We start from the raw sequence: 57,671 nt of genomic DNA, 5'->3' as shown, positions 1-57,671 counted from the left end.
ATGCAGTTCGCCCGCGGCGAGAGCCGGACGGAGACGGAGCCGATGTGCCGCAGTCAGGTCCCCTGCCGCCGGTGTGACGCTCGGAGTGCAGCCAGGGACGGTCAGGCCCCTGGCTGCACCGGTCCGATCAGGGTGCCGGTGGCGACCTTCAGCCCGCCCTCGGCGAAAGACGTACCGGGGATCTGCCCGTCCGGGGCCTGGAGCGTGAAGGACGCCTCGTCCGCGGAGACCTGGCGGGCGTCGTTGGGGACCTGGATGTCGAAGTGCACCGGGTGGCCGGGACCGAAAGTCACCACGGCGCGCTGGTCACCGTAATGGCCGGGAGTGATCCGGGTCTGCGAGCCGTGCTCGGAGAACCACACGTCGCTCGGCGAACCGGCAAGTTCGCAGGGATCGTACCCGTGCGGTGCCCTCAGGGTGACGCGGTAGTGGTGGTGCCCCGCGCTGGCGGGCGCCTCGGTGATCTTCGCGGTGTGGTTGGCGGGACGGCACGCGGAAGGAGCGGTGCCGCTCTCGGCCGCGGGGGAAGCCTGCGCAACCGCGGGTGCCGCCGCCGCAAGCAGCACGGCGACGAGGGTGACAGCGGTCTTGTGGTTGGTACGCATGAGCAATCCTTGCCTAGCTCGATGGCCCCGCGGGTGCTCTCCTACGGAACCATGGTCGCTGTAACCAATGCCCCCTCGCGCCCTCCGGGAATGTCCCAAGATCGTCACCGCCATGGCGACAACCGCCACACGACGACATCGGGCCGGCGCCCGCTCTTCGCCCCGACCCTTGCTTCATCTATCGAAACTCGATAGATTTCCATTGCAACTCGATGGAAGGATGGATCGTGGGGAAGCTAACCGTGCGCGCGTTGCGCGCCGTGCTCGCGGTGGTGCTGGTCGGCACCGTGTTCGTACAGGCAGGGATGGTGTGGGTGTTGGTCAGCGGGAGCGACCCGGAGGACGGGTCGCTGCCGCTGACCGCGCTGCGCGTGATCACGATCCTGGGCATGGTGTCGGTCCAGGTCGCCCTGGTCTGTGTGTGGCGACTGGTGGCGATGGTCCGACGCGGGACCGTATTCTCCCCTGCCGCCTTCCGGTATGTGGACGGAGTGATCGGCGCGATCGTGGCGGCTTCCCTGATGTGGTTCGCGGTCACGGCCGTCAATGCGCCGGGCCAGCGGGACGACCCGGGCGTCACCGTCATCATGGGCGGGATCGGCCTGGCCATCCTGGGAGTCGCGCTCATCGTGCTCGTGCTGCGGATGCTCCTCGCCCAGGCCGTCGCGCGCGACGTCGAAGCCGCGCAGATGCAGGCCGAGCTGGACGAGGTCATCTGATGCCGATCGCCGTCGACATCGACGTGATGCTGGCCAAGCGCAAGATGTCCGTGGGCGAGCTCGCGGACCGCGTAGGGATCACGCCCGCCAACCTGGCGGTACTCAAGAACGGCCGCGCCAAAGCAGTGCGCTTCGCGACGCTCGCCGCGCTGTGCGAGGTGCTCAAGTGCCAACCGGGCGACCTGCTGCGCTGGGAGACCGAGGACACCGCGGGCGGATGACGCGCCCCCGGGCGGGCGTGGAAACGCCTGGTGCCACCGGCCGGTGACACGGCACGTGGGCCGCATGGACGTAGATCGCCGATCACTCGCAGCACCGCCCCGGCCCCGTTGAGTGGATACCGGTCGACCTGCACCGCACCGTCCTGGTCGGCGATCGCGACCTGCGAACACCCCACCGCAAACCCCGTCCTTCCGGCGCGGAAGGACGGGGGCTCGTCGTTGGCCGGGCGACCAGGGGTTCGCCGTAGCCGCTCGACACCTGATTCATGATGATCTGTGAGTTCGCCGCGGTTCTGAGAACGTGACAGGCACGGACTTCCAGGATCTTGGGGTTCTCGACGCCCTGTGGTCCGACTGGAAGACCGTGCCTGCCGACGCATCAGCTCTGATCCCGCCTGCCTCTGACCATCTCCACGAGCATCCCGGAGCCGTGCCCGTGGAGATCCCGGGCCTGCTGGAGCGACAGGCCGAGGCGCCCGATCCTCGCGATCCGCAGTGCAGCCCGCCGCCTGTGCCGTTCAGAGCACCATCCGCAGCTCAGCCCGCCGCCTGCCCCGTTCAGAGCACCAGCCGCAGAACGCCTGAGAACCGGTCAACGCACCCGCGCCCGCGCCTGCGTCCCGTGACGTCCGGAGCGTCCGGTGGCGATGCCACTCAGTCAGACGCCCGTCTCACCGTTTCCTTGAGGTTGGCGGTCTCAGCCGGAACTTCACCGTTGCGCGTCCACGATTCCCCACGTCCACCACCCTGTACGGGCGTCAACACCACGCATCGTTCGCGCGAGCCAGAACCGCGCCGGTCGCACAGCGCGTCCTCGCCTGCACCAGGTGCATCAACAACCTTTATTCTCACCTGAGTTACACCATTGCCAGGCGCAAGAGCTGGGAGCCGGATCGCAATGAGCAGCACCAACAGGGACGAGCAGGACGACTCCGCCGAGGGGGGCATCAAACCCCTCGCGGCCTTCGACCCGGTGCGTATCGGGCCGTATCTCCTGCTCGGTCGGCTCGGTGCGGGTGGCATGGGGCGGGTCTTCCTTGCCCGTTCCGAGAGCGGGCGCACCGTCGCCGTGAAAGTGGTGCACGAAGAGCATGTGTCCGACGAGCGGTTTCGCGCACGGTTCCGGCGGGAGATCGACGCGGCGCAGCGCGTCGGGGAGCGCTACACCGCTCCCGTCCTGGACTCAGGTCCCGACGACGAGCCGCCGTGGGTCTCGCCGCCGGGTATGTTCCCGGGCTCTCCCTCGACCAGGTCGTGCGCCGGCACGGACCGTTGCCCACTGCGTCCGTGCGCGCCGTCGCGGACGGGCTGCTGCGCGCTCTGCAGGACATCCACGACGCGGGGATCGTGCACCGCGATCTGAAGCCGTCCAACGTGATGCTGACCATGGACGGGACGAAGGTCATCGACTTCGGCATCGCGCGGGCCCTGGAGACATCCGCAGAGGCGCCGCTGACCAGTACAGGGATGGCCGTGGGCTCGCCCGGCTTCATGTCGCCGGAGCAGATCCAGGCGCAGCGCGTGGGGCCGAAGAGCGATGTGTTCACCCTGGGGAGCGTGCTTATGTACGCGGCCACGGGGCGGCTGCCTTTCGGGCACGAGGCCAGCAATCAGCACGCAGTCATGTTCCAGATCGTGCAGGACGAGCCCGACCTGGACGGGGTCGACGACCCCGCGCTGCGGGCGCTCATCTCGCAGTGCCTGACCAAAGACGCCGGGCAACGGCCGGACGTGGACACGCTGTTGGCGGACCCTGAACTGGTCAAGACGGTCGCGGCCAAGAACACCCTGCTGCCCGCCGATGTCGTCGCGCACATCGCACAGCAGTCCGCGCGGCTGCTCGACGCCGAGGCGGCGCCTCACCGGGCGGAGCCCGTGGACCGGTCGACCGTCGGGCTGCGGCCGCAGCCCGGACCGCCGGAAGCCGTCCCCCCGGCGGGTGGTTCCACGACGCCGAAACCCGAACGGCGGCCGGCCCGTCGGCGCCGCACGCTGATTGTCCTGCCCATCATCGCCGTCATCGCCGTCGGCGGCGGTGCGGTTGCCCTGCTCCCGTCCTTTGGTGGTGGCGGGGACGGAACACATGCCAAGTCGCCCCAGAACGGCGCGAGCGCCACTCCTGCCGGGAGCAAGGCGCCGAGCGAGGCGAGCCGTTCACCTTCCGGGAAGGGGAAGGAGGGGAATGACAGCAAGGAGCAGCACGGCGACAAGGGCGAGCGGAGCGCGGCGAAACCCAAGGAGAGCAGCGGGAGTTCCACGTCGTCCAGCGGCGCCGGCGGCTCCGACACAAACGGCGGCTCCGACAGCGGCGCCACCAGTAGTGGGTCCGGATCTTCGGCCTCGGGCGGCGGAGGTTCGTCCGGCGCCGGCGGCTCGTCCACCGGCTCCCCGCCGCCCGCTTTGAAGAGCTACAGCGTCAAGTACACGAATTCCTGCTTCGGCGCATGCTCCATGCCGGTTCTCGTGAGCTGGTCGGCGATCTCCCGAGCGACCCGCTACGACATCCACTACACGAACAAGGGCGGCCAGTACACAGACAAGAACGTCGACACCATCCATTCGACCGGCAACACCAGCTACACGATCACTGGGCCTTACTCCGGTGACGAGATCTGCGTTTCGGTACGCGCGGCCAACAAATACGGAGCCTCTGCCTGGGCGGAGACCTGGTGCACCACGGTGCCCTACTAGGGCCTGTTGCGAAGTGGAGGCTGGGCACCGGTCGGGGCTACGGAACAGGTGCACTAGCGAGGTCCAAGTCCTGTTCGCCCGTCAAGGAGTTCGCGGACGATGTCCAGATGGCCAGCGTGACGCGCGGTCTCTTCAATCACATGCATGATGATCCCGCGCAGGTCGGTGAGTTCGTCCCCCAGGGGATCGGGGTGACGACCCCGCGGGGGTGCCGACAACGGCGTGCAGGCAATCACGGCATCGGAACGGCGACACTGGTCGTCGTAGAAGGCGAAAACCACCTCCGGCGCTCGCGGTGTCGTCAGCGGGGCATGGCCATCAGGCCATGCCATCGGCTCGGCCGCTCCGGTGACGACCTCCTGGAACCAGTGCCTCTCAGCGTGCCCGAGATGTTCTATGAGCCCGAGGGGCGTCCAGCCGGAGGGCAGGACCGACGTGGTCAGTGCCTGCGTGTCGAGCCCGTCGACAATGGCCAGCACGCTGGCTCGCTGCGCCGCGAGGAACGCCGACAGAATCTTCTTCTCCTTGCCATCTGAGTTCATGCACGCATGGTGCCAGTAGCCACTGACAACGCGGCAGCGATCTGCCTGCGGCGTGAAACGTGGATCCCGCCGCGTGAAGGCCCAGGGTCACAGCCACTCGTTGATGGCAGCGACGAGGATGGTCGCCTCGTGGCGGACGGCTAGCTTGTCGTAGCGCGTGGCGCCTGCGCGGTGTCTCTTGAGGCGGCTGATCCCGCACTCGACCGCGTGGCGTCGCGGGCGGACCGACAAAGAGACAGAGCAAGATCTCACTCCGGCTGCAAAGGTCTTCGGTGGGCCGGCGCCCTTGCCACCCGCCCCGGCGGGATTGGACGTACGTCGGTCAACTCCATGCCCTCGACCTCCGCCTGCTCCCCGGGCACGTCACCGCGACGCTCCGCGTCGCTATCGCAGGATCCGCTTCACCCCCGATCTGAAGGCGGTGCACTGCGAATGAATCCCGGTAGCAGCTGTTACTGCTGGTCGGAGACTCCTTGCTGCTTGAGGGCCTGGTAGCGGTTGGCGAGGGCGTGGAAGGCCTCCTTGGGTTCCCAGGGCATGTCCGGGTAGGTACGCGCGTCCGCGGGGTAGTCGCTGTGCTCGTCGAGGATCTTGACGATGCCGTAGGAAGCGAGGTCGGGGTCCGGTCCGGACATACGGTGGGGGGTGCCGTAGCCGGCGAAGCTGAACCAGAAGACGGAGTCGACGCCTTCCTCTTCGAAGACGGGCATGAGGTCGTCGAGATAGCGGACCTGCTCGTTCTCGTCGCGCACCAGGTCCGGCTTGGGGGTGACACCGTCCGGCTCCATGGCCATGTACCAGCCCGAGCCGCCGTAGTCGCCCGCCCCTCGGAAGGTGCAGCAGCCGACCTCTATGATGGCGACCGGCTTGCCCTGGGCGAACTCCTTGCGCAGGTCGTCCCGGTAGGTGGCGGCGTTGCGAAGGCCCCGGAAGGCATCCAGACCGATGATGTCGAAGGGGCTCCAGTCCACGCCGTCCAAAGGGCACGAGGCGTAGCTGACCGGGCCCGCGAAGAGGGGGCGGACAGTGCGGACGACGTCCCCGAGGAAGGCGTTGACCTTGTCGGGGATGGGCCGGAGTGCGGCTGCGCGGCCGGGGCCGGCCAGGACCGGGATGCGGTCGTTGAAGGTGTCGCCGGGCAGGTACCCGCGGGCGAACAGGCTCAGTTCGCAGCCGGTCACGAGGACGACCTCGGCGCCGTCGTGACGCAGTCGTTCGGCTCGCTCTGCGCAGTCGGCGAAATACGGCAGCATCTGTTCGTCGGTCATCTCGCAGGGAAACGGCGAGAACCAGACCTCCAGCCCGACATCCGCCGCATGCCGGGCGGTGGTCTCGATCCGGTCCAGGTCGCCGCCCGTGATGCGGATCGCGGTGCAGTGCAGGTCCTCGGCGATGACCTGCATGTCCCGCGCGACGGCATCGGCGTCGAAGAGCGGGCGGGAGGTATCGCCGTTGGGAAAGGTGCCGGTGTCGTAGTGGATGCCTTTGCCTCGCATGCCTTGCGCCTCCGATAAGAATCCACGTGTCACTTACGGAGCGATCGTCAAGTCTCCAGCGGCGTCACAGTCAAGCCCGGATGGTGATCAGCCGTGTGAATCCGATCGCTGCCTGCGCGCCGACACCTCCGCCCTCCTCAGACCGTTTCGCATGATGGGCGGGTCAAAAACAGCGCTCGGCGATATGTGACAAGCCGGCACGCAAGTTGCACGAGGGCATCATGAATGTGAGCCCTGCGTTCTCGGCGGATGCGCGCACGTCGGAAGCCATGGAGCCAGGCAAATTCCCCACCCGCGCGGTCACACATCCCCACGGGGGTGGCGAAAGGAGGGGGCGCGGACGGTACCGGAGCCGGTCTGTCTAGGAGGCGTGCAGCCAGATCCGCAGCGGACCCACGGGTTCGAAGCCATGGCGGACGGCGGCCACCAGGTCGTCGCCCTGCTCGTAGCCGACCACTGGGAGGGTGGGGAACAGCCGATGCACCGCGCCCAGCACGACCGGCCAGGCTCTGTCAGGGCCGCCGTCCAGCGCGAAGACATTGGAGATTCCGACCACGTGGCCGCTGCGGCTGGCCACCGCCCCGGCGACCACTCGGCCGCCGGTGGACTGCCCGGCGAGCACGAAGACAGCGGGGTCGTCGAGCAGTTCGGGCCGGAAGAGGTCCGCGTTGCCCTCTCCGTCGTCCCAGGCGAGGGCCCACGCGCGCAGCCTGTCCGGCGAGCCCACCACGTACCAGTCAAGATCCGAAGTGAGGGCGGGCGCACTCGCTGGGCGGTGTATCCACTGCGCCTCGAACAGCACCTCAAAGCCGGCCTCCGTCAAGTCGAGGTCGGCGAAGCTGTCCTTGACGGAGGCGCCCGGTGTCACCGTGTCGATCCGGGCCACCAGCGGGGCCCGGTCAGCCCTCGGCACCAGCGTCACCGCGTCGGGGTAGTAGAGCGGCGTACGAGCCGGAGCGGCCCATGCTTGGGGTCCGAACTCGCCGGCCGAGCCGTGCGATCGGCCCATCGCCGCGCACCACTCGGCGTTGTTGCGGGCGGCGGCCAGGACCAGGAGCTGCTTCGGCGTAGTCACGAGTGCTGATCATGACGCGTCCGGCCCGGACCGGCGAACGGTTTATCGCCGCGCGCCGGACAACAGCCTCCGAAGTCCCGGCGGCCAGCCGGCCCGTGGGGGTATTGCGTGACCCGCCCGCATGGGTTCCTCACCCGAAATCCAGTGGACGGCGTTGGGACCTCAATCGTCATGGCCGTCACCCAGCAGCTCGCCCGCGTCCCGGCGGACCATCTCGCCGCCTGCCGCCTGCCGCCTGCCGCCTGCGGCCAGTCAGCCGGCAGATCGCTGCAAGACACCCTTGCCGACACCACCGGCGGTCTCGAACGGAGATCCACTCTGGCATCCGCCGCTGGCCGACATCCTGGAGCTGGACTGGACGCCGTCTCTGGTCGTCCGGGCATGCGAGCCGGCCGCTCTCGACGGGGACCGTTTGCACGCTCTCCTCGACAGGCTACCGACGGCGATACGACGATCGACCTCGGCTTCCCAGAGTTCGAGGCGCAGAAGGCGAAACTCCTCGGCCAGGAGACCACCCCCAGATCATGCCTCCACCGTGCCCCCACAGCGGTGGGGGTGTTCCCGGGCGGTGCGCAGGAGCTGACACCCCGTGGCGTGCCGCGACAGGCCACCTCTTGGAGGCGCCGACATTGAGGGCCCTCTGCGACCGCACGACACAGCAGTGGATCTCAAGGACCATCCCCGTCAACATGGAGATGTCTACCGGGAGACGAGCAGCAGAGTCCCCCTGCTATGGTGCGCCGATGTCATCGATCAAGCAGTTCCAAGTCACCTTCGACTGCGCTGAACCTGAGCGCGTCGCTCGGTTCTGGTGCGAGGTGTTGGGGTACGTCGTATCGCCGCCGCCGAAGGGGTTTGACACTTGGGACGATTTCGATCGCTCGCGGCCGCCTGAGGATCAGGGTTCATGGTTCGCCTGCAGTGATCCCTCCGGGGTCGGCCCGCGACTGTTCTTTCAGCGAGTTCCCGAGGGCAAGGTCGTCAAGAATCGGGTGCATCTTGACGTGCGGGTCGGCACCGGGCTCGTGGGGGAAGAGCGCCTCGCCGCACTCGAGGCCGAGTGCGCACGCCTGGTGCCCCTCGGCGCGGTACGCGTGCGGCTGTTGCTTGACGACAACGACTCGTGCATCGTCATGCAGGACATCGAGGGCAACGAGTTCTGTCTCGACTGAGCATCCCCCGAGACGGCAAGGTGGGGAGCCGTCTCCCTCGGCCTTCCTCAAAGCTGGTGTGTGGGGGGGAGTTAGCGCGTGAGGGCGAGGTTGTGAAGCCGGGCGAGTATCTGCGACGCCGCGGCATTCAGCACCCATCCCGGAGAAGAGCGACAGCCAGGCCACCCGCCTGTGCAAAGGCCCTCACGGCGGGCGGCCCTCGGCGCGGCTCCCAGAATCCTGTATGAAGTGGTGTCCACGAAGAAGGTCGCGGTCTTCTCCTGAGATCAAGGCCGGAGCAGACCACTTCACCGCAGTCACCGCCAACCGGGCCGTCGCCGCAGCAACGGCCCTGGACGCCCCCTGATTCAGGCCGAGGCCCACCGCATGGTCGCCAGCGCCTAGCGTCGCCACGCCCAGCACGCCAAGTCCCTGGCCGTCGCAGTCCGCGCCACCGCCCGCGGCATCCCTGTCACCGGCCTGCCCCAGGAACGCCTTCGTACGCCTTCACTGGGAGACCGCCCGTGCCTACGCCCAGTGGATCCGCTGGGGCCAGTGCCTGACCGAACTGCCGGCCATCGAACGCATCGCCCCGCAGGAAGTACGCCGTCCCGCCCTACGGGAGCTGGCCCGCACCATGCCGCGCAGCCCCGCACCCGCCGCGACGCGAAAGGCTACGCCTCCCGCATCAATGCAGCCTGACCGCAGGACGATTGTCCGTCTCACCATGTTCGTTCGTGCCTGTCCGGAATCCCCTGCACTTTGATGACTGGGGACGTAGTTCGCGTAGGCCGACGGCGCCACCAATCGCAAAGGCACTCACAGCAGAACGACCAGGGCTCTGTGCATCCGCCGCACAAACGATCTCTCAGTGATTGCTCTCCAGTACGGCTACTTCGGAACCTGGAAGCCCCCGATCTTCTGCTCGAGCAGTTCGGCCAGTTGCAGCGGGGTGCGGTCCTCGAACATCGGACCGATGAGCTGAACTCCCACCGGCAGACCCTCGGGAGACCGGCCCGCCGGTATGGCGGTGGCGGGTAGACCGGGCATGGTGGCCAGACCGGCCCAGACGAGCTGGTCGAAGTACGGGTACTCGACGCCGTCGATGTCGATCCGCCGTGCCCTCGGATCGGGGTTGTGGTCGTGCGGGAACGCGGGAGTTGGCGTAATGGGACACACCACCGCGTCGAACTCGGCGAAGAGCTGCCGCCAGCCGTGGCGGTGAAGTTCGCGATGGCTGTTCGCCTCGATCCAGTCGTGGTGGCTGAACACCATGCCGCGCAGCCGCGCCGCGTCGAGACTCTGGTCGTCCGCGCTCAGACCGGCGGCGCGGGTCCGCAGCTGCTCGTACGCTTCGACGGGAAAACGTGCAACAGAGCTCGAGAACAGCAACTGCGTGTAGAGCACCGCGGCTTCGGTCAGATCGGGAAGCAGCGGACTGCGCCGCTCGACGCGGGCCCCGCCGTCGACAAGTGCGTCTGCCACCCGGTTCACGCCCGCCCGCACAGCGGCCCCGGTAGCAATGAGCGGATGCTCGTCGAGGACCAGGACCCGGAAGTCGCGCAGCCGCTCGTGGCGCGTGGGCGGCAGCGCCAAGTCGTGCGCCACACCGAGCGTCAGCGGGTCCGGTCCGGCCATGACATCGAGCAGGAGCGTGAGATCGCGGGCCGTGCGCGCCATCGGACCGACGACGGCGAGGTCAAGGTCCGCCGGCAATGCCGGCGCGTGCGGCAGGACCATACCGCGGGGGGCCGCCAGCCCGAGTGTGGGCTTGTGCGCGTAGACGCCGCAGAAATGTGCGGGAGTGCGCAACGAACCGGCGATGTCTGAGCCGATCGACAGCACGCCGAAACCGGCCGCCAGGGCCGCCGCCGAGCCACCGGAGGATCCGCCCGACGTGCGACCGTGATCCCACGGGTTATTGGTGGTGCCGTAGATCTCGTTGAAGCTCTGCACATCTTGCAGCCCCAAAGGCACGTTGGTCTTACCGAGCACCACCGCTCCTGCGGCCTTGAGCCGCGACACCTGCACCGCATCCTGGGCCGGTACGAAGTCCCGGTACGGCGGCATACCCCAAGTCGTGGGCAGTCCGGCGATGTTGAAGGACTCCTTGACCGTCACCGGAAGACCGAGCAACGGTCGGTCCTCCCCGCGAGCGCGCGCCTGGTCGGCACCGTGCGCGGCCGCCCGCGCACGGTCGAAATCCCGCACACAGACAGCGTTGATCCCCTTGTCGTCCCGCTCAATACGAGCGATCGCCTCGTCAATCAGTTCCGCCGAAGTCACTTCACCAGCACGCAAAGCGGCCACGAGATTCTCGGCCGTCCGAAAGTTCCACTCCATGAAACCGACCGTATCGACCACTCTCAGAGGTCATAAAATGCCGCTACGCGCAACGGGTTGAATGCGTCAGCCCTCACGATGTTCTTCCGGCCACAAACAAATCACCCGCCCGAGGTGCCCAGAAGACAACTGGCAAGAAGGCGGCCGTGCTGGTCGCAGCGATCGACGAGTGGCTATGAGCCGCGCGGCCGAGCGACTACTAGACAACGCAGAACTCGTTGCCTTCCGGGTCCTGCAGCACGACGGCGTAGTGCCCCATGTCCGGCTCATCCGCGGTCCGAAGCACGCTGGCACCGGCGTCGATCAGTCTCTCCACTGTGGTGGTGACTCGCTGCGTGCGGATCGTCAACGGGACGTCGCGCCCGCCGCCGACCTTCAGATCGAGGTGTAGCCGGTTCTTTCCGGCCTTGAGTACCGGGACCTGCTGGAACCACACGCGCGGCCCTCGTCCTGCGGGATCGACGATCGACTCCGGGGTATCGCCCGCACCGACAGGCAGCTCCTCCTCGGGCACCCCCGTGGCTGCCCAATACTCTCGCCAGGTGGCACGGCCGCCAGGTGGAGGTTCGGGTACGTATCCCAGAGCCTCGCTCCAGAACACCACCAGCCTCTGTACATCGGTGCAGTCGATCGTCAGTTGCAGCGTCATCTCCATACCCGGAGCCTGACACACACGTCTGACACTCATGCAGGACCGAGCCACCGACCGGAACGACACATTCTCGCGGCCGCACACACAGTGCGCCGCACCTCGTTGGGGCATACCGCCGACCGGCCAGGACAGCGGTTCCCGCCACCATTGCACACCTCTTCGGGGCCGCCGCCGACTGGGACAGACCCGTAACCGAGCCGATCTTGACCCCAATCGGTGGCATAGCCTCCCGCGGCACCCGTCCCTTCAGCGAGCGCCGGGTGCCAACTGTCGTGCGAAGCCTCAGGTGCTCCATCACGGCTGCAACGGAGCACTCGAGCTGGCGCCGATGGACCACTGTGATGCTCAGACCCGGCCCAACGCCCGCCGCATGGACACCGCCTGGCGGTGAGCGTGCCGACGGTCACGCCAGATGGGAGCACATACTCGGAGCGTCCCGGTTCGGAAGTCACCGCAGGGTGGGCGGCGGGGATCGATCCCGCGAGCACGAACACTGGCGGCCCGTCCGCGGGGGCGCCACAGCCGGGCCTGGGTGAACAGACCGGGTTCGGTCCCGTGAGCATGCCGCGATCGACACGGCGCTTCAGTGGCTGGTCCACGCCGTAGCCCCGGATCGGGGTACATGCAGGCCACGGGTCGGATGCATGGTTCCGCCATCTGCATCAGTCGACGGCCTTCAAGTCGCCCAGCGCGTCCGCGAGGTCGACTTCGGTACGGCCACGAGTCTGGAGGCCCTGCTTGAAAAGCTCCGCCGTGCGTTGCTGTGCTGCCTCACCCCGAACAAGTTGCTGGAACAGGGCGGCATCTGCGCGAACATCGGCAGGATTTGCCAGGCTGATGGCGTTGACAGCTGATTTGGCGGCAATCAGTGCATCGCGCGGGAAGTTCCCCATTCGCGCGGCAATTCCGGCCACGAACTCGTCCAGTTCGATGTCGGGCACCGCGCGGTTGATCCATCCGTAGCGTTCGGCGAGTTCGGCATCGAAGTCGGCCGACGTCAACACGGCTTCGAGCGCTCGGCCCCGGCCAAGCAGACGGGTCAGGTGTTGGATCGCTCCCGCGCCGGGCGGGGTGCCGATGCCGACTTCGGGCTGGCACAGGACAGCGTTCTCCCGGGAGGCGAAGCGCATGTCGCAGGCGAGGAGGAACTCGCTGCCCGCTCCCCGTGCCCGGCCGCGCACCTTGGCAATGGTGACAGCCGGGATCTCGCTGAGCCTGCGGAAGAGCATCCCCAGGGAGGCATCGCCCGGACCGCCGGCTTTCGCGGCTTCAGCGGTGTATTCAGGCACCTTGGTCAGGTCTACGTGCGGGAAGAAGAAGTCGGGGTCCGCACTGTCGAAGACCACCACCCGTGCAGTCGCCGGTCGGGAGAGCTTCTCGATCAGCCCCACCAGATCGCGCACGAGCTCGGGACCGATGAGGTTGATCGGCGGGGCGTTGAAGGTGGCGGACAGGACGTTGCCGTCCAACCTGGTGCTGATGGTTTCGTACGAGGCGGTCATGTCCTCTTCCTCTCGGCGCTCATCACGGCCCGGCGGCAATCCCGGTTGTCAGGGCTGGTGATCCTCAAGTCGCAGCACCACCGATGCGGCAACCTCCTTACAGCCGCTGCAACGGTCAGGGAGAGGCCTCAACCCCACCCGGCGCAGGCGCCCCTGCCACTCTTCCCCCGATCATCCACTCGCACAGTTCTGGAGGACGGCCGGACGCGCCAGGCACGACGCCCGCGCAGCAACGACTCCGAGCAGTCAGGCACGCGACCTCAACGGCTGCCACGGGATGCCGTTTGCCGGATCGGACTATTCACCGAACCCGCTTCAGGGTCGCGACTTCCCCGATGCTTGAGTGAGTTCAAGCGTCAGGAGCGACAGCATCTGATGACATGGCGAGTGGTCCGGGTGCCGGATCCAGGTCGATGGGGAACACAGATTGAGGACGTTCATCGAAGGCGAGGCTCTTAGCGGTGCCGTTGAGGTGCACCCAACACGACAGATGTGTCGCAGGTGTGAGGCCCACTTGGATGTACCGAGGTAACGATCACTCCGCTGATCTGGTGTTTTTGCGCTTGTTGGCATTGAAGCGCGCCTTCTTCTGACGATTCCCGCACGTGTTCATGTCACACCATTTGCGGGTGCGGCTTTGGCTGGTGTCGAAGAAGGCGGCTTGGCAGGTTGGTGATGCGCACAAGGCCAATTTTCCGTCTCGTTCGCCTGCGATGATGCTGATCGCGTCGGCGGCGATCACGCTGAGGGCATCTTCCACGCAGGAAGCCGAGCCGAGCCGCCATCGCCGCTTGCCCTCGGGCGTCAGGACAGCCGCGGCCCGACCCTGAGCGCTGCAGTCATTGATGACTTGGACAGCAGACGCAGGGAGAGCGTCCTGGATCGCGGCCGCTGTCGCGGTGGCGTGAATCGACTCCCTCAGTTCCCGAGCGAGGTCGAGCTGGGCCGTGGTGCAGGACGCCACGGCGAGGCCGTTCACTGCCAGCCAGTCGACGAGTCGGTGCGGCGTGGGAATGCGCTCCACAGCGTCGCCGTGACGCTCCGACAGAGTCCCCGTGAAGCTGGTCGCCAGCACGGTACCGAGGCGGAAGTCAGGGAATCGAGCATGCATGGAACCACCTTAGGCGGTTGCAGCGCGGCTCGGAGAACTGCTAGAACCGCCTTAGCCGGTTCCACGATGGCCAGGAGGTCTCATGCCCCGTCCAACGAGCGACGTGCAAGCATTTGAAGCCCGCGCAACTGACGCTGACCTCGACGATCTGCGGGCGCGACTGGCCGCGGCGCGACTACCCGAGGCTGAGACGGTCCATCGCGCCGCGCCCGATCCACGCCGATGGAAACAGGGCGTTCCTCTCGCCGACCTCGTCGGTGTCGTGAACTACTGGCGCACCGGGTACAACTGGCGGTCGTTCGAGGAGCGCCTTAACCGGATCGGCCAGTTCCGTACGACCATTGGTGATCTGGGAATCCACTTCCTGCACCGTCGATCCGCGCGCGCAGACGCCACTCCTCTGATCTTGACGCACGGCTGGCCAGGCAGCATTGCCGAGTTCATCGACGTCGTAGACGAGTTGACAGATCCGAAAGATGCAGACGCGCCGGCGTTCCACGTCGTGGTCCCGTCGCTACCAGGCTTCGGTTACAGCGACAAGCCGGCCACCACCGGGTGGGGAACCGAAAAGATCGCGGCCGCATGGGTGGAACTGATGGGACGGCTCGGCTACAGCAAGTTCGTAGCCCACGGCGGCGACTGGGGAGGCAATATCACCACGGTTCTCGGCGGCAGGTTCCCGGCCTACGTTCTCGGGATCCACACATTGTTCGCGGAGGCGCCGCCCGGGTTGACAACGGACGGGCTCACTGCGGCCGAGCGCAAGTGGACCGAGGAAACCCGCGATTTCTGGCGCCACCGCGCGGCGTACGCGAAGCAGCAGGCGACCCGACCGCAGACCATCGGCTACTCGCTCGTCGACTCACCGGTCGGGCTTCTTGCCTGGATCCTTGACAAGTTCGCCGAGTGGTCAGACACCGAAGACAGCCCGTTCGAGAGGATCTCCAGAGACCGCATTCTTGACGACGTCACCCTGTATTGGCTGACGCGGACCGGCGCATCGGCAGCCCGCATTTACTACGAAAGCCACAACTCGCTCGATCCCGAACTCCGGGTCGACGTCCCGTCAGCAATCACTATGTATCCCCGCGACATCGAGAAGTGTCCGCGCCCCTGGGCACAGGAGCGGTACCGACAGATCGTCCGATGGAGGTCGCCCGAAATCGGGGGACATTTCCCGTCGCTGGAGGTTCCCGAGCATTTCGTCAAAGATCTGCAAGAGGGCCTCGCGGCAGTGCTGGCCGCTCATCGGTGAACGCGGCTGGGCGCCGGCACTCGATCACCGTCTGATCCGGCTCAAGGCGTTGCCCGACGGCTTCCAGACCGAGTTCCTCGAAGCGTGAACGAGCTCGGTCGGCGGGCCCACCTGCGGGGCACGTGGTCTGCCGAGCGGCCCGCAGGCGCTACTGGTCTATCAGCAGATCCAGTCCTCGCTGGCGCGGTGCCGGTCAAGTCCCACTGCGGCGAACTCATCGCTCGAACCCGCCGCCCGGATTCCGAGCTCACGAAGGGCCTGCGCGACCGGTGATCCCTGGGCAGCGACCGGCTCGCCTTCCAGAAGGTGCAGGGGTCCAAGAGCCAAGCACCCATCGCGCCACACGGCGCTGTTCTCTTCGCCCACCCCTCCGAAGTATTCGGATTCGACATAGGCCACCGGGCCGGCTTTCGACCACTCTGCAAGCATGACGTCGACGCCGGAAGGCAGACGCCAGAACTCCGGAGGACCCACAGCGCAGTCGCTGCTGAGTTCATGGAAGAGGACGCCACTCATGGGCAGCAGCGCAAGCCCATGCCGCAGAGGCGAGTCCGGGCCGATGGAAGTGCTGCTACGGCGGACGTCACGAGTCCCGCCGACGCGATTACCGCTTTGAGTTCCGGTGTGGGTGATGGCGATACCTCAAACCCCCACCCCGTGCTCAACAGCTCCTCAGACCTGCTCGCTTCGGTTCCCCATATGGGATGACGCCCGTCGTCTGTCTGATCTCGCCGATCACGCGTTCGGCGAGCGGCTGGAACCTGGTTATCAGCGTCCCGGCAGCGTCTCATCCAGCCAGTCGAAGACGATGTCGCAGTGCTGCTGCGGGGCCATCGGGGAACAGTGCAGCTGCGCGCCGGTGGCCGCGGTGAGCTTCACGTAGTCCTTGGGGGACGTCAGCTTGTCGAACATCGTCCGCGGCTGTCCGGGATAGAACTGCTCGTCCTCGTAGTCAAGGACCAGGGTGGGCATCGTGATGCGGCCGACCACGCTCGTGATGGTCAGGGACTCGATGCTTTTGGCGGGGGTGTAGAAGTCCGTGAAGACCTTGCCCTCGCGGGCAGCGAGCATCGCCGGGATGGAGAAGGGCTCGAAGCGCTTCTCCATCGTCGCGGCGGCGGCCGCAGGCAGCTCGGGGGCGACCTCTTTGTTCCAGATGTTGTTGGTCTTCGCCTTGTTCGGGGTGAGGATCTTGCGAATCTCCGGAGGGAAGCCCAGCCAGGGTTCCAGGCATCCGGGCATCGCCACCAGGGCAGCGATGCGCTTCTCGAAGGCCGCGGCCCTTGGGGCCAGGTTGCCCGCCATGCTCAGCCCAGTCAGGGCGATCCTGTCGGCGTCCACGTCGGAACGGGCGACCAGCCAGTCGACGAGCGGCGTGACCACCCTCTCCCAACGCGGCGTGAAAACCACCCGGTCCACAAAGAGCAATTGGCCCTGGCCCGGCCCGTCGTACACGAGGGCGTTCCAGTCACGCTCCAGGGCTGCCGAAACGCCGTAGGCCCACATGTCGACGTTCTGTCCATCGCTGCCGTTCGTGAGGATCACGGTGCGGCGCTGCTTGCCAGAGTCGTCAGGGCGGAAGAACCACACCGGCAGCGGGGTCTTCCCGTAGGGGATGTCCGCCGTCACCGGCGCCGGGTCGCACAGCTCACAGAACTTGTCCCAGGCGCCGCGCCCGGCCCTGTACAGCTGCTCCTCGCTCTCGGGGGTGTCGGAGCCGAGGACGAAGAACAGAGCCTGGGCGTAGTACTGCGCCGCCCGCAGAGCGCGCAGGCGCCTGGTCTGCCGGTCGGGCTTGCTGCCCTCGGGCGCCCCCATCAGCTGGTCGCCGAGCTTCTTGAAGGTCTCGACGTACGTCTGCGCGGAGAGGCCGGCCTTGTTGATCGTGTTCACCGCGGTGAGCACCTCGCCCACCTCGCTGCCGCCGAACCCGGCCCCGCCGAGGGCCCAGAGGCCACTGAAGTTGAACGCCGGGTCCCGGAAGAGCGTCATCACCCCGGGCGTGGCACCCACCGACGAGCCGGTGTCCGACGCCGTGGGCCTGGGTGCGACCCCTTGTGCGGAGGTTCTGTCCGAGGAGGTGCAACCGGCAGCCAGCGCGACCCCGGTCCCACCGACGAGCCCGGCGAGCGCGGTGCGCCGGGTCAGGTGGGATGCGTCCTGCGATGCGTGCGTCATGCCAGCTGACCGTATGGCCCGCGCCGCCTGCCCTTCCCTTCACGACACAGCTCGTTCCCCCGACTGGAACATCCGGTCAGCGACCCCGTGCCGCGATCCGGGCGGCCACCATGGAGAGAGGCACGGCGGCGGCCCAGCTGTAGATCGCAACGGCGGGCGAGACTCGTGCGATCCCCACCGAGAGCAGAAACACGACAGCTTGAGCAGGGAGTGGGACGTGGCGCCAGGGTGCGCCGGCGGAGTGGCTGGTGCGCAGTTCCATCGCATAGAGCACCAGTGCGGCCGCGCCGATGACGGCCCCGTACAAACCCGGACCGAGGAACTGGTCGCCGTAGTCCTCAAGAACCTTGGTGGGAAAAGGAATCGACGACAACAGCAACAGGAATGTCACGTTGAGCCAGAACAGGTACGAGTCGATCGGCCCCGCGTTCCGCAGCGCCGCGTGGTGGGCTCGCCAGAACAGCGCGATCACCACCGCACTCAGCAGGAAGGCGCCCGCCTGGGGACTGAGCTTCCTCCAGCGCCTGGTGCAGCTCTGCCCCGTGAAGTCCCCCGGGCAGCTTGATGTCCAGCACGAGCAACGTCATGGCGATGGCCACCACGCCGTCGGTGAGAGCGAGCATCCTGTCCTTCGATACAAGATCCACCCCGGGTTGGCCGAATGGCCGCCCTTCACTTTCGTTCATGGAGCCCGTCGTAGCACCCGCCCTCCGTGGGCGGAGCCAAGCAGGCGCGTGTCGCGTGTCGTCCACTCGTCGCCCGTCGTGCACCGCCTGAAAGCCTCTGTCGGCCGCGCCCAGGATCCCCACGATCCTCACTTCCTTGAACCCTAAAGCAACGGGCACCATGAGCAGGCGGGGGGATTTTCGGAAACCGGCAACGCCGTCTCACGCTCGCCGTCGCAACCACGGGCGCGTTGCTCGTTCGGCTCAGGGACGTGACGGAGACAGCAGCGGAGACGCTCGGCCGGCCGCGGGTCAGGGCTCTTCCGGGCCCTCCTCATCGATTTCGAACCAGACCGTCTTCCCCTCCGGTTCAGGGCGGATGTTCCACCGGTGAGCCAACACGTCGAGGAGTACGAGGCCGCGACCGGAGGAGGAGAGTTCGCCGGGGGCGCGCCGGTGCGGGACCTCGTCGCTGCGGTCGGTGACCTCCACGCGCAGCCGTCGCCGGCCTTGGGCAGCGCCGCTGATCTCGGCCCGAAGGACAGCGGCGTGTTCGGTGTGGATCAATACGTTCCCAAGGAGTTCGGAGACGAGCAGGAGGACCGTGTCGACCTGCTCGGGCCGCGCCCAGTCGTGGAGCAGGCCCTGGAATTCGATCCGCGCGTCGGCCAGTCCCTGGGCCTGATCCTGTTCGAGGGTGAGGCGCAGGTGCCGCCCGGTCCGATTCGCATGCACATCCGACGGATCTCGGCGCAGGAGCAGCATCGCGATGTCGTCCTCCGTGAAGGAGGCGCCGGGCTGGTCGCCCGCCTGTGAGGGGGACGGGGACACGACAGCGTCCAGAAGCCGGTCCGCCAGGCCGTCGAGGTCTTCAGGACCGCCCGGAGTCAGCGCATTGCGCACACGGAGCCAGCCGGAGTACATGTCGTGGCCGCCGGACTCGATGAGACCGTCGGTGCAGAGCATGAGGATCTCGTTCTCGCGCAGGGAGAGGACGCTGACCGGGTAGTCGTCCTCCCCGAGGTCGAGACCGAGGGGCAGGCCGCCCCGCACGTGCTTGAGCAGACAGGTGCCGTCCGGCAGGCGCAGTACGGGATGCGGGTGACCGGCCCGGGCGATGCGCAGGATGCCGGTGGCGGGGTCGGCCTCCAGGTAGACGCAGGTGGCGAAGCGGCCTTCGTCCAGTGACGTCAGGAAGCGGGACGCGCGTACCAGGACGGCGTCCGGGCCGTGCCCCTCGGCGGCGTAGGCGTGGATGGCGGTGCGCAGCTGCGACATCAGCCCGGCGGCCCGCACATCGTGGCCCTGGACATCACCGATCACCACACCGAGGCGCCCGCTGGGCAGAAGAATGCTGTCGAACCAGTCGCCGCCGACCATGAGACCCCCGCCGGTGGGCACGTACCGGGCGGCGACGGTGAGGCCGTCGACACCGGGAGCGATCCGGCTCATGCTGCTGCGCAGGCCTTGGGAGAGCGCGCGGTCCGCCTGGCCGTCGTACGACTGCTCGATGCTCTGGCTGAGCAAGCGGGCCATGGTCACCAGCAAGGGGCCCAAACCGTCGGCCATCTGTACCGGGGCGTCGAAGGCCGCCATCCACACGCCGGTGAGCTGGTTGTACGTCGTCAGGGGCAGGAAGGCCCAGGCCTCGTACCTCTTCTGTCCGCCGAGCTGCCAGGCGGACGGGAAGCGATCGCGATACTCCTGTGGGGAGGCCAGGAAGACGGGGCGCCCGGTCCGGGCCACCTGCGCGGCCGGGTGAATCGTGCCGAGAGGCAGTCGGAGCGCGTCGTCCTCGCCGTCGCGGAAGCCGATCTGGCCCACGCACTTCAGGACTTCACGGTCCGTCCGGAACACCGCCTGACCGCACAGCGGCAGGCTGGCGTCGGCCAGTTGGGAGATCAGGGTGAGCGCCTCCCCGAGGGATGTGGCCTGGGCCAGGGCGTGCCCCGTCACGAGCAGGTCGGCTCCGCGGTGGCGGATCCGCCCAGCCACCTTGCCGGATCCGCCGATGGTCGGGCCCGCCAAACGGTTGAGAGTCGCGACCTGGCGCATCTCGACGTCGTACTCCTCGGAATTGCCGTGCTCGCGCCCGCCACCCACCTGCGGCACTCCCGTCTACTCGGCGCACTCTGCCTTCCCGCTCCCCCCATGTTCCGTCGATCAGCCCTACCTCGCCTGCTCACTCACGTCCCGGCGCCCTGCGACCTCCCGATCCGCGTCGAACGCGTTGACGGATGCGAACCGGCGGGACGAAGATCGACAGGCTTGGCTCCGACCTCGTTGTTGAGGTTCAGTCATGGCTGCGGTGAGTCGGCCCTCTCATGCGATCCGAGCCCCGGAGAAGGCGAGACGTCGAGGACATCACCCTCTGCTGCTGCCCACCCGGAACGGCGGGCCGACAGCGCCCGCTGCGCCATCGGGACGACCACAGCGGGTCCTCCACGTCCGGTGCACCGACCCCGGTCCCGCGAGCATCACCCGAGCCCGCACACCGACCCCTCGGGGCTGTGCGGGTCAATGCGCCGGCTTCCCGACACGGATCAGGCGTTCGGCGATCGCCAGGTGACGGCGTGCTCCGACTCGGTCCAGAGTTCTCGCCTGGTTCGTCAATCTCATGTGGGTGGCTGGTTCTCAACGAGGCAGCCGGCGAGATCGAGACACGGCTGCATCCGCGTCGCACGGACGCTGCATCCGCGTCGCACGGACGCTGCATCCGCGTCGCACGGACTGATCCCAAGGGCTCAACGCCAGCCACCTCGTCATCATGCACGGCCCCAACCACCGAACCGGCAAGCGGCCGTATGACGACGGGCCGTTCGACCCTGCAGACGTCGTCGAAGCGGCGGCGGAGCGGCTCAGGGCCGACGACGCGCGAGGATGATCCCTCCCAGCTTGCTCTCGGCGGAGGTGAGCGTCTTGTGCGTCTCGACGGCGAAGCCGGCTTCGCTGAGCCACTCGATCATCTGGTCATGCTGCCGGCGATGGACATGGACCTTCATGGGGTGCCCGCCATAACCCTCGGTCTTCAACTTCGACTCGTCGCCGACATGGAAGCCGAGCAGGAGCGGCCCACCGGGCCGAAGCACTCGACGGAAGTGCGTGAGAACCGAGCTGATCTCGCCGTCAGGAATGTGGATCAGCGAGTACCAGGCGACCAGACCGGTCACCGAGGCATCAGCCAAGGTGAGGTCCGTCATCGAGCCGAGATCGAACCGCACACCGGGCTGATCACGACGGGCCACATCGATCATTCCCGGTGACAGATCGATGCCGAACGCGTCCAGGTCCAGCTTCCGCAGGTGACCCGTGATCCTGCCCGTCCCGCACCCCACGTCCACGACCGGCCCGCCGCCTTGCGCGAGAACCAGCTCGGCAAACAGGGCCAAGACCGCCCGTTCTTCAGGTGTTTCGTCCAAGAGGTGACGTGTCAGCTCTGCGTAACTCGCAGCCACGGTGTCATAGGACGTCCGCGTATCTGCCAGCCAGTCATCTGTGTTCGGTCCCAGCTCCACCGACCGAACGCTACCCAAGACATCAAGCGGCGTGACAGATCAGTTCCGGCGCCGCCTCCCCACCGCCGGCGCGCTGGCCCGGCCTCACCGCGGCATGCGGTGCCGGCGAAGGATTCACCTTCACCTAGCTGGTGTACGCACGCGGCGGAGCCGCGACCGTGCGGATTTGCCTCGCCAAACGCGCCTCAGCGACGGACTACCCGGGCTACCTCAAGTGCGGGCGCTACCGGCGCTGAGCCCGCGTCGCGCGAAGGCTCCGCTCAAGGCCAAGTCGCAGGTTCTACCGACAGCGGAGGCTACGCCTTCCGCGAGTCCGCGATCTTGTCCAGTTCGCGCATGGCCTCGGCGTGTGCGCTCATGCGCCTGCTCAGACTGCCGCTCGTGAACAGTGCCACGCCGGCGGCCGACACCGGCACGGACAAGCCGAGTACGGCCAGAGCCTCGGGCCAGTCGCGTTCGTTCTGACACCAATCACCGTTCTGCAGGCCTTCGTTGGCCGTACCGCGCTCCGTCAACAACCGTGATGCGCACTCCTGGGGGTAACGGTCGCCCGGCTCCTCATCGACCTGGTACGGGATGAGGAGCAACACGGCACACCATGTCCACAGAAGGGCCGCCAAGGCCAACAGGCCGACGCCCCAGGCGCGTATCCGACTGGCCCGGTCGCGGAAGTCAAGGTCGTACTCACGTGATCGCATGGCGGACGAATCTAGCAGCAGCTTCTCGCCGCTCCTGGCGCTTGCTGCGGTTGTGACCTGCGCGGCTTTCCCCGCCGGCCACCACTTGACGAGGAGTCGTCTGGTCGCCGGCGGGGACACCGCGTTGATGCTTTGGGGGTGGCTGCTCGATGGCCGCCTCGGCAGCGGGAGCTACGGAAGGAGCACGATCTTTCCGTGGGTGTGCCCGCGTTCCAGCTCGCGGAACGCGTCTCGCACCCGTTCCAGCGGGTAGGTACGGGCGATCCGCACCTCCAATTCCCCGCACGCTGCAAGCCGGGCCAGCTCGCCGAGCACGACCGCGCACGCCGCCGAGCCTTCTCCGTAGGTCCGCGCGCCGACCCTGGCCGCAGCCTGCCAATCGCGGATCGTGTTGATCCGCTCGGGCCGCACGCCCAACTCCACTGCCAGCTCCACGTAGCCGTCGCCGAACGTGTCGATGAACGCGTCGACGTTCCCTCCGGCGGCCTGCCGGATCCGCTCGGCCGCGCCTTCCCCGTACTCGACCGGGACGACACCACGGTCCTTCAGCCAGGCATGGTTCCGCTCGCTCGCCACCCCGATCACCGTGGCGCCGCGCCGCCGCGCGAGTTGTACGGCAAGCGACCCGACGCCGCCCGCCGCACCGGACACCACGACCGTGTCGGCCGGCCCGGGGTCCACCGCGAAAACGGTGGCGTACGCGGTCGTGCCGGCCACGTACAACGACCCGGCCACGTCCCAGGGCAGCTCCTCCGGACGGGAGACCACGTTCACGTCGTCGACCACTACGAACTCCGCGTGGCTCGCTCTGTCATGTGTGAAGCCCAGGACCTCATCGCCCACCGCGAAGCCGCGCACCTGCGCGCCGACCTCCACCACGACGCCGGCCAGGTCACTGCCCTGTCCGGTGGGGAACGCAGCCGGCCAGCGTTCGTGCCGCGCACCCTTGCGGATCATCACCTCGCCGGGCTGGATCCCGGCCGCGCGGACCTCGACCAGCACCTGCCCGGGGCCGGGCGTCGGGCGCTCCACCTCCTCCACCCTCAACACATCGATCTCGCCGTACTCGTGGAACCGCACTGCCTTCATGGCGTGATCACCGCCTTTCGTCGTTCGGACAGGCCCTGGACCACGAGGTACGCCGAGCGGGCCTACGTCTTCCACGGCATCGTCACCGTCGCCACGATCGGGCTCTGGCTTGGTCTGCTTGGTCCATGATCCGCCGGACAGAATCTGGCGGTGAGGCTCTCGTAAATCGGTGGAGCTGCGCCGCTGCGCGCCATTACCGTGCTGCCGGACCAAGTCGCCGAGGCAAGGACGTCCCGTTGTACACCGTGTGAGACCTCCCGAGTGCTGATTCGTCGCGCGTCGCGCTTGTTGCGCCGCGCTGCTTCTTGCTGCGGACTTCTCACTGAAACCGGTGTACTTCTGTGCTCAATAATTGGGTTGTCATGCCCACCTGCTTGCCGCTCGTTCTCCGCCGTTGCCACACGTGCGCGTCCCAGCGCTTCCGGGCAAACGGCAAATTCCGCGTCAACGCAAACCACAAGCTCCTCGACGTCTGGCTCCTCGTGCTCTGTACCGCTTGTGGGGCAACGACAAAGCTCACGGTCCTGGAGCGGATGAATGTGCGCTCCGTACGGCCTGAACTGCTCGACCGTCTGCACGACAACGACCCGGGCCTGGCCGCCGAGTTGCTCCAGGATCCGGTCGTGCAGCGCCGTAATCGCATCGCCCTCGACTGGGACAACGCCTGGCGCCTCGACACCGGCGGGTCGGATCACCTGGACCGCGAGGTGATCGACGTCTCGGTCCGCTTTACGGCGCGGATCCCTGTCCGGCCGGTGCGACTGATCGCTGAAGGCTGCGGTCTTTCGCGGGCCGAGGCCGGGAGACTGATCGCGGAGGGGAAGCTCGTTTCGGCAGTCCGGCTGAACAGCAAGCTCTCCGACGATTTCACCTTCACGCTCAAACGCTGAACCCTCCTCAAGACCAGGGCCTGTCCGCAAGATGCGCCGGACAGGCCCTGGTTGATCCTGCGGTTACGTCCCGTACGCCGTGCAGACCGACGACCGCATCAAGAGGGTCGCCACGTCAGCGCTGTGGACCTCGGTGGGCTCGGCGTCAGTCGTCGATCGCCTGGTAGAGAGCGGTCCAGAAATCGAGCATGAGATGCACCGGATCCGGGACGGACGCTCCGACCTGGGTGAGCAGGATCCCGGTGAGCCGGTTGACCGGGTCGGCGTAGGTCGAGGCGCCGCTTCCGCCGTCCCAGCCGAACTGGCCGACGGGCGCATAGTCACCGCGGTAGGTGCGCACCGCCATCCCGAAGCCCCAGCCGCCGTGCTGCCCCTGACCGTGGGACACATGAACGTTGTCGACTGCCAACTTGTGCCGGGCGGCGTGCTGTTCGGGCGAGAGCCGGTTGGTGGTCATCAGCTCGACGGCGGGCCGGGACAGGATCCGCTCGCCCTCGTGCATCCCGTGGTTCAGCAGCATGCGGAAGTAGGCGTGGTAGTCGTCGGCGGTGGAGTTCAGTCCACCGCCGCCGCCCTGGAACGCCGGAGGCGTGCTGTGGCGCCCCGTCGCGGCCTCGTCCCAGACCTGGAACTCTCCGGTCACCGGGTCGGGGGCGTACAGGGGCGGCAGCCGGTCGAGCTGGTCCCCGGGCACGTGGAAGCCGGTGTCCTTCATGCCCAGCGGCTCGAAGATCCGCTCGCGCAGGAACGACTCGAACGACTGGCCCGTGACCCTGGAGACGAGCACGCCGACCAGGTCGCTGCTGATCTGGTACTGCCAGCGCTCTCCGGGCTGGTGCATCAGCGGAAGCGTGCCGAGACGGCGCATCCACTCGTCCTGCTCGGGCATCGGCGTCGGCAGGTTGGGGGTGATCCCCTGCTCGAAGACCGCGTTCATGATCGGAGTGCCGATCACCGTCATATCCATGCCGAGTCCGAACGTGGAGGTCAGCACGTCCCGTACGGTGATCGGCCGCCGCGCCGGCACGGTCTCGTCCAGCGGGCCGTCGAGCCGTTTCAGCACCTGGCGGTCGGCCAGTTCCGGCAGCCAGCGCTCCACCGGGTCGTCGAGGCGCAGCCTGCACTCGTCGAGCAGGACCATCGCCGCCGCGATCGAGACCGGCTTGGACGTCGAGGCCATGCGGAAGATCGTGTCGCGGCGCATCGGTGCGCCGCCGTCGTGACGCATCGTCCCGATCGTTTCGACATGTGCCTCGTCGCCCTTGCTGAAGAGGGCGACCACACCGGGAATCTTCCCTGAGTCGACATGCCGGGCCAGCACGTCGTGCACCCTGTGCAGCCCTGCCTTGGAGAAGCCGCTGTTGGACATGGTGGTGTGCTCCTTTGACTGAGAATGAGAGAGCGGACGGTCAGCAGCCGAGCCGGTCGGCGATCACATCCAGCACTTGCCGCAGATCGCGTGCCATGCGGACCCGAAGCCCGATCTCGGCGATCCCGGCGGCGAATCCCGGGTGGCCGGGAAGGACCCGGTGGACGCGATGGGTCACCCGGGTGCCTGCGGGACAGGCGCTGACGGCGTGCACCCCGGCGTACCAGCTCTGCACCGCCACCCTTGACCGGTCCCGGTCCACGTGGATCTCCAGCGGCTCCACCGGCCCGGCGAACTCGGCGTGATAGGCGCCGGCGCCGGACCCGGCCACGACGGTCATCGCCCCCTGCCGAGCCGCCGAAGCGCGGGCCAGCAGCAGCAGGTTGTCATCGCCCACCCGCCCCTCGGCTACGGCGAGCAGGAGCTCGGCGACCGCGTCGACGGGCGCGCCGAGCGTCCCGTCGACCTCCCACCGGACGGGCAGGGCATCCAGCCCGGTGAACAGGGAAGGCGTCGTGTGCATGGCCAAGAGCGTTGATCCTGCGCCCTGTTCAAGGCAAGCCGTGTCACGTCACATGGGACGCGGGACATCCCCCGACACCTGGCTGACCTGCACTGCCACGCCGACGGGCGGCCGTTGCAACAGTGTCCCGGGACGGAACGGAACACCCGCGCACCACCCGGGCCGGGCTCAGGCCCGCGTGGACGTACCGCGCGCGTGCCCACGCAACAGGCGGATGCTCGCGCGGGCTTCGTCGGCGAGAGTGGGAATGCCCAGCTTGACGGCAAGCCCGAGGGCGCGGTCGAGGTGCCGCTCCGCCGCAACGGGATCACCTGCGAGCCGGCATGTCTCGCCGTATGAGGTCAGCACACCTATGGCGTACTGCTGCTCCCCGGTCGCCTCGATGATGCGGAGCGCCTCCGCGTGCACGGCCAGCGCCTCTGTGCCCCGGCCGAGACGCCGAGTGGCCACGGCGGCGTTGGTCAGGCTGACCGCCTCGAAGATCTGGTGACCGGTCGCCCGGCTGTGCGCCACCGCCTGCTGTGACAGTTCCAGCGCGACCTGGACGTCGCCGAGCCCGAGCGCGGCACCGGCCAGCTGGTCCAGGCACATGCGTTCGAGTTGCAGGTCGCCGCGCGCTCGCGCGATCCCGATCACCGACAGGACGGCCTCCCGTGCCTGCTCATAGCGTCCGTCCCGGACCAGCACCAGGCCCTCGCGCGCCTTCGCCAGCATCCGGTAGACGTCGAAGTCCGCACCCTCCGGAAAGATCACGGACGACTGCCGCAACAGCCCGATGGCGCCCTCGAAGTCCCCTTCCTTCATGCGCAGTTCCGCCAGTTGCTGCAGCACCTCGAACTCGACATGCAGATCGCCGCCTTCAGCGAGCAGCGCCCGCACCGCCTCGAACTCCGGCAGGGCTTCCGCCGGCCGGCCGCCGCGCTGCCGGGCCACACCGCGGTGGAACCGCAACCAGATCAGCGACCGACGGTCACTCAGGCGTTCCGCTTCGGACAGAGCGGTATCGATCATGTGCTCCCACCGGTCGAGACCACCGCGCCTCATGAAGTAGACGTCCGCGACCTGCGCGAGCCCGATCACGGAGGTGCCCAGTCGCAGCTCGGTGGCCTGGGCGAACACCGCCTCGATGTTGGGCCATTCGCGATCCAGCCAGGCGAGCGCGTCTGTCGCGCTGTGCATCTCGGGGACGAGTTCGGGCGGGTGGGTGATCGTGAGCGGCAGCGGTGCGGTCTCGTGCAGGAGCGCCCGGTCCGCCGCGAGCACGCCGCTCAGGTAGTAATCGGCCAGCCTGGCGATCGCCTCCGCGTCGTCGGGCTCGGCGTCGTCAGCACGAGCCGCCTGCCGCAGCAGGTCGTGGAGCCGGTAGCGGTTCGCGGTCGGCTCCTGGATCAGATGGGCGTCGACCAACTCCTCCAACAGAGCACGGGCGTTGCTCCACGGGATGCCGGCCAGCGCGGCGGCGCCGTACACGCAGATGTCGGTTCCCGAGACCCGGCCCAGCAGCCGGAACATGCGGCGCTGGGCCGGGTCGAGCTGCCGCAGCGACATCTCGAAAACGTCCGACACCGCCAACTCGCCCTCGCGCAGCCGTTCCACCAGGGTGTCGAGCGTCCACGCGGGCCGGTGCCGCAAGCGCGCGGCGGCCACCCGGATGGCCAGCGGCAGGTTCCCGCACCGGCGCAGCACCTCACCGACATCACCAGGACGAGCTCCGCCCGCGGACTCGACGAACAGCGCCGCCGCCTCCTCGGTCGGCAGGACGTCCAGCGAGATCGGCAGGACGCCGTCCAGCTGCACCATCCGCCGACGACTGGTGATCACGACGAAACTCTGACCGGCACCGGGGAGGAGATCGCGCACGTGATCGGCGTCAGCGGCGTTGTCCAGCAGCACGATCGCGTGCCGTGCAGCCAGCTCCGACCGCCACAGCGCGGCCCGCTCGGCGACCCCGTCGGGAATCCTGCCTGGCGGCAACCCGAGCGCGGCCAGCAGCACACGCAGCGCCTCCGCCGGCCCGACCGGCTCCCGGCCCGGAGTGAACCCGTGCAGGTCCAGATAGAGCTGGCCACCTGGGAAGTCGACGGTCAGCCGATGCGCGGCGTGTACGGCCAACGCCGACTTGCCCACCCCGCCCATGCCATCGATCGCCACCACCGAAGTGTTCCGCGCGGCGCCGAGTAAAGCGTTCAACTCCTCCCCGCGCCCGGTGAAAGCGGTGATGTCGTGCGGCAGGTCATTGCGCACCGGCGCCGGGGCAGCCGCGCTGGTACGGGGCCCGTCCTTGGCCCGCTCCCACACCTCGCGCAGTGTCCTGGGGTCATGACCGGCTGACTTGCAGAGCGCCACCACCGTCGGCCAGGGCGGAACGGCCTGTCCGGAGAAGTAGCGCGACAGCGAGGAACTGCTGACGTGGACGTCGCGGGCGAGCTCGCGCAGGCTCCGTCCGGTTGCGTCACGCAGCTGAAGCAGCCGCCCCGCCAACTCCTCACTCACACTCGCAAGCCTTCCCCCAGGAATCACGCGCTGATACTAGATGGAGTGGGGTGAGGCGGTGTCTTGATTGCCTGTACCTGCGGCCGAGCAGTTCATCGGCACACGATGCCGACATCGAGGGTGGGCGCCCGTCGGCCGACCCAGGCTCTGGGCGCCCGGAAGGCTGAGAACGGCCCAGGCTCTGCGTATTGGTTCACAGGCTGCGGACCAGGCCGCCGTCGCAGCGCAGGGCGGTCCCCGTGATGTACGAGGCAGGGGCGCCGCACAGGAAGGCGGCGAAGGCTCCGAACTCGGCGGGGGTGCCGTACCGGCCCGCGGGGATCGTGGCCCTGGAGGCGGCCTCGACCTCGGTGACGGGGCGCTGCTCTCGTTCGGCCCGTGCGGCGTCCAGCGCCGCCACCCGGTCGGTGGCGATCCGCCCGGGCAGCAGCAGGTTGACGGTGACTCCGTCCGCCGCCACCTCGGTGGCGAGGGTCTTCAGGTACGCGGCCAGGGCAGCGCGTCCGGCGTTGGAGAGGGCGAGCCCCGGCAGCGGCGCGGCGATCCCGCTGGAGCCGATCGCCAGGATGCGGCCCCAGCCTCGGCGCCGCATCGCGGGCAAGGTCAGTGCCACCAGACGCTGTTGGGCCAGCAGCAGCGAGTCCACGGCCGCGGCGAGGTCGCCGGTGTCCAGGTCTGCGGCAGTGCCTGGCCGCGGGCCGGGTCCGTTGAGGATCAGGATGTCAGGGTCGCCGTAGGCTTCGCGGGCCGCCTCGACCAGTGCCTGCGGCCCGCCCGGGGCGGACAGGTCGGCCTGTACTGCGACCGCTTCGGGCAGTTGGGCGGCGATCTCCTTGGCGAGCTCGCCGCGTCGCCCGGCCACCACGACCGAGGCGCCTTCGGCGGCCAGCGCTTCGGCGACCGCGCGGCCCAGGCCGCCGGTGGAGGCGGCGACCAGTGCGACACGGCCGCGGATACCGAGATCCATCAGTGCACCTCCTTGGGCAGCGCGGCGAGGTGCCGTTCCAGCTGCGGGACCAGGGCCTCGGGCAGCGGCGGGGCCGGCGGCCGCACCCCCGACTCCGTGATCAGTCCGCGCCGCCGGATGGCCTCCTTGCGCAGCGCAAGCCCGATCCCGGCCTGGGCCTCGAAGTTCACCAGCGGCAGATACGGCAGGTAGGCCTCCCGGGCCGCGTCGTGTCCGCCGCTGCGCCATGCCTCGACGCAGGCGATCAGGCCCTCGGGCCAGGAGAAGCCGGTCATCGCCCCGGCGGCGCCGGCCGCCAGTTCGTCGAGCAGGCCAAGCCCGCCCAGGCCGCCGAAGACCGGCACGTCGAGTTCGGCGGTGAGTCCGGCGACGGCCGCCGGGGTGGGCGGCGCCTCGGCCTTCACCGCCACCGCCGAGGGGACCGCGTGGACGGCGCGGACCAGGTCGGCGGTGCGGATGGCGACCCGGCTGGTCTCCGGGTAGTCCTGGACCACGATCCCGGCGCCGGTGGCGTCGTGGACCGCGTTGAGGTGGGCCGCGACCACCTGCGGATCGGGCGAGTTGACCTGCACCATCAGTCCGGCGAGGCGGTCTCCGACCACCTCGCTGACCAGCCGGGCCTCGTCGAGCACGGGTGCGGTGGCGAGTCCGGTGACACCGACGACCAGCGGTAGGCCGACCGTGTCGACGACCGTCTCCAGCACCGTGCGGCGCTCCCCGGCGGTGAGCCGGGCGGCCTCGCCGAAGACTCCGAGCACGGTCAGACCGGTGGTGCCGATCTGTTCGTAGTGCTCCACCAGCCTGGCCAGGCTCGGCTCGTCCACCTCGAGGGCGGAGCCGAGGAAGGGTGTGGCAACCACACCCCACACACCGGGTGCGAGCTTCTCGGGCATCAGTGGGCTCCCCGCTCCCCTCATCGTCCCGGCCAGACCGGCGGCCGCTTCTGCTGGAAGGCGAGCACGCCCTCCTTGCCGTCCTCGCTGTCGAGCGCCGCCATCAGCGCCGGGGTACGCAGCTTGTGGGCGTCCTGCGGCGAGAGCTCGCTCCCCCGCTGGACCATCTGCTTGATGGCACGCAACGAAGTGGGGGCGCAGGCGAGGATGTCGGCGACCCAGCGGTCGACGGCCTCGTCCAACTGCTCGGCCGGGACCACCTCGTTGACCAGGCCCATCCGCTGCAGCTCTTCGGCGGAGGCGCGACGGCCGGTGAGCAGCAGCCCCATCGCCTGGGTGTGCGGCAGTCGACGGACCAGCTGGAAGACCCCGCCGTCCAGCGGGATCCGGCCGACCCTCGGCTCGGTGAGGCCGAACCGGGCGTGGTCGGCGGCGATGACGATGTCGCAGCCGAGGACCATCTCCATGCCGCCGCCCAGGGCATAGCCGTTGACGCGGGCGATCACCGGGACGTCGAGGGTGGTGCGCAGGCCGAGACCGCCGAAGCCGTTGGGGTCGAGGCCGGACCAGTACTCCAGACCGGTCTTCTCCACCGCGTCGGCGGACATGTCGGCGCCCACGCAGAACGACCGCTCCCCCGCACCGGTGACGACGACCACCCGGACCTCGGGGTCGGCCTCGATCTCGGCCCAGATCTCGCCAAGACGGGTGTTGGTCTTGATGTCCACCGCGTTGAGCACGGCGGGGCGGTCGATGGTGACCCGGGCGATGTGCCCGTCCCGGATGTAGCGGACCTCGTCGGTCATCGCAGCACCTTCTTCTGGCGGAGCAGTTCGATCTGCTCGGCGGTGTAGCCGAGTTCGCCGAGTACGTCGGCGCCGTGCTCGCCGAGCCGCGGCGGGACGCGGCGGACCGTGGCGGGGGCGGCGGAGAGGTGGAGCGGGGCGTTGAGGGCGCGGATCCGGCCGGCGACCGGGTGGTCCATCTCGACGATCATGTTGTTGACCGCGGTCTGCTCGTCGTCGAGGGTCTCCTCGAGGCTGCGCACGGGGGCGCAGAGGATGTCCTCGTCCTCGAGCCGCTTGACCCAGTGGTCGGTGGTGTTGCCGGCCACGGCCTCGGCGAAGATGCGCTGCAGCTCGGGGCGGTGGGCGAACTGCAGGTCGAGGGTGGCGAACTCGGGGCGCTCGCCCAGGTCCTCGTCGAGTTCGAGAGCGCGGCTGATGTGGTGCAGCGGGTTGGCCTTGAAGCCGCCCACCATGATCAGTGCGCCGTCCGTGGTGGGGAACACCCCCGTCAGCGGCATCGCGGCCCAGTTGATCTCGGAGCCGCGGTTGAGCTGTTGGCAGGCCTCCTGCATCTGCATGTGGAGCATCGAGTCGTACATCGACACCTCCACCTTCTGCCCCTCGCCGGTGCGGTCGCGGTGCAGCAGGGCCAGCAGGATGCCCTGGAGCAGATGCATCCCCGTGGTGTAGTCGCAGAGCGTGGTGGGGTAGAGGGTGACCGGGTCGTCCTCGGACACCCGGCGCCACATCACTCCGCTGTATGCCTGGGCGATCGCGTCCTGCCCGCCCTTGTGGGCGTACGGGCCCTCGGTGCCGAAACCGGTGCCGGAGGCCCAGATGATCGCGGGGTTGACCGCACGCAGCGCCTCGTAGCCCAGGCCGAGGCGTTCCATCACCCCCGCCCGGAAGTTGCTCACCACGACGTCGGCGGAGCGCACCAGCTCCTGCACGGCCCGGCGGCCTTCCTCGGTGCGGGTGTCGATGGCGATGCTGCGCTTGTTGCGGTTGATCGACAGGAAGATGGGGTTGTCCAGGCCGGCCTCGTCGGGGATCGAGGTCCGGGAGATGTCGCCGGTGCCGGGGCGCTCCACCTTGATGACGTCAGCGCCGTAGTCGCCGAGCATCTGGGTGCAGGACGGGCCCATGAAGACCTGGGTGAAGTCGATGACGGTGATGCCGCTCAGCGGCTGTGCGACGGCGGTCATGCCACGGCCTCCTCGGTCTGGTCGACGGTCGCGCTCTCGGCGACGGTCGCGTTCTGCGCGGGTACGTCACCGGGGTCGGCGCCCTGCTCGCGCATCCGGCGCTGGATGACGGCCGGGTCCACGTCCCGCACCAGGACGCCCTGCTCCACCGCGGTGGCTGCGGCGATGCCGGCTGCCTGGCCCATGGCCATGCAGGGCGGTATCTCCCGGGACATCCGCTGTGCCTCGGGCGTGGCCGAGTAGTGCCGTCCCGCGACCAGCAGCTGGTCGACGTCGCGCGGCAGCAGGGCTCGGTAGGGGGTGTAGTAGTCGCGGCCGCGGGAGACGCTGTCCGCGAAGTGACGGCGGGAGGTGACATCGTCCTTGGTGACGACGTACTCGCCCTGCAGAAGCCTGGTCTGACGGACACCCATCTGTTCGGCCACGTCGAGCAGGTAGGCGTTCTTGAAGCCGGGCAGGTCGGACTTGATGGAGTCGAGGACCGCGCCGATCCGGGCCCGGGCCTCGAACTCGGCCTCGGTGAGGGAGACCGGGTCGGTGCCGTCGAAGCCGGTCAGGTGCGGCGCGTTGCACCACACCACACCGGGTACGGGCGTCTTGAGCCACCACAGCTCCCAGGCACCGCCGAGCAGCCGCTTGATCTTGCGGTTGATGGCGCGGGCCTCGCGCGGGTTCTCCTGCTCGAAGCGCTCGGCTGTCGCGGTGTCCACTCCGCCGAGCCGGAAGACGAGGGTGACGAGGTAGTTGTCCTGGGCGTAGGAGGCGCCCGCCCGGGAGGCGACGTCGATGTCACCGGTGGTGTCGATGACCACGTCGCCCATGACCGCCTGCGGGCCGGACTTGGTCTCGCAGACGACACCCTTGACCGCACCGTCCTGGACCACCGGCCGGGAGAACCAGCTGTGCAGCCGCAGATTGACCCCGCTCTCGCGGACCAGGTCGTTGGAGACCCGCTTCCAGCCGTCCGGGTCGAACGCGACGGCGTAGCAGATCGGCTTGGGGTTGGTGTGGGAGTGGAAGTCGAAGGCGCCCCAGCGCCCCCACTTGGCCCACATCTCCGGCGAGGAGTAACGCTCCTCGGCCGGCGGATAGACGGCGAGGCCGAGCTTGGCCATCCGCTCGACGTACTCGTCGACGATGCCGGTGACGGTGATCTCATTGCCGTTGATCATGTCGTCGAGGACCAGGACCATGCCGCCGGAGGCCAGGCCGCCGAGGGCCGAATAGCGCTCCAACAGGGTCACGCTTGCCCCGGTGCGGGCGGCGGCCACGGCCGCGCTGACACCGGCCGGTCCGCCGCCGACCACGATCACGTCGGATCGCTGGACCACGGGTGCCTCGACGGCATCGAGAGAGACGGTCTGGGGCATCTGGCTTCCTTTCAGTTCCCGACGCGGACGGTGCCGCGGCGGAGGACGAGCGTGTAGAGCAGGACGCTGAGCAGGCACAGGACCGCGCCGTAGACGGGGAACGCCCAGCCGGCGCCGAGGTCTTGGAGCCACAGCAGGAGGTAGGGGGCGGTGCCGCCGAAGCCGGCCACGCCGATCGCGTAGCCGAGGCCGACGCCGGTGACCCGGCAGCTGGTCGGCATCAACGTGGCGGCGACGGTGTTGTAGAGGCCCATGGTGAAGGCCAGCACCGGGGCGCCGACCAGCATCACCACGGTGAACATCGCCATGCCGGGCCGCTGGTAGGCGAGCACGATGAAGATCACCGGCACCACGGCGAGCCGCGAGGCGATGAAGGTACGGGAGATCCGCTTGTTGTCGGCGAGCCGGCCGACCAGCGGATAGAGCACGGCGACGCAGATCCCGGCGAGGGTGGAGACCAGGAAGACATGGTCCGAGTTCTCGTGGTGGGCCGAGCGTGCCAGGTTGGGAAGTCCGGTGGTCCAGGTGTACTGGATCGCCTGGGCGCCGGCCACGACGAAGATGATCGTCAGGAGCGCAAGCCGGTGCCGCCAGACCTCGGCCCAGACCTCGCCCACCCGGGCCGGCTCGGCCTGCTTCTCGCCCGCGGTGTGCAGCGTCTCCGGCAGGGCGCGGCGCAGCCACAGGAAGACCAGGCCGCCGACGGCGCCGACCGCGAACGGGACGCGCCAGCCCCAGGAGGCCATGGCGTCGGGCGCGATCACCGAGCTGGTCAGGAAGCAGACCAACGACGCGCCGACGATGCCGACTTGGACGTAGGTGCTGATGGTGGTGCCGAACCGGGCGGTCCTGCCCTCGGGTGCCAGTTCCACGATGTACGCGGAGTTGAGCGGCGCCTCGATGCCCGTGGACAGCCCTTGCAGAATGCGGCTGGCCAGCAGGATGACACCGGCCCAGACGCCGATGCTCGCATGGCTGGGAAGCAGCGCGATGACCAGGCTGGACATCACCATGGAACCGATGGAGAAGAGCATGACCGAGCGCCGGCCGATCCGGTCGGCCAGAGTGCCGAAGACGATCGCGCCGAGCGGCCGGGCGGCGAAACCGACCGCGAAGACGGCCAGGGCGGACATGGTCTCGGACACGGAGCTGCCGGACGGGAAGTAGAGCGGACCTATGTAGGAGGCCAGCAGCCCGTAGACCATCCAGTCGTACCACTCGACGGCGTTGCCGCCGCCGAGAGCCAGCAGAGCACGACGGTGGGAGAGGGAGGGGTTTCCGGTGGCGACAGGGGTTCTGCCGATGAGCGATGCCATAGCGGGGCACCTCATGGGGAAGGCGCACGGATCGAGGCCGTGCGGTGCCGGCACCCGGGCCTGCGGCCGGGGCGTTGGAGGAGACGCACGGGATGAGGCGTGCGCTACCGGCGCCCGGGCCGGAGGCCGGGGCGTTGGGGAGGGGCGGGAGTGGGCGAGGCCCGTGCCTACCAGCTAGGCGGAGTGATCACCCAGATCGAAGTGGCGGGCTCGTCACCGGGGTTGACGTACCAGTGAGGTGTGCTGCAGGAGTAGGTGATGGAGTCGCCCGCCTCGAGCCGGTGACGGACGCCGTCGAGATAGACGTCCTTCACCCCCGAGAGCACGATGCCGAACTCCTCACCGTTGTGCCGGAAGGGGGTGGCGCTGGTGTCGTGTCCTGGCTGAGTGACCACCCACAGGACTTCCAGTGCACCGTTGAGCGAGGGGCTGAGCAGTTCGAAGCGGTCGCCGTCCGCCGCGTCAGAGCCATGGAAGTCAAGACTGCGGCGCTCATGGGCACGGACCACCGGGCTGACCTGCTCGGCGAGATGGAACAGCCGCCCGATCGCGACGTCCAGGCCATGCGCGATCTGCACCAGGCTGGCGAAAGAGGGATTGCCCTTCCCCCGCTCGACCTGACTGATCAGACCGGTACTGATACCGGACCGGCGACTGAGCTCGTCCAGAGTCAGACCGGCCTGCTTGCGCAGGGCCTTGATCTGCAGACCAACCGTCGCGGCCATCACATCGAGGTCCGGCCGGGCGCCCGGCATCGGTGCGTCGGTATCGTGCACGGTTTCCGCCTGTCCCTGGGGGATGCTCACCTGCGGCATATTGAAGACCTTCACGATGATGAAAACAACCCCTCACGCTCAAACTTCGGCGCCGGGCAAGCATCCCGCTGAGAACCAGGAGTACAAGGCCACTTGACGACGGCGTGGGGCAGGCCCTTTCGAGCAGCGCGTGATCCCCGGCATCAGGGAGCAGACACTCCCCACCTCGACATCCACTTCCGAGGGAAGGGCGGCAAACGCCCGCCGAGCCGTGCGGACCTCGCTCACTCTCACCTGGCACAGGGCGGTGGCCTCGTTTTGGCGACTTGAGCGGCACCCTCATCGCCTCCCAGAAAAGCTGGGTCCGCCTCGGCTGACCCACCCCACGAACGCCGGACCCCGCTTTCGGCCCCGCCCTCGGCAAGCAGGGTGGCCAGGTCTCGGTGGCCGGTCTCGACGGCACGGCCGTCGGCGATGCGTGCGGCAGCGGTGGCTCCGGCCGTGCGCATGGTGGCGCGCTCCGTCGAGAGACGGAGACGGGCCTTTCGATGACCGGTCGGCTGCCGGAAGGCACGAGGTGAGGGGGATTCTCTCGTCGTCTGTCAGTGGCCTTTGAAGGCCTCCTCCAGCCACCAGGACCCGTGCTCCGCGGTGACCTTGGCATCGATGAGCAGGGGTGTGGAGCGGGGCCCGGCGGCCCAGTCCCGGACGGGTTCGAGGTCGGCGAGGGTGCGGACGGTGACCGCTTCGAAGCCGTAGCCCCGGGCGATGGCGGCGATGTCGGTGGGCGGGAACACGACCGTGTCCAGGGGGAATTCGCCGGAGCGGAAGTGGTGGACCTCGGCCCCATAGGCGTCGTCGTTGTAGACGACGACCACCATCGGCAGGCCCAGGCGGCGGACTGTGTCCAGTTCTACGGCGCTCATCAGCGCGCCGCCGTCCCCGAGGGCGGCGACGGGCAGCCGGTCGGGCCGGGCCAGCGCCGCTCCGATCGCCGTCGAAAGGCCCAGGCCGATGGATTGGAAGGCCTGGGTGAAGCACAGGCTGTTGTGGTCGGGCACGGACAGGAACATGGAGGGGTAGCCCATGAAGTTCCCGGAGTCCACGCCGATCACGCGCTCGGCGGGCAGCAGGTCGTCCAGCGCGATGCTCAGGGTGCGTGGGTCGATGCGCTCATGGCTGCTCTCGTCCGCGTAGGACACGTCCCGCCAGCGCACGCGTGTGGCGATGGCCTCTCTGATGGTGGGGTTGCGGTAGCCAGGTCGTTGGCCTCCGCTCGCCTCGAGGGCACGCCGTGCGGTGCGTTCGACATCTCCGGTGATGCCGAGGTGGACGGTGCGGTGCCTGCCGAGGGCGGCGGGGTCGTCGTCGACCTGGACGACGGTGGCCTCCGGGCCGATCAGCCGGCCGTGCCGCATCGTCCACATGTTCAAGGCGCAGCCCCAGCCCACGATCACATCCGCACCCCGTACCAGTTCCGCGGTCAGGGGCGAGGAGAAGCCGCCGGACACGTCGATCGACCACGGGTTGTCGTGGAACAGCCCGCGGGCGACGGCAGAGGTGGCCAGGAGCGCGCCGTGCCGCTCGGCCAGCGCTGTCAGGGCGTCGCGACCGTGGGGCGTGCGCGCTCCCCGGCCGGCGACGAAGACGGGGCGCTCCGCGCGTTCGAGGGTCTGCACCAGTTCGGCGACGGCGTCCGACTCGGGCTCGACCGGGGGCCGTTCGGGGGGCGGGGAGACGGGTGCGCCTTCGGGGGCGTCCAGGGCCTGGATCTCCAGCGGGAGGTTGAGCAGCACCGTACGGCGCTCGTGCAAGGCCCGGTGCACGGCGCCGCATGCCTGCTCGACCGCGTCCTCGGCCGAGGTCACGCGCGTGCTGACCGCACCCACCGAGTGCGCCAGCGCGTCCTGGTCGACGTAGAAGTTCGAGGTGGTCTCAGTGGTCTCCGCCGCGAGGACGAGCAGCGGGGTGCGGCTCTTGGCCGCCTCGCCGATACCGGTCAGCGCATTGGTCAGCCCGCACCCCTGGTGCACCGACAGCGCCGCCACCTTGCCGCTCATGCGGGCATAAGCATCAGCCATCGTCGCCGCCCCGCCTTCATGGCGGGCCGCGACAAACCGGGCGCCGGCCGCGACCAAGGCGTTGGTCAGATGGAAGTTCCCCGAACCGACCACACCGAAGACATGATCGACACCGGCCGCTGCAAGGGCCCGGCCGACCGCTTCCGCGACCTTCATGCACCCTCCACCAGCGCGAGCACGCGAGCGGGGGCGCCAGATCCGGTGACGATGGGCAGCGGTCCGGCCAGCACGACGGCGCCGGTCGGCGGCAGCGCGGCGAGGTTCTGAAGCTGGGTCAGGCCGTACTTGCCACTGCCCATCAGGAAGGAATGGCACGGGAAGGCCGGATCGAAGCCCGGTGCCTGGCCGGCGTCGGTGCCCACCGTCTCGACCCCGAGGCCGATCACGGGCGTCTCCTCGGCGACCCAGTGGGCACACTCCGCCGAAAGCCCTGGAGTGTGCGGGCCTTTCTCATCGGCGTTGAGGAACTCCTGCTGAGCGTGCGAGCGGTCGTCCCATCCTGTGCGCAGCAGCAACCAGCCCCCGTCGGGCAGTGGCCCGTACTGCGCTTCCCATGCCTTGACGTGGTCGACCTCGACCAGGAAGTCGGGGTTCGCGGCCGCCTCGGCGGAGAAGTCCAACACGGCTGCGGGAGCGATCAGTTGCTGCGCGGGCACGGATGCCACGTCGGCGAGTCCCTGCCCGGTGATCCAGTGATTGGGTGCGTCGAAGTGCGTGCCGGTGTGCTCGCCGCTGCGGAAGTTGTTCCAGTACCAGGCAGGTCCCCGCTCGTCGTAGCGGCTGATCTCCTCCAGTTCGAAGACCGCGGTCTGGCCGAATTGGGCGGGCAGTTGGAGCACCGGCGTAGAAGACGACAACGGCGCCGTGAGGTCGACGACCTCGATCGAGCCACTGCGCAACGCGGACGTCAGCGCGGCGAGGACGGAGGGGTGGGACATCATGGCCTCCTGCAGATGGGGGCTGATCCGCGACGATCATAGTGCTGGCGCAGTCGTCACAGAGGGCGGCACCAGAGGTACGGCGAGCCTTGAGTGCAGCTGTCTGCTATCTGCTATCCGTCCAAGGCAGGCAGGTGCGCGAGGCCGGTCTCGTTCATGATGCGCTCGACCGTGCCATCGAGCAGGCTGTCGGCACCGATCACCGACTCCAGGCCGCCGGGGAGCAAGTCCCGCTCCCGGTACCAATCGCGCAGGTGCGCCTCAGTGACCTGGGCCAGGTACTCGCGATCGGCTTTCGACTGGTGCCGCACCAGCGTCTCCTCGATCGAGACATCCAGGTAGTAACAGCGGGAGACACCACGATGGGCACCGACCAGGCCGGCGACCATGTCGCCGTAGCGGTCGGCATACAGGATTCCCTCGACCACCACGTGGTAACCGGCATCGAGCGCGTAGCGGGCGACCGTGTCGATCAGGCCGATGTTGGCGCCGCCGGGCACGTCCCGCTCGCGCAGCACGATCCGGCGCAGGTTGTCCTGCCCCACCAGGGCCAGGCCCCGCCCGAAGCGGTCCCGGATCCCGGCCGCCACCGACGACTTGCCGGACGCCGAGTTCCCGCGCACGACTACCAGCCGGGTCTCTGCAGTTCCCACACTCACGCGCAGAACCGTAGCCGCCTCCGACAGACGTGGCCACGCGGAATGGGGCATTACCCTGGCCGCTTGAGAGGTGGGGCTCGCCCACGTGGTGGACGAGGGAGAAGCGGACACCAGCGTCATCCGGGTGCGGGCCCGGCCACCAGAAGTCCTGGCTCGGCGAGGAGATGCGGGCGCGGCGTCGGAGGCCCCCTGCTGAAGAGCGGCTCCGGGGAGCAGCGAGGAGAGGTGCGACATGCGCAGAGCGCCAGGCGTCAGGCGCGGGGGCAGGAGCAGGGGCAGGGGCAGGGTGACCGTCGCCGTGCTGACCGCCCTCCTTACGGCTGCGGGGTGCGCCACGGGTTCGGGCGGCACGGCGGACTCCAGTGGCAAAGACGCCCCGCCGAAGACCTCTGCCGGCTCCCTCACCTGGGAATTCGAGCACATCGCGGACTTCAGCGGAAAGATCACCGATGTCGCCGCCCTCGCCGAGGACGACGTCTGGGCGGTCGCGACCGAGAACAACGGTGAGTCCCATGCCCGCCTCCTGCACTACGACGGTACGCAGTGGAAGCGTGAGCCCCTGCCCGAAGCCCTCGGCACCAGCCTCTACCCGCCCGCCCTCGAAGAGGTCGGTGAGAAGAAATTGTGGCTGCGGCCGCAGACCGCTGAAGATGCCTCCGCAGTGAACCGCTGGGCACAGTGGGACGGCACCCGCTGGTCGCCGGTGCCGAACCCTCCGCCAGGCAGTGCCGGTGACTTCGAGGCCACAGGCCCGGACGACATCTGGACCCTCGACGCCGCCAAGCAGACCGCCCAGCACTGGAACGGCGCCCGCTGGACCACGACCCGCCTGCCTTACGGAACCTCCGACCTGGCGATCGTCGGGCCGGACGATGTCTGGGCGGTCGGCAGCCGCTCAACGGGGCCAGGCACCGAACCGGTCACCGGAGAGGGCTACAGCCAGCCCGCCTCGACGCACTGGGACGGTACGTCCTGGAAAACGGTGGACACCCCACAGGCCCACTTCAAGGACCCCGTCCCGCCGGAACCCAGTGCTGTCCTCAGCCAGGTCTTCGCCCTCGACAACGGTGAAATCCGCGCGTACGGCATCAACACCTTCAACCACGGCGAGGTCGACAACGAACCAGCGGACCAGTTCCTCCGGCTGCGCTGGGACGGCTCCAAGTGGGGCGACCAGGAGCCCGCGCCGGGCGGTTGCGCTCTGCGCACGCCGGTCGCTCAGGACGACAAGGGCCTTTTCCTGGACGGCAATTGGTACCTCACCGACGACGGCACATGCGTGAAGATCGAACGCCACCGCCTCCCCCGGTCCACCGGCGCCCGCAAAGGATCGAACCAGTCCCTGTGGCTCGAGGAGATCCACCGGGTGCCCGGCACCGGCGAATGGCTCGGTGCCGGACACGTCCAGGTCAATCAATCCGGTGCCCCCTTCGGCGCCCCCGTCGTCGTACGCCTCAAGCGGGGCGGCTGACCTCCTCGGCCACCTGAAGCCGGCCGAGGGTCCGGCGCGGCTCAGCCTCGGGCTTTCACCAGGGGCGCTGTCCGGTAGGTGATCGCCCGTCAGGACAGGATCTCGACGTACCCGTCGGTTCCGTGCACGCGGATCCGCTGCCCGTCCCGGATCAGCCGGGTGGCGTGCTCCACGCCCACGACGGCCGGCAAGCCGTACTCCCGGGCGATCACCGCGCCATGGGTCATCAGGCCGCCCACCTCCGTCACCAGGCCCGCGATGCCGACGAACAGCGGCGACCAGCTGGGGTCCGTGAAGGCCGTGACCAGGATGTCGCCCGCTTCGAGATCGGCCTCCGCCATGTCGAGGATGACGCGGGCCCGCCCTTCGATGGTCCCGGCGGAGACCGGTACGCCGATCAGGGCCCCGGCCGGCACGTCGTCACGCCGGTACGCCCCGGTGAGGGCCTCACCGTCCGAGGTGAGCACCCGGGGCGGTGTGAGCGCGTGGTACGACCGGAATGCCTCCTTGCGCCTATGGATGAGCTGGTCGTCCATCTGGTGCGAGCGCGCGGTGTCGTGGAGTTCCTGGAAGGTGAGGTAGAAGACGTCCTCCTTCTCGGAAAGCACGTCGGCCTGCACCAGACGCTCGGCCTCCGCGAGCAGGGCCTGCTTGTAGACGAAGTAGCGGCTGATGATGCCGTACTTGGGGTACTCCCGGTACCCGATGAAGGTTCTGACCCGGTCGATCATCTTCTTGACCTCGTCGGCTTTCCGGTCCCCGTCCGGCAGGGTCCGCAAGCGCGTCAGCACGTCCTGTTCCTTCTTCTGCGCCTTCTGCCGCCCTTGCTCGAATCGCCGCTCTGCGGCGCCCGGCTCGAAGTTCCTGACGTTGTCGAGGATCACGGGCACCAGCGTGCTGGGGCGCTCGCGCCAGCGTGGCCTCGTGATGTCGATCTCGCCGACGCAGCGCATGCCGTACCGGTCGAGGTAGGCCTCGATCGCGTCGCGCGCCTCGGTCCCGCCCGCGCGCTTCGCCAGCTCGTCCAGGAAGTCATCGCCGTCGACGCCCTGCAGGAACGCCACCACCTCCGGCTGCGGGCGGATCACGTCCGCGACGTCGAGCAGCGCAAGGCCCATCTCCGACGTGATGTTGTCGGGGGCGGACAGCGTCAGCGTGTCAGCCACGTTCTTCTCGCCGAGCCACTCCTGCAGCTTGTCGTTGAGCCACCACGTGGCCTCCATCCCCGCCATGATCGCCTGAATGCTCAGTGGATCGCTGAGCACTCGCTTGTGCTCCTCGAAGGCCTCCAGCAGGAAGTCGAACAGTGCCGGTCCGGTCTTCGTCCGGATGTCGCGCTCCAGGGCGGCGATGGACACGCGGCTGCGCTCGATGAGCTCGGCGACGACGGCCGGATCGGTCTCGATCGGGGCGGGCGCACTGCCTGCCGGCCGCCCGCCGGGGCCCGCGTCCGGGAGCGACGGGACGAAACCGTCGCGGTCGAGGACGGTCTCCAGGGCGTGCCTGATCAGCGGATCGCCCTTTCCCATGGCCTCCAGGAGGCCGGCGCGGCTCGCGGGCGAGGCCAGGCGCCGGGTGACATCGACGAACAGCCTCCCGCCGGCCTCGTGCATCGGCACCATCGCCGTCAGCTGCCACATGGAGAACCCGAGGGGCTTCATGGGGTCGGTCATCATCTGCCCGTGACCGACGGAGACGTAGACGTGGTTCTCCTGGTCTCCGCTCTCGGGGATGGGGAACAGCGTCGTGATCGGCCGGCTCTGCACGATCTGGAAGCCGTCATCGACCAGGCACCATTCGATGTCCTGCGGGCGGCCGAAGTGCGCTTCGATCCGCCGCCCGAGTTGCACGAGCCGCACGGCCTGTGCATCCGTCAGCGCCGGCTGCTCCTGCCGCTGCGATTCGACGGCCACTTCCTGCGTCCCGCCGGCCGGCAGGGCGTGAACGGCACGCTGTTTGGCGGCGATCGCCTTGTCCAGGACTTCGCCGTCCCGCACCTTGAAGACGTCCGGGTTCACCAGGCCGGAGACCAGAGCCTCGCCGAGGCCGAAGCCGGCGTCCACGGTGGCGATCTTCCGGTTGCCCGTGACGGGGTCGGCCGTGAACAGGATGCCGGACGCATGCGGGAAGACCATCTGCTGCACGACCACGGCCATGTGCACCGTACGGTGGTCGATGCCGTTCCGCTGGCGGTAGGTCACGGCCCGCTCGGTGAACAGCGAGGCCCAGCACCGGCTGATGTGCTGGAGGATCGCCGTCGGCCCCACGACGTTCAGGTACGTGTCCTGCTGGCCGGCGAAGGAGGCCGTCGGCAGGTCCTCAGCCGTCGCACTGGATCGGACGGCATAGGCGGCCTGCTCACCGAGCCGGGCGAGCGCGTGGGTGATCGCCGCCGCGAGATCGCCCGGAATGGCGAGCCCTTCGATGGTCCGGCGAATCTGCGCGCTGAGCGTGCGGATCGCCTCCCGGTCGTCGGGGTTCAGGCGCGACAGCTCGTCGAGCTGATCGTCGATCGACGGTGCTTCCGCGATGATCCGCCGGAAGGCGTCCGTCGTCACGCAGAAGCCATCCGGCACGCGGATGCCTTCGATCCGCGACAGCCCGCCCAGGTGCGCGCCCTTGCCGCCGACGACCGCGACCTGCGTCTCGTCAATGTCTTGAAGATCCAACACGTACTGCTCAATCACTGCGTTTCCTCCGAGGCAGCCGTGCTGCGTTGCACTGCGGTGACCGGTCGAATCACCGGCACCTCCCACTCTGTCGAACTTCTTGTCGCGCACGTCCTCATCCCCGCTTGCGTTTCCTCTGACGAGTCGGCCGGCCGTTCCACCCAGTCGGGCAGCACGCACCCCCGCACCCCCGCACCTCCGCGCCGGGCACGCGCAACCGCACGGCCGGTCCCGCCACTGGTTCGACGTCACCGCGCCCCCGTACGTCGACACCGACACACGCACGTCGTGCCGCCATCTCCGTAGGTTGTGGCGTCGGCCGACGATTGTGCGCCATGACCCGGGTCTTGCGGCAAGCCCCCCAACGCGCTATAAGTTGAGGGTGGCAAGGAGAGAACTCTCCTTGCCTTTGTCTTTGCCCCCTGCCGTGCACCGGGTCGGACTAACTTCTCGCGAACCGGCGGCGCGCCGCGTACGGCGGAGCGCGTCGTTGGCCCGGCGGATGCCCCGGCGGTCCACAGGTTGGACGTCAGCCTCTAGGGCCTCGGAGTGATCGGCATCGTCGCGCTTCAGGCGACCGCCAGCATCTCGATCGTCACGTTGTTCCCTGCGCCACCGCCAGGGTGAGTCGATCCCCCACAGCCGCCGCGGTCGGGGCGGTCCATGGCCGGCCGACCTCAACTGCCTTCATTTCCCCCGTTCTTGGCAACTGCGGATTCCCGGCCCGGACGATCCGCGGGACCCCGTCCCGTCGACCTCGTGAACACCATGGTCAGGCTGGCTCTTGACTCTGTATCAGGTCGATGAGGTCAGGAGGCGGAATGCGAGAACCGTGATCAGGAGGCTTGAGGCCAGGGCGGTGGCGAGCTGCCCGCGAGCGCCGGTCAGGGCTCGGCCGAGCAGCGCACCGCCACCGGCGAGGAGCAGTTGCCAGCTGGCGGACGCGGCGAAGGCGGCAAGGACGAAGGCGGCCTGCTCCAGGCGGTTCGGAGCCGATGCGGCTTGGCCGCCCAGTACCAGCGCCACGAAGTAGATCACCGTCAGTGGGTTCATCATCGTGATCCCGCAGAGCCCCAGATAGGCGCGGGCCGCGCTGACCGGTACCCCCTCGTCCGCCGAGGAGGGCGCGTGACGTCTGCGGTACTTCCTCGCAGCCGCGACACCGCTTCGGGCCGCCAGCGCGACGAGCACCAAGGCCGATGCCCAGCGCAAGGGCACCAGCACCGGCTGGATTGTGTGGGCAAGTGCCGAACCCCCGACCTCGGCGATCAGGGCGTACAGGCCGTCTGCGGTGGCAACCCCGAGTGCGGCACAAGCGCCGATCTTCCATGCCGTCCGCGCTGTGAGGGCCACCAGATACGTCGCGACAGCTCCCACCGGCATGGCGATGCCATAACCGGCAAGGAGTCCCGCGACCAGCGCGGCGATCACGACCGCACGAGAATCGGCCTCCGCGATCGATTGGGCTGCTGCTGAACTCGCCCGCGTCGAGCGGAGGGAGCAGGCGGCAGGGAAGCGTTGATCGCGGTCATGAGCCGATACTGCGAGTCACGACGCCACCCGTGCAACTGACTTTGTCGCCCGTCGGCCCCACCGGAAAGACCTTCGGCCGCGTGGGGTGAGATGGGCAGGAAGACATAGGCGTCGTTGCGTCGCCCCGCGCGTTTCGAGGCTGCTAACGCATGAGCCACGTCCTGGCATCGGACGGCCGAGGAGTGGGCCACGTACCGTTCGGCCTCCAAGCGCTGCGTCTACGAATCGCTCTCCTGCGGATGCGCGGCGCGCCATGCCGCCATCGACACGTCCCACTCGTCGCCGGACAGCGCGGTGAGCGACGCCGGGAAAAGGCCGTCCTCCTCCTTGGCGATGTGGTGGTGCAGTTCGTCGGCCGCCGCCTTGAACCGGCCTGCGTCGGTGGGGTCCGTGAGATCGAGGGCGGGCAGCAGGGCGGCGAGCTCATGGTGCTCGGCGACCAGCGCGTCAATGTAGTCCGTGTACTCCGGATCGTCCCGCATCACCGCGAACAGGCCGTTCTCCTCGCCCTGCCAGTGCGTGGCCAGCTCCCGTGACATCACCTCGGTCAGCTCCCGCGCGGCCGCCGTGTCACCACGTTCCAGAGCCCGCACGGCATCCCCCGCGGCGTCGGCGACCTTCTCATGCTCGGCAATGAACTCCTTGATCAGCGGGATCTCACGGCAACCGCAGTAGTGGCACATGCGCCCATCACAGACGCTCATGCCCGACTTCCGGCGCCGTCAGCGCGGACGCCGCTCCCCAGCTCACCCATGTGCCCCTGCCAACGCCCGGTGCGAGCAGACCGGTCGGCACCATCACCGCCGGAGGGCCTCCGCGAGGATCTGCACCAGGTGGCGGCTGTCGAGGCCGGCGAGGTCGCGTACCTGTGTTGCGGCCGGAGAAGCCGTCGGCCGTGATCCGCCGGTCCGGGCTGTCGGACGCCTTGGCGGGAATGCCGTCTTGTGCGACCTTCCCGGAGAATGATCTGCTGCGTGGATCAGCGTGGAGACCACCACCGCAACGAACGCAAAGGCCGAGCAGGGAGCTGAGGCGATGACGCCCACGCACGCACCGGGCCCGCCGACCGCCGTGGTCATTCAGAACACCAGGAGCGGCGGTCCCGGCCGGGTCGGGGCCTGGCTGCGCGAGGCGGGAATCGGCCTCGAAGTGCTGCGCCCCTACGAGGGTGAGGCCCTGCCCCAGAAACTCGACGGAAGGCCGCTCCTCGTACTCGGCGGCGGCTTCCTGCCGGACGACGACGAGCGCGCGCCCTGGCTCCCGGCCACCCGCCGCCTCGTCACGCAGGCGCTGGACGACGGCACGCCCGTCCTCGGTATCTGCCTCGGCGGCCAGTTGATCACTCAGGTCGCGGGCGGCAGGGTACGGGCGCGTCACGGGCAGCCCGAGTTCGGCAGCACTCAGATCCGGCTTCGCCCCGAAGCCTCCGACGATCCGCTGTTCTACGGGCTCGGCGCGACGGTTCCCGCGATCGAGCGGCACGTCGACGCGATCACCGAACTCCCGCCGGGTGCTTCCTGGTTGGCGTCCAGCGCGGCCTGTCCCCACCAAGCGTTCCGGGTCGGGGCACGGGCCTGGGGTGTGCAGTTTCACCCGGAGGCGGAGGCCGGGCGGATCGCCGGTTGGGACCGGGAGCGGCTGGCCCGGCAGGGTTTCGACAGGGACCGGATGCACGCCGAGGCCGTGGCCGACGAGGGCGCGGCGGTCTCGGCGTGGTCGGTGTTCACACGGAGGTTCGCTCAGGTGTGCGCGAGGCTGCCGTGACCGGCTGCGGGGCGGGCGCGGATGCGGGCTCGGGTGCGGGGGCCCGGCGCCGCCGTCCCAACGACGTGATGACGCTGGTGAGTACGCCCGCGAGCAGCCCCCAGAACGCGGACCCGATACCGAGCAGCGTCACACCGGAGGCCGTGGCGAGGAAGGTGACGACGGCCGCCTCCCTGGACTTGGGGTCCGACAGGGCACTGGCCAGGGCCGCCTCGATCGTGGCGAGCATGCCGACCCCGGCGACGGCCAGGACGAGCGCGTGCGGCATCGCGGTGAGCAGCGAGGCGACGGTCGCGCCGAGCAGGCCTACGCAGAGATAGAAGACGCCCGCCCACACAGCCGCGAGATAGCGCCGCTGCCGGTCGGGGTGGGCCCCGTCGCCGGTGCAGATCGCGGCGGTCATCGCCGCCAGGTTCATGCCGAACGCCCCGAACGGCGCGAGCACCGCCTGCACGGCGCCCGTCCACGTCAGGACGGGCGAAACAGGCACTTCGTAGCCGGACCCGCGCAGCACGGCGACGCCCGGCAGATTCTGCGAGGCCATGGTGACGACGAACAGCGGCACGCCGACGCTGACCAGCACCTTCCAGTCGAACTCGGGAGCCGTGAACACCGGCTGCGCGAGCGACAGTCGGACGCGTTCAACATGCCAGCCCCCGGTGAGGACGGAGGCGACGACTCCGCCGCCGAGCGCGATGAGGACCGCGTAGCGGGGCAGCAGCCGACGCGCGAAGAGATACAGCACGAACACCGGGAACGCGATGGTGAAACTGCCGCCCATCTGGGAAAAGAGCCCCGTCCCGAACTCGAGCAGCACACCGCCGAGCAGCGCCGACGCCAGCGGCACCGGGATCCGGTCCATGATCCGTGCGAACCACCCCGTCAGACCGCTCACCATGATCAGCACGGCGCTGAACACGAACGCGCCCACGGCCTTCTCCATGGACACCCCGCTCAGGCTCGTGGCGAGGAGCGCGGCTCCGGGCGTCGACCAGGAGGTGACGATCGGGGCCTTGTACCGCAGCGACAGACCCGCGCAGGTCACGGCGATCCCCACGCCGAGTGCCAGCATCCATGAAGAGACCTCCCGCGCGTCCGCCCCCGCGGCCCGCGCCGCGGTGAACACGATGGCGGCGGCACTGGTCACGCCGACGGTGACCGCGATGAGCCCCGCCGCCACGGCCGAGGGCGGAGCGATGGCGCGTATGCGGGCGAGCGGGGACATGGGGGCATCACTTCCGGAGGGGGCGGGGGCAATTCCAAGCGTCCGTGAACAGAGCGTTCTGTTTATGGAACACTAAGGACGCAGGTGGCGGCACGTCAAAGCGCCTGGGGGCGCAGGAACGGACGGAACCGGGCGGATGGGTCTGAACTACGAGGTGGGGCGCAGGCTGAAACGGCTGCGGCAGGACGACGGTCTGTCCTTGTCGGAGCTCTCGCGCCGCTCGGGCGTCGGCAAGGGCACGCTCTCGGAACTCGAGACGGGCCGGCGCAACCCCACCCTGGAAACGCTCTACGCCCTGACCACCGCGCTCGGCCGCCCGCTCAGCGCCGTCCTCGACGATCCGGCCCCCGGCGTCGCGGCGGGCGCGGGCGGAGTCTCCGGCAGCGCCGTCACCGCGGTGCTCCTGGAGCGGTACGAGGACGAGGCCGCGGCCACCGACGTCTTCCGCGTCACCATCGCCGAGGGCGCGACCCAGGAGTCGGCCGCGCATGTCCCGCACACCACGGAGAGCCTGATGGTGCTCTCCGGAACGGCGGTGGTCGGCCTGCCGGACGCGCCGCAGACAGCCGGGCCCGGCGGCCACGCCCACTGGCCGGCCGACGCCCCGCACTTCTACAGCGCACCGGACCGCGAGGTCCAGGGCGTCCTCTTCGTCCGGTACCCGAAAGGGTCGGTCGCTGCCGTGATGCCGCCAGAACCCGCCGACGTGTCGACGACCAGGGCCGACGCAGGTCAGTCCCGTCGGCTTCGCCGGAAGAGTGGAAAGTGCTGAGCTGGAAGAACCAGGACGATGCTCTCGCGGGCCTCGGCCGCGCCTAGCCGTGCGGCAAGCCGCTCCTCGGGATGTGCGGCGCACGTGGACAAGTACCTTGTGCGGGTGGTCAGTTGATGGTCGACTCCATGGCCAGGACGTGCTCGACCAGGGAGATCAGGACCTCCTTGCCGGACTCCCGGTCACGCACGTCGCACAGCATCACCGGGGTGTCGGCGGTCAGGTCGAGGGCGCGCGCCACCGCTCCTTGGCTGTGCGTTCGGATGCCGTCGAAGCAGTTCACGGCGACGATGAAGGGAATGCCGCGGCTCTCGAAGTAGTCGATGGCGGGGAAGCAGTCCGCGAGGCGCCGGGTGTCGGCGAGGACGACCGCGCCCAGGCAGCCCGTGGCCAACTCGTCCCAGACGAACCAGAAGCGGTCCTGGCCCGGGGTGCCGAAGAGATAGAGGGCCAGGGTGTCGCGCAGGGTGATGCGGCCGAAGTCCATGGCGACCGTCGTCGTGGACTTCGTGGCCACACCATCCAGGCTGTCCACCGGACGTGAGGCCTCGGTGAGGGGTTCCTCGGTGCGCAGCGGGCGGATCTCGCTGACCGACTCCACCAGCGTGGTCTTCCCCACGCCGAAGCCGCCGGCGATCAGGAGCTTGAGAGCGGTGAAGTCGGCGGGCGCCGCGTGCGCGGCGCGGTCAGAGTGCACGGAGGCCATTGATCACTTCTCGCAGGAGGTGGGCGGAGGGAGGTTCTTTCCCGGCGGCGGTGGTCTCGGGCGGGGTGATACGGATCAGCCCCTGGGCGGTGAGATCGCCGAGCAGGACGCGTACGACGCCGAGCGGCAGGCCCGAGTCCGACGCCAAGTCCGCTACGGGGCAAGGCCCTTGGGCGCACTGCGCCAGCAGGCGGCGCTGCTCGGGCGGGATCGGGCCGCGCGGGGTGGCGGACGTGGCGCGGACGATCGCCATGAGGTCGAGGCGTTCCGCTCCGTTGTCCGTACGCGCGCGGCCCGCCGTCATTGCGTAGAGGCGGACCAGAGGGCCGGCCTCGTCGTCGTAGCGGTCGGCCCAGGGGTCGGACGCCTCGGGCGTCGGCCGGCGGCCGGGTGGCAGGTCGGTCACGGCGTCCCGCCGTCCGGCGTCGGGGCGCCGTCCGTCCGCACGGGTACGGCGAGGTGCTCCCGCACGCGCTCGACCAGCAGAGCCATCTCGTACGCCACGAGGCCGATATCGGCGTGCCCGTCGGTGAACACCGCGATGCAGGACCCGTCGCCCGCGGCGACCACGAAGAGGAATCCGCCGTGGAGCTCGACCATCGTCTGGACGACGCCGCCCGCGTCGAAGTGACGGCCCGCGCCCTTGGCGAGGGAGTGGAAACCGGAGGCGATGGCGGCGAACCGCTCTGAGTCGTCACGCCCCAGGCCGCGGGACGCTCCGACGCACAGGCCGTCGGTGGAAAGCATGACCACGGACCGGACCTCCGCGACACGGTCGACCAGGTCGTCGAGGAGCCAGTCGACACCGCCCGCGCCGCCCGTGCCGTGGTCGTCTGCGTGGTCACCCAGGTTCGTGACGTTGAAGGTCGGGGTCATCGGTTGCGGGGTCCTTCTTCGGTCGCGTGGTGGGGGTGGGGCACGGCATGCGGGGCGCCGGACGTGCTTGCGGGGCCGGACGGTGTGCCCGGCTCGCCCTGAGCCGCGGACGCGCGACGCCGGCCGGAGCGCAGGGACGCCATCGTGGCGCGCGCGGCCTCCGGGGACCGGACGGCCGGGGCCTGGTCCGGCCGTGAAGCACTGCTCGCGTTCTCGTCGTCGCGCAGTTCGGGGGCGAGGCTGGCCTGGCGCACCCGGCGCGGCAGACCGTCGTCGAAGTCATGACCCGCGGGGGCTTCCGTGGCGGGGGCGGGCGAGGGCGGCGCCGGCCGGGGGGCCGCGTGGCGGGCATGAGTGGGCTCTTGGCGGGGGGTGGTGCGGACGAGCGGCGGCTCGGGCTCACCCTCCGGTCGGGGCATCGGTTCCCGTTCGGGGCGCTGCGGTGCCGGCATGGGAACGGCGACCGGAGCAGGATCCGGTACGTGACCGGATTCCAGCGCCGGCGGCTCCGGCAGCGGCCGCAGGCCCGGGTGCGGCGCCTCAAGGAGCTGCTGCGGAACGAAGACGACGGCGGTGACGCCGCCGTAGACCGAGCGGCGCAGGGTGACGTCCACCTGCTGCCGCTCGGCGAGGCGGTTGACCACGAAGAGGCCGAGCCGGCGCGAGTCGAGGAGGTCGATGTCCGTGGCCCGGATCTTCTCGTTGGCCGCGGCGAGCGCCTCGTCGCCCATACCGAGGCCGCGGTCCTCGATCTCCAGGACGGCGCCGGCCCCGACCTCCTCGCCGCGCACCACCACGGGGGTGTGCGGCGGCGAGAACGCGGCGGCATTCTCTGTGAGTTCGGCGATCAGGTGGATCAGGTCTGCCACCGCCGTGCCGGCCAGACGCAGGTCGGGTATGTCGTCCAGCTGGACGCGGTCCATGTCGGCTGTCTCCGCGATGCCCGCCCGTACGGTGTCGATCAGCGGGACGGAGTTGCGCCAGGCACGGCCGGGTGCGGAGCCGGACAGGATGAGCAGGGACTCGGCGTGGCGGCGCATCCTGGTCGTCAAGTGGTCCAGACGGAACAGGTCTTCCAGGTCCGTGGGGTTCTCGGTGCGGCGTTCCATGGCATCGAGGAGTTCCAGCTGGCGGTGGAGCAGCACCTGGCTGCGGCGGGCGAGGCTGACGTAGACGCCGGAGACTCCGGTGAGGACGGCGGCGCGTCCCGCGACGGCCCGCAGCGCGGCTCGCTGCACGGTGGTCAGCGCGGCGCCGACCTGGCCGATCTCGTCCCGGATGGGGGTGCGGACGAGCGGGGCCTCGGCTTCGAGGTCGAGGTCGTCGCCACTGTGGATGCGGCGGATCGCGGCCGGCAGCCGGGTGGCGGCGAGTTCCAGAGCGGAGTTCCGCAGTCCCGTGAGGTCGTCGACGAGGCCGCGCCCGATGCGTACGGAGAGCAGCAGCGAGACGACCACACCGAGCAGGCCGAGGGCCACGGCGAGGCCCGAGCTGCCCAGGGTCGCAAGGGAGTACGGCTTCGTGTCGGCGCCCGTGTCGATGGCGGCCCGCTCCGCCGCGGCGAGTCCGGCCAGGGTGTGTCCCACGTCGGTGTGCCAGTCCCCTGCCGGTACGGCGGAGACGGCCCTTCCCTGACCGGCGTCGAGGACGGCGTCCTGAGCGGTGGCGAGTTCGGTGGCGCTGCGGGACGCGAGGACGGCGCGGTAGCGGGCGGCGCCCTCGGCCCGAAGGTCGGGCACCGCGGCCTTGGTGAGCCCGCGCTGCTGGGCGACGTCGCCGATGAACACGCGGTACTGGGCGGCCGACATTTTGCCGCGCGCCTGCGCGGCTCCGAGCACGGCGTCCTGGCGGCTCAACGCCTCGCGCGCACGGGCCAGTTCGAGGACGGTTCGGGTGTGGGAGGCGCGGTCGGGGCGGTCCGCGGCCGCGAGCCCCGCGCGCACGGCGAAGGCCCGGTCGACGGCCGTGCCGTAGCCCGAGAACACGGCGGCGGAGTCGTGGCGCGTCCCGCGCTGCGCGGGGAGGGACCCCGCGCTCTTGAGCAGAGCGCTGATCCGGTCGGGGAGCTGGGCGTCGAGGGCCGCGAGATCGGTGCTGCTGGAGCGGATGCCCGCGCGCAGGGCCGTGACGGCCCTGTCCGTGCGGGACCGGGCGGCGTCGAAGGCGCGGCGGGCGGACGGGCCGGGAGCGGCCCGATACTTCAGGGCGGCGGCACGCTCGTCCTGGACCGCGGTGGTGAAGTCCGCGACCGGCTTCACCAGGGCCGAGTTGATCTGCCGCAACTGCTCGGTGGACGAGACCTGCGACGCGGTGGTGACGGCGGCATGCCCCCACAGGGCCATCAGGGAGAGGACCGGCACCGTCAGCAGGGTGACGACCTTCGCTCGGATCGATTTGGGGCGCCACCGTTCGGGCAGCGGAAAGCGTGCGGGCATGACAGGGATCTCCTTGGCGGTGCAGGAGTGTTGAGGGCGCGCGCAGTGGCGTTCGGCCCGGGGAACGGCGGCGACGAAGGCGCGAGGCGGGACGTGCGCCGCGGTGATGCGGAGGGCTGCTCGGGGAGTCCGGGTCAGGCGACCGGAAGCTCGACCTCGTGCAGCGGTCGGGCCGCGGCCTCGCCCTCGGCGCGCTCCTGCGCCGTCGGGGACAGGGCCACGAAGGCGCAGGTGAGGAAGAGGAAGGAACCGAGGACCACGGCGAGCGGCAGGATGAACGCGGTGGCGCTCGCGCCCGGCAGAGGTGCGTTGCTCGCGTGCACGTCCACGGCGACCGCGGCCATGCCGGTGTAGTGCATGCTGCTCACCGCGAGTCCCATCACGAGGGCGGCGACAGCGGCGACGGCGGGGCCCCGCACGGAGAGCGCGGCCCACAGCGCCGCGGAGGCAGCGGCGATCGCGATGACGACGGAGGCCGTGACGACAGCCGGGTCGTACGAGATCGTGCCGTTGAGCTGTACGGCGGCCATGCCGATGTAGTGCATCGCGGCCACCCCGAGTCCGGTGCCGACGCCGCCGAACAGGATGGAGCGCACGCGGGACTTGCCGTATCCGGCGGTGAAGACTCCGGCGCCGACGACGGCGATGGCGACCACCAGGCTGAGAAGGGTGAGCGGGATGTCGTAACGGATCGCGGTGCCGTCGACGGTGTAGCCGAGCATCGCGATGAAGTGCATGGTCCAGATTCCGGCACCGATCGCGATCGACGCGCTGACCAGCCAGTTCCTCTTGGAGCGTCCCCCGGTTGTCACGGCACGCACGGTGCAGCGCAGCCCCAGTGCGGATCCGACGACTGCCATGGCATACGACAGGACCGGCGTCGCCCAGCCTCCGGCCATGTGATGCATGTGACCCACGGGTTTCCTCTCACTGTTCTGTGTCGGCCCCCCGGCGACCGGGACGCTAGCACGCAGTGGATCTCTGTCCATGGGCCGCGGAATTCGCCCGCAGGCGGGTTACCGGACGGTAAGGCCCTGGTTCAACGGCCTTTCGGGCATCGGCCCTTCACTCCTCGCTCACATCGGTGCGACTCTTGTCACGTCGCACACCGAAGCTCTTCAGACACCCTGGACGAGACACCCAGGTCCGGATGTCCAGGACATACCCGTTCAACTCAAGACGGGGCCGGTGGCGCTGGAGCCGGGACCGGCCGACTCGGCTGGTGCGGCGGCGACCGGAGGCGCGTGCCTGCTGAGCACGCCGCAGTTCGCCCCCCATCACAGGACAGGTGATGACGTGCGGCGGCGGCCTCACCCGGTGAAGGTGAAGCCGCCTCAGCGGATGGGTCCGTCAGGACGGGCAGCCGGAGTCGGCGATCACGAAGCTGCCGGGCGAGGTTTCCTCCAGGGTGTGGGTGACGTAGAGGTTGTACAGGCCCATGTTCTGGTTGGAGCCGTTGGCATAGACGTAGCCGAGGCTCTGGTGGGCGCGTCCGGCGGCGACCTGGTTGTAGTTGTTGTCGGTGTAGCACTGGTGGGTGGCACCGGTCGTGGTCGCCCGCGCCCCGGTGGAGGACGCGCCTACGGCCCCGGAGCCGTCCACGGCGGCCACGGTGTAGCTGTACGTCGTGCCAGGGGCGAGCCCCGTGTCGGTGAACGAGGTCGAGGAAGGCGAGCCGACCTGGGTGCCGCCGCGGTAGACGCGGTAGGAGGCCGCACCGTCGACGGCGCTCCAGGACAGGGACGCCGAGGTGTCGGTGGTGGCGGTGACGGTGAGCCCGGCCGGGGCGGGCAGGGAACCGCCGCCGTCGGTGGCGTCGAGTCCCCAGGAGTGTCCGATCCAGTACGAGGCACAGATGTTCATGTCCGGCAGGTACTGGCTGGCCGTGCCGCACTGGGTGGCCCCGGTGCCGGGATCGACGGCCTGGCCGTGGGACATGCCCGTGATGCTGTACGACTCGACGACGGCGCGGCCCGCGGTGTCCTGGTAGACCTTGTGCGGGTAGCCCTGCACGGTGTCGCTGACGTCGGCCGTGGCGTCGGTGCCGTGGACGTCGGTCCACTGCTCCACGAGCTCGGTCATGTTCATCGGCGCGACAGTGGTGTCCTGGGAGCCCTGCCAGACCGCCACCGTCGGGTAGGGGCCGCTGTAGCCGGGATCGGCCGCGCGTACTTTGTCGCCCCACTGCTGCGGGGTGAGGTTACTGCCGGGGTTCATGCAGCTCAGACCCTCGGTGACGGAGCGGGCGCAGTCGAAGGGAAGGCCGGCGGCCACCGCCGCGCCGGAGAAGACGTCCGGGTAGGAGGCCGCCATGACCGCGGTCATCGCCCCGCCCGCGGACAGGCCGGTGACGTAGACACGTGAGGGATCGGTCCCGTAGTCGGCCGCCATCTTGTCGACCATCTGCTTGATGGACAGGGCCTCGCCCTGGCCGCGCGAGAAGTCGGACGACTGGAACCAGTTGAAGCACGAGTTGGCGTTGTTGGCGCTCTTCTGCTGGGGCAGCACCAGCGCGAAGCCCCAGGCATCGGCCCACTTGGTCCAGCCGGTCTCGCCGTCGAACGCCGAGGCCGACTGGGTGCAGCCGTGCATGGCGACCACCAGCGGGCGCCCGGACGGCAGCCCGTCGGGAACGTAGCGGAACATCTGCAGACTGCCGGGGTTGGAGCCGAAGCTCGTCACCTCCTGCAGGGACGCGGCTTGCGCCGGCGCCGGGGACAGCAGCCCGAGGATCAGGGCCACCACGGACAGCACCAGCGCGACCGCGGACCCGGAGCGCGACCGCCGTCCGCGGTCGGCAGGCCGCGGCACGCGTCGGAAACGGCGCCGCGAGGAGTGGGGGGAAGCAGGATGCATCGTGCCACCAGGTGATCGCGAGGGATGGAGAGACGGACAACTCCCGGCCCTGGCCGCCCGGCACCGGACAGCGTTACGTGTCCCAGGAGTTACAGGGAAGCTACGTCCGGCCGATCGGCGACAGTAATGGTGAGGCGCCCCACCTCGAAGGGGTGTGGGCTGTGGTCCGTCACCGTTGCGCCACTCGGTGAGGACACGAGGCCGGATGATGTGCCTGCTCGCCGTCGCATGGGTGTCCCCGGGCGTGTGAGCCCCAGCCCAGGCTCCAACCGCACGACCGTTCCTGGTCGTTGCCAGGGTGTCGGCTGACGGCCGGGGCTGCCGGGGCAGCGATCCGGATCGCGTCCGACGAGACCTTCCGCATGCCGTCCAGCCCTCAAGGCCGGTCCTCGGGCAGAGGGAGGCATCCGCGGCGAGGTCGCCTGAGTGGGCGTCACGGCTCCCCCGGGTCGCCGTAGCGGACGAGGGTGGTGGGCACGACGACGCGACGGGCGGTGCCGGGGGCACGCGCCTCACCGAGCCGGTCCACGAGCAACCGTCCTGCCTCTCGGCCGAGTTCGTCGCTGTCGTACGCCGCGATGATCAGTGGCAGTCCGAGCACGTCAGCCAGTTCGAAGTCGTCGAAGCCCGCGAGTGCGGTGCTGGTGCCGGCGCCGCGGATCGCGCGGAAGGCACCGATGGTGTTGCGGTTGTTGGAGCAGAACAGTGCCGTCGGCGGCTCCGGCAGAGCCAGCAGTTCGGCCGCGGCACGCGAAGCTTCAGAGGTCTCCTGCTGCCCTAGCCGTACGTAGCCCGGTTCACGTTCGACGCCCGCGTCGACGAGTGCGTCGGTGAAGCCGCGCAACCGCTCGCCGCCCGTATAGACAGGCGGCGGGGAACCGAGAAAGCCGATCCTGCGGTGTCCCGCGTCGAGCAGCTGTCGGGTTGCCGTGCGGGAGCCGCCGTAGTCGTCGACCAGGACGCAGTCGGCGGTGAAACCGTTCGGCGGTCGGCTGGCCACCACGATGGGTACGCCCTTGCCGGCCGCGGCGGCCAGGTGGCGCTGGTCGTCGTCGGCGGGGACGACGATGATGCCGTCGACACGCCGGGCGATCAGGTCCGCCACGAGACCGCGCTCGCTGTCGAGGTCGTGTCCTGTGTTGCCGATGACGGTCTTCAGGCCGTGCCCGGCGACGACGGCGTCGACGCCGAGAGCGAGGCGGGAGTAGAAGGGGTTGGCGAGGTTGGTGACCACGAGCCCGACGAGCCCCGTGCTGCTGCCCAGGCGCAGGCTGCGGGCCATCTCGTTGCGGTGGTAGCCGAGTTCGGCGACGACGGCGCGCACCCGTGCGGCGGTGTCGGGCAGCACCTTGGGGTCGTCGCGCAGGACACGCGAGACCGTCATGGCGCTCACGTGCGCCCGCTGCGCGACGTCGCGCAGCGTCGGTTGCGGGTCCTTCGCCCCGCGGGTGCCGGGCATGGTCGCGGTCTCCCCCGTCGTCGGTCGCGTACGGCAACGGCGTGGGCCGCGCCGATCAGCGCGGCGTCCCCGGCGAGGCCTGCGGGTTGCACCAGACGAGTATGCCCGCCTGGGACGTTCAAGGACGGGGATCAACGGACGAGGGCCTTC

At 69.2% G+C, this 57,671-nt stretch carries 49 protein-coding genes and 4 pseudogenes (1 of these 53 only partly in view); 10 read left to right on the top strand and 43 right to left on the bottom strand.

Going from position 1 to position 57,671, the window contains the following annotated elements; genetic code table 11:
- Window positions 1-101: 101 nt before the first annotated feature.
- Entirely contained in the window at window positions 102-605 is a 504-nt protein-coding gene (locus OG758_RS44055) for a hypothetical protein (protein ID WP_326715039.1), read from the bottom strand.
- A gap of 227 nt (window positions 606-832) precedes the next feature.
- Between OG758_RS44055 and OG758_RS44050 the strand changes: the two genes are divergently transcribed.
- From OG758_RS44050 to OG758_RS44035, 4 genes are all read left to right on the top strand, one after another.
- Window positions 833-1,324 (top strand): DUF2975 domain-containing protein, encoded by a 492-nt coding sequence (locus OG758_RS44050; RefSeq protein ID WP_326715038.1) that lies wholly within the window; start codon window positions 833-835, stop codon window positions 1,322-1,324.
- The gene (locus OG758_RS44045) at window positions 1,324-1,545 is read left to right on the top strand and encodes a helix-turn-helix domain-containing protein (RefSeq protein ID WP_326715037.1); all 222 of its coding nucleotides are present in this window, start codon (window positions 1,324-1,326) and stop codon (window positions 1,543-1,545) included. Before OG758_RS44050 ends, OG758_RS44045 begins: the two co-directional genes overlap by 1 nt.
- Window positions 1,546-2,443: 898 nt before the next feature.
- Window positions 2,444-2,908 (top strand): hypothetical protein, encoded by a 465-nt coding sequence (locus tag OG758_RS44040; RefSeq protein WP_326716304.1) that lies wholly within the window; start codon window positions 2,444-2,446, stop codon window positions 2,906-2,908.
- The gene (locus tag OG758_RS44035) at window positions 2,800-4,236 is read left to right on the top strand and encodes a protein kinase domain-containing protein (protein WP_326716235.1); all 1,437 of its coding nucleotides are present in this window, start codon (window positions 2,800-2,802) and stop codon (window positions 4,234-4,236) included. The genes OG758_RS44040 and OG758_RS44035 overlap by 109 nt, the downstream gene beginning before the upstream one ends.
- Window positions 4,237-4,289: 53 nt before the next feature.
- Here the strand turns inward: OG758_RS44035 and OG758_RS44030 are convergent, their stop codons facing one another.
- From OG758_RS44030 to OG758_RS44015, 4 genes are all read right to left on the bottom strand, one after another.
- A complete protein-coding gene (locus OG758_RS44030; RefSeq protein WP_326715036.1) occupies window positions 4,290-4,778 on the bottom strand; it encodes a DinB family protein in 489 nt (162 codons plus the stop codon).
- Between the two features lie 87 nt (window positions 4,779-4,865).
- Complete coding sequence (locus OG758_RS44025) at window positions 4,866-5,009, bottom strand: hypothetical protein (RefSeq protein WP_326715035.1); 144 nt, start codon at window positions 5,007-5,009, stop codon at window positions 4,866-4,868.
- Between the two features lie 221 nt (window positions 5,010-5,230).
- Entirely contained in the window at window positions 5,231-6,274 is a 1,044-nt protein-coding gene (locus OG758_RS44020; RefSeq protein WP_326715034.1) for a hypothetical protein, read from the bottom strand.
- 361 nt (window positions 6,275-6,635) lie between these two features.
- Window positions 6,636-7,349: a hypothetical protein gene (locus tag OG758_RS44015; RefSeq protein WP_326715033.1), complete on the bottom strand. Its 714-nt coding sequence runs from the start codon at window positions 7,347-7,349 to the stop codon at window positions 6,636-6,638.
- 743 nt (window positions 7,350-8,092) lie between these two features.
- On the opposite strand from OG758_RS44015, the gene OG758_RS44010 reads away from it, so the two are divergent.
- A complete protein-coding gene (locus tag OG758_RS44010) occupies window positions 8,093-8,521 on the top strand; it encodes a VOC family protein (RefSeq protein ID WP_326715032.1) in 429 nt (142 codons plus the stop codon).
- An 870-nt stretch (window positions 8,522-9,391) separates the two neighbouring features.
- Here the strand turns inward: OG758_RS44010 and OG758_RS44005 are convergent.
- The 4 genes from OG758_RS44005 to OG758_RS43990 all read right to left on the bottom strand — a co-directional run bounded on the left by OG758_RS44005 (window position 9,392) and on the right by OG758_RS43990 (window position 14,108).
- The gene (locus OG758_RS44005) at window positions 9,392-10,843 is read right to left on the bottom strand and encodes an amidase (RefSeq protein WP_326715031.1); all 1,452 of its coding nucleotides are present in this window, start codon (window positions 10,841-10,843) and stop codon (window positions 9,392-9,394) included.
- Between the two features lie 199 nt (window positions 10,844-11,042).
- On the bottom strand, window positions 11,043-11,498 hold the full coding sequence (locus tag OG758_RS44000) for a VOC family protein (RefSeq protein WP_326715030.1): 456 nt from the start codon (window positions 11,496-11,498) through the stop codon (window positions 11,043-11,045).
- A gap of 659 nt (window positions 11,499-12,157) precedes the next feature.
- On the bottom strand, window positions 12,158-12,997 hold the full coding sequence (locus tag OG758_RS43995) for an enoyl-CoA hydratase/isomerase family protein (RefSeq protein WP_326715029.1): 840 nt from the start codon (window positions 12,995-12,997) through the stop codon (window positions 12,158-12,160).
- Between the two features lie 535 nt (window positions 12,998-13,532).
- Entirely contained in the window at window positions 13,533-14,108 is a 576-nt protein-coding gene (locus OG758_RS43990; RefSeq protein ID WP_326715028.1) for a CGNR zinc finger domain-containing protein, read from the bottom strand.
- An 82-nt stretch (window positions 14,109-14,190) separates the two neighbouring features.
- Between OG758_RS43990 and OG758_RS43985 the strand changes: the two genes are divergently transcribed.
- Window positions 14,191-15,363 (top strand): epoxide hydrolase family protein, encoded by a 1,173-nt coding sequence (locus OG758_RS43985; protein ID WP_326715027.1) that lies wholly within the window; start codon window positions 14,191-14,193, stop codon window positions 15,361-15,363.
- A 159-nt stretch (window positions 15,364-15,522) separates the two neighbouring features.
- On the opposite strand, the gene OG758_RS43980 is transcribed toward OG758_RS43985, so the two are convergent.
- From OG758_RS43980 to OG758_RS43950, 8 genes and pseudogenes are all read right to left on the bottom strand, one after another.
- Window positions 15,523-15,879: a hypothetical protein gene (locus tag OG758_RS43980; protein WP_326715026.1), complete on the bottom strand. Its 357-nt coding sequence runs from the start codon at window positions 15,877-15,879 to the stop codon at window positions 15,523-15,525.
- 252 nt (window positions 15,880-16,131) lie between these two features.
- Complete coding sequence (locus tag OG758_RS43975) at window positions 16,132-17,541, bottom strand: alpha/beta hydrolase family protein (protein ID WP_326715025.1); 1,410 nt, start codon at window positions 17,539-17,541, stop codon at window positions 16,132-16,134.
- A 76-nt stretch (window positions 17,542-17,617) separates the two neighbouring features.
- Window positions 17,618-18,052, bottom strand: a pseudogene (locus OG758_RS43970) (TMEM175 family protein); the annotation flags it as partial.
- A gap of 25 nt (window positions 18,053-18,077) precedes the next feature.
- Window positions 18,078-18,164: pseudogene (locus OG758_RS49215) on the bottom strand (TMEM175 family protein); the annotation flags it as partial.
- A gap of 354 nt (window positions 18,165-18,518) precedes the next feature.
- Complete coding sequence (locus OG758_RS43965) at window positions 18,519-20,318, bottom strand: ATP-binding SpoIIE family protein phosphatase (RefSeq protein ID WP_326715024.1); 1,800 nt, start codon at window positions 20,316-20,318, stop codon at window positions 18,519-18,521.
- A gap of 746 nt (window positions 20,319-21,064) precedes the next feature.
- A complete protein-coding gene (locus OG758_RS43960) occupies window positions 21,065-21,721 on the bottom strand; it encodes a class I SAM-dependent DNA methyltransferase (protein ID WP_326715023.1) in 657 nt (218 codons plus the stop codon).
- 296 nt (window positions 21,722-22,017) lie between these two features.
- Complete coding sequence (locus tag OG758_RS43955; protein WP_326715022.1) at window positions 22,018-22,419, bottom strand: hypothetical protein; 402 nt, start codon at window positions 22,417-22,419, stop codon at window positions 22,018-22,020.
- 171 nt (window positions 22,420-22,590) lie between these two features.
- A complete protein-coding gene (locus tag OG758_RS43950; protein ID WP_326715021.1) occupies window positions 22,591-23,508 on the bottom strand; it encodes an NADP-dependent oxidoreductase in 918 nt (305 codons plus the stop codon).
- 341 nt (window positions 23,509-23,849) lie between these two features.
- Between OG758_RS43950 and OG758_RS43945 the strand changes: the two genes are divergently transcribed.
- On the top strand, window positions 23,850-24,398 hold the full coding sequence (locus tag OG758_RS43945) for a DUF1062 domain-containing protein (protein WP_326715020.1): 549 nt from the start codon (window positions 23,850-23,852) through the stop codon (window positions 24,396-24,398).
- Window positions 24,399-24,543: 145 nt separating this feature from the next.
- Here the strand turns inward: OG758_RS43945 and OG758_RS43940 are convergent, their stop codons facing one another.
- The 14 genes and pseudogenes from OG758_RS43940 to OG758_RS43880 form a co-directional block, all read right to left on the bottom strand.
- Window positions 24,544-25,767 (bottom strand): serine hydrolase domain-containing protein, encoded by a 1,224-nt coding sequence (locus OG758_RS43940; protein ID WP_326715019.1) that lies wholly within the window; start codon window positions 25,765-25,767, stop codon window positions 24,544-24,546.
- A 40-nt stretch (window positions 25,768-25,807) separates the two neighbouring features.
- The gene (locus OG758_RS43935; protein WP_326715018.1) at window positions 25,808-26,290 is read right to left on the bottom strand and encodes a hypothetical protein; all 483 of its coding nucleotides are present in this window, start codon (window positions 26,288-26,290) and stop codon (window positions 25,808-25,810) included.
- Window positions 26,291-26,458: 168 nt separating this feature from the next.
- Window positions 26,459-28,588, bottom strand: a complete 2,130-nt coding sequence (locus tag OG758_RS43930; protein WP_326715017.1) for an ATP-binding protein — start codon at window positions 28,586-28,588, stop codon at window positions 26,459-26,461.
- Between the two features lie 15 nt (window positions 28,589-28,603).
- Window positions 28,604-28,783, bottom strand: a pseudogene (locus tag OG758_RS49210) (helix-turn-helix domain-containing protein); the annotation flags it as partial.
- Between the two features lie 193 nt (window positions 28,784-28,976).
- Window positions 28,977-29,750, bottom strand: coding sequence for an SDR family oxidoreductase (locus tag OG758_RS43925; protein ID WP_326715016.1), 774 nt, complete (start codon window positions 29,748-29,750; stop codon window positions 28,977-28,979).
- Window positions 29,750-30,643: a dihydrodipicolinate synthase family protein gene (locus tag OG758_RS43920; RefSeq protein ID WP_326715015.1), complete on the bottom strand. Its 894-nt coding sequence runs from the start codon at window positions 30,641-30,643 to the stop codon at window positions 29,750-29,752. Before OG758_RS43920 ends, OG758_RS43925 begins: the two co-directional genes overlap by 1 nt.
- A 20-nt stretch (window positions 30,644-30,663) precedes the next feature.
- Window positions 30,664-31,449 carry an enoyl-CoA hydratase-related protein gene (locus OG758_RS43915; protein WP_326715014.1) on the bottom strand — a complete coding sequence of 262 codons (786 nt, stop codon included), beginning with the start codon at window positions 31,447-31,449 and terminating at the stop codon, window positions 30,664-30,666.
- Complete coding sequence (locus OG758_RS43910; protein ID WP_326715013.1) at window positions 31,446-32,636, bottom strand: CaiB/BaiF CoA transferase family protein; 1,191 nt, start codon at window positions 32,634-32,636, stop codon at window positions 31,446-31,448. The genes OG758_RS43915 and OG758_RS43910 overlap by 4 nt, the downstream gene beginning before the upstream one ends.
- Window positions 32,633-34,006 (bottom strand): FAD-dependent oxidoreductase, encoded by a 1,374-nt coding sequence (locus tag OG758_RS43905; protein ID WP_326715012.1) that lies wholly within the window; start codon window positions 34,004-34,006, stop codon window positions 32,633-32,635. Before OG758_RS43905 ends, OG758_RS43910 begins: the two co-directional genes overlap by 4 nt.
- An 11-nt stretch (window positions 34,007-34,017) precedes the next feature.
- Window positions 34,018-35,322 carry an MFS transporter gene (locus OG758_RS43900; protein WP_326715011.1) on the bottom strand — a complete coding sequence of 435 codons (1,305 nt, stop codon included), beginning with the start codon at window positions 35,320-35,322 and terminating at the stop codon, window positions 34,018-34,020.
- A gap of 167 nt (window positions 35,323-35,489) precedes the next feature.
- The gene (locus OG758_RS43895; protein ID WP_326715010.1) at window positions 35,490-36,152 is read right to left on the bottom strand and encodes a helix-turn-helix domain-containing protein; all 663 of its coding nucleotides are present in this window, start codon (window positions 36,150-36,152) and stop codon (window positions 35,490-35,492) included.
- A 527-nt stretch (window positions 36,153-36,679) separates the two neighbouring features.
- Window positions 36,680-38,314, bottom strand: coding sequence for a thiamine pyrophosphate-binding protein (locus OG758_RS43890; protein ID WP_326715009.1), 1,635 nt, complete (start codon window positions 38,312-38,314; stop codon window positions 36,680-36,682).
- Window positions 38,311-39,096 carry a cyclase family protein gene (locus OG758_RS43885; protein ID WP_326716234.1) on the bottom strand — a complete coding sequence of 262 codons (786 nt, stop codon included), beginning with the start codon at window positions 39,094-39,096 and terminating at the stop codon, window positions 38,311-38,313. Before OG758_RS43885 ends, OG758_RS43890 begins: the two co-directional genes overlap by 4 nt.
- Before the next feature lie 113 nt (window positions 39,097-39,209).
- Window positions 39,210-39,806: an AAA family ATPase gene (locus OG758_RS43880; RefSeq protein ID WP_326715008.1), complete on the bottom strand. Its 597-nt coding sequence runs from the start codon at window positions 39,804-39,806 to the stop codon at window positions 39,210-39,212.
- Between the two features lie 235 nt (window positions 39,807-40,041).
- On the opposite strand from OG758_RS43880, the gene OG758_RS43875 reads away from it, so the two are divergent.
- Window positions 40,042-41,226, top strand: coding sequence for a hypothetical protein (locus OG758_RS43875; protein ID WP_326715007.1), 1,185 nt, complete (start codon window positions 40,042-40,044; stop codon window positions 41,224-41,226).
- A gap of 89 nt (window positions 41,227-41,315) precedes the next feature.
- On the opposite strand, the gene rph is transcribed toward OG758_RS43875, so the two are convergent.
- The 3 genes from rph to OG758_RS43860 form a co-directional block, all read right to left on the bottom strand.
- Window positions 41,316-43,913, bottom strand: a complete 2,598-nt coding sequence (gene rph, locus OG758_RS43870) for a rifamycin-inactivating phosphotransferase (RefSeq protein WP_326715006.1) — start codon at window positions 43,911-43,913, stop codon at window positions 41,316-41,318.
- Between the two features lie 777 nt (window positions 43,914-44,690).
- Window positions 44,691-45,326: a LysE family transporter gene (locus OG758_RS43865; RefSeq protein ID WP_326715005.1), complete on the bottom strand. Its 636-nt coding sequence runs from the start codon at window positions 45,324-45,326 to the stop codon at window positions 44,691-44,693.
- A gap of 320 nt (window positions 45,327-45,646) precedes the next feature.
- Window positions 45,647-46,132, bottom strand: coding sequence for a hemerythrin domain-containing protein (locus OG758_RS43860; protein ID WP_326715004.1), 486 nt, complete (start codon window positions 46,130-46,132; stop codon window positions 45,647-45,649).
- 331 nt (window positions 46,133-46,463) lie between these two features.
- Between OG758_RS43860 and OG758_RS43855 the strand changes: the two genes are divergently transcribed.
- The gene (locus OG758_RS43855; RefSeq protein WP_326715003.1) at window positions 46,464-47,192 is read left to right on the top strand and encodes a type 1 glutamine amidotransferase; all 729 of its coding nucleotides are present in this window, start codon (window positions 46,464-46,466) and stop codon (window positions 47,190-47,192) included.
- Here the strand turns inward: OG758_RS43855 and OG758_RS43850 are convergent.
- The gene (locus OG758_RS43850; RefSeq protein WP_326715002.1) at window positions 47,152-48,417 is read right to left on the bottom strand and encodes a benzoate/H(+) symporter BenE family transporter; all 1,266 of its coding nucleotides are present in this window, start codon (window positions 48,415-48,417) and stop codon (window positions 47,152-47,154) included. The genes OG758_RS43855 and OG758_RS43850 overlap by 41 nt on opposite strands.
- Before the next feature lie 136 nt (window positions 48,418-48,553).
- Between OG758_RS43850 and OG758_RS43845 the strand changes: the two are divergent.
- Window positions 48,554-49,081, top strand: a pseudogene (locus OG758_RS43845) (helix-turn-helix domain-containing protein); the annotation flags it as partial.
- 217 nt (window positions 49,082-49,298) lie between these two features.
- On the opposite strand, the gene OG758_RS43840 reads toward OG758_RS43845, so the two are convergent.
- From OG758_RS43840 to OG758_RS43805, 8 genes are all read right to left on the bottom strand, one after another.
- Window positions 49,299-49,895 carry a GTP-binding protein gene (locus tag OG758_RS43840; protein ID WP_326715001.1) on the bottom strand — a complete coding sequence of 199 codons (597 nt, stop codon included), beginning with the start codon at window positions 49,893-49,895 and terminating at the stop codon, window positions 49,299-49,301.
- Window positions 49,876-50,301, bottom strand: coding sequence for a DUF742 domain-containing protein (locus tag OG758_RS43835; RefSeq protein ID WP_326715000.1), 426 nt, complete (start codon window positions 50,299-50,301; stop codon window positions 49,876-49,878). The genes OG758_RS43840 and OG758_RS43835 overlap by 20 nt, the downstream gene beginning before the upstream one ends.
- Window positions 50,298-50,771 carry a roadblock/LC7 domain-containing protein gene (locus OG758_RS43830; RefSeq protein ID WP_326714999.1) on the bottom strand — a complete coding sequence of 158 codons (474 nt, stop codon included), beginning with the start codon at window positions 50,769-50,771 and terminating at the stop codon, window positions 50,298-50,300. The genes OG758_RS43835 and OG758_RS43830 overlap by 4 nt, the downstream gene beginning before the upstream one ends.
- Complete coding sequence (locus tag OG758_RS43825) at window positions 50,768-53,206, bottom strand: sensor histidine kinase (protein WP_326714998.1); 2,439 nt, start codon at window positions 53,204-53,206, stop codon at window positions 50,768-50,770. The genes OG758_RS43830 and OG758_RS43825 overlap by 4 nt, the downstream gene beginning before the upstream one ends.
- 134 nt (window positions 53,207-53,340) lie before the next feature.
- A complete protein-coding gene (locus OG758_RS43820; RefSeq protein WP_326714997.1) occupies window positions 53,341-54,123 on the bottom strand; it encodes an MHYT domain-containing protein in 783 nt (260 codons plus the stop codon).
- 433 nt (window positions 54,124-54,556) lie between these two features.
- The gene (locus OG758_RS43815; protein ID WP_326716233.1) at window positions 54,557-55,963 is read right to left on the bottom strand and encodes an extracellular catalytic domain type 1 short-chain-length polyhydroxyalkanoate depolymerase; all 1,407 of its coding nucleotides are present in this window, start codon (window positions 55,961-55,963) and stop codon (window positions 54,557-54,559) included.
- Between the two features lie 532 nt (window positions 55,964-56,495).
- Window positions 56,496-57,521, bottom strand: a complete 1,026-nt coding sequence (locus tag OG758_RS43810) for a LacI family DNA-binding transcriptional regulator (protein WP_326714996.1) — start codon at window positions 57,519-57,521, stop codon at window positions 56,496-56,498.
- Window positions 57,522-57,652: 131 nt separating this feature from the next.
- Window positions 57,653-57,671, bottom strand: partial view of a class I mannose-6-phosphate isomerase gene (locus OG758_RS43805; RefSeq protein ID WP_326714995.1) — the end only. Its footprint extends 1,676 nt past the window's final position; the window shows 19 of its 1,695 coding nt (coding positions 1,677-1,695); the start codon falls outside the window, past its right edge — the gene reads right to left on this strand; the stop codon is at window positions 57,653-57,655.

It is taken from the genome of Streptomyces sp. NBC_01474, from assembly GCF_035918215.1.
GTDB lineage: Bacteria > Actinomycetota > Actinomycetes > Streptomycetales > Streptomycetaceae > Streptomyces > Streptomyces aureus.
This window is presented reverse-complemented; position numbering and strand designations above follow the sequence as displayed.

Bases quoted from the DNA above. Each gene is read 5' to 3' on its own strand.
- OG758_RS44045 (WP_326715037.1), top strand. From the start codon at position 1,324: ATGCCGATCGCCGTCGACATCGACGTGATGCTGGCCAAGCGCAAGATG.
- OG758_RS43880 (WP_326715008.1), bottom strand. From the start codon at position 39,806: ATGCCCCATTCCGCGTGGCCACGTCTGTCGGAGGCGGCTACGGTTCTG.
- OG758_RS43905 (WP_326715012.1), bottom strand. From the start codon at position 34,006: ATGCCCCAGACCGTCTCTCTCGATGCCGTCGAGGCACCCGTGGTCCAG.
- OG758_RS43830 (WP_326714999.1), bottom strand. From the start codon at position 50,771: ATGACCCCGACCTTCAACGTCACGAACCTGGGTGACCACGCAGACGAC.
- OG758_RS44055 (WP_326715039.1), bottom strand. From the start codon at position 605: ATGCGTACCAACCACAAGACCGCTGTCACCCTCGTCGCCGTGCTGCTT.
- OG758_RS43940 (WP_326715019.1), bottom strand. From the start codon at position 25,767: ATGTCCAACAGCGGCTTCTCCAAGGCAGGGCTGCACAGGGTGCACGAC.
- OG758_RS43990 (WP_326715028.1), bottom strand. From the start codon at position 14,108: ATGCATGCTCGATTCCCTGACTTCCGCCTCGGTACCGTGCTGGCGACC.
- OG758_RS43925 (WP_326715016.1), bottom strand. From the start codon at position 29,750: ATGGATCTCGGTATCCGCGGCCGTGTCGCACTGGTCGCCGCCTCCACC.
- OG758_RS43920 (WP_326715015.1), bottom strand. From the start codon at position 30,643: ATGCCCGAGAAGCTCGCACCCGGTGTGTGGGGTGTGGTTGCCACACCC.
- OG758_RS43935 (WP_326715018.1), bottom strand. From the start codon at position 26,290: ATGCACACGACGCCTTCCCTGTTCACCGGGCTGGATGCCCTGCCCGTC.
- OG758_RS43890 (WP_326715009.1), bottom strand. From the start codon at position 38,314: ATGAAGGTCGCGGAAGCGGTCGGCCGGGCCCTTGCAGCGGCCGGTGTC.
- OG758_RS43900 (WP_326715011.1), bottom strand. From the start codon at position 35,322: ATGGCATCGCTCATCGGCAGAACCCCTGTCGCCACCGGAAACCCCTCC.
- OG758_RS43985 (WP_326715027.1), top strand. From the start codon at position 14,191: ATGCCCCGTCCAACGAGCGACGTGCAAGCATTTGAAGCCCGCGCAACT.
- OG758_RS44010 (WP_326715032.1), top strand. From the start codon at position 8,093: ATGTCATCGATCAAGCAGTTCCAAGTCACCTTCGACTGCGCTGAACCT.
- OG758_RS43980 (WP_326715026.1), bottom strand. From the start codon at position 15,879: ATGAGTGGCGTCCTCTTCCATGAACTCAGCAGCGACTGCGCTGTGGGT.
- OG758_RS43885 (WP_326716234.1), bottom strand. From the start codon at position 39,096: ATGTCCCACCCCTCCGTCCTCGCCGCGCTGACGTCCGCGTTGCGCAGT.
- OG758_RS43840 (WP_326715001.1), bottom strand. From the start codon at position 49,895: ATGGCCTCCGTGCACTCTGACCGCGCCGCGCACGCGGCGCCCGCCGAC.
- OG758_RS43995 (WP_326715029.1), bottom strand. From the start codon at position 12,997: ATGACCGCCTCGTACGAAACCATCAGCACCAGGTTGGACGGCAACGTC.
- OG758_RS43950 (WP_326715021.1), bottom strand. From the start codon at position 23,508: ATGAAGGCAGTGCGGTTCCACGAGTACGGCGAGATCGATGTGTTGAGG.
- OG758_RS43850 (WP_326715002.1), bottom strand. From the start codon at position 48,417: ATGTCCCCGCTCGCCCGCATACGCGCCATCGCTCCGCCCTCGGCCGTG.
- OG758_RS43955 (WP_326715022.1), bottom strand. From the start codon at position 22,419: ATGCGATCACGTGAGTACGACCTTGACTTCCGCGACCGGGCCAGTCGG.
- OG758_RS43825 (WP_326714998.1), bottom strand. From the start codon at position 53,206: ATGCCCGCACGCTTTCCGCTGCCCGAACGGTGGCGCCCCAAATCGATC.
- OG758_RS44000 (WP_326715030.1), bottom strand. From the start codon at position 11,498: ATGGAGATGACGCTGCAACTGACGATCGACTGCACCGATGTACAGAGG.
- OG758_RS44020 (WP_326715034.1), bottom strand. From the start codon at position 6,274: ATGCGAGGCAAAGGCATCCACTACGACACCGGCACCTTTCCCAACGGC.
- OG758_RS44005 (WP_326715031.1), bottom strand. From the start codon at position 10,843: ATGGAGTGGAACTTTCGGACGGCCGAGAATCTCGTGGCCGCTTTGCGT.
- OG758_RS44040 (WP_326716304.1), top strand. From the start codon at position 2,444: ATGAGCAGCACCAACAGGGACGAGCAGGACGACTCCGCCGAGGGGGGC.
- OG758_RS44030 (WP_326715036.1), bottom strand. From the start codon at position 4,778: ATGAACTCAGATGGCAAGGAGAAGAAGATTCTGTCGGCGTTCCTCGCG.
- OG758_RS43975 (WP_326715025.1), bottom strand. From the start codon at position 17,541: ATGACGCACGCATCGCAGGACGCATCCCACCTGACCCGGCGCACCGCG.
- OG758_RS43810 (WP_326714996.1), bottom strand. From the start codon at position 57,521: ATGCCCGGCACCCGCGGGGCGAAGGACCCGCAACCGACGCTGCGCGAC.
- OG758_RS43915 (WP_326715014.1), bottom strand. From the start codon at position 31,449: ATGACCGACGAGGTCCGCTACATCCGGGACGGGCACATCGCCCGGGTC.
- OG758_RS43910 (WP_326715013.1), bottom strand. From the start codon at position 32,636: ATGACCGCCGTCGCACAGCCGCTGAGCGGCATCACCGTCATCGACTTC.
- OG758_RS43855 (WP_326715003.1), top strand. From the start codon at position 46,464: ATGACGCCCACGCACGCACCGGGCCCGCCGACCGCCGTGGTCATTCAG.
- OG758_RS43860 (WP_326715004.1), bottom strand. From the start codon at position 46,132: ATGAGCGTCTGTGATGGGCGCATGTGCCACTACTGCGGTTGCCGTGAG.